Annotated in this window: 56 protein-coding genes (2 of these 56 only partly in view); 29 read left to right on the forward strand and 27 right to left on the reverse strand. The window is 70.3% G+C overall.

Annotation, left to right across the window (positions count from 1 at the left end; genetic code table 11):
* From KCQ71_RS02135 to KCQ71_RS02155, 5 genes are all read left to right on the forward strand, one after another.
* Positions 1-524, forward strand: partial view of a helix-turn-helix domain-containing protein gene (locus tag KCQ71_RS02135; protein WP_223402344.1) — the 3' portion only. The gene continues 334 nt to the left of window position 1, outside the view; only the last 524 of its 858 coding nucleotides appear in the window; its start codon lies beyond the left edge, outside the window; it ends in the stop codon at positions 522-524.
* 75 nt (positions 525-599) lie between these two features.
* Positions 600-941, forward strand: coding sequence for a YciI family protein (locus KCQ71_RS02140; RefSeq protein ID WP_223402346.1), 342 nt, complete (start codon positions 600-602; stop codon positions 939-941).
* A gap of 44 nt (positions 942-985) precedes the next feature.
* Positions 986-1,366: a VOC family protein gene (locus KCQ71_RS02145; protein WP_223402348.1), complete on the forward strand. Its 381-nt coding sequence runs from the start codon at positions 986-988 to the stop codon at positions 1,364-1,366.
* 68 nt (positions 1,367-1,434) lie between these two features.
* A complete protein-coding gene (locus KCQ71_RS02150; RefSeq protein ID WP_223402350.1) occupies positions 1,435-2,148 on the forward strand; it encodes a TetR/AcrR family transcriptional regulator in 714 nt (237 codons plus the stop codon).
* 5 nt (positions 2,149-2,153) lie between these two features.
* Positions 2,154-3,200 (forward strand): N-acyl homoserine lactonase family protein, encoded by a 1,047-nt coding sequence (locus KCQ71_RS02155; RefSeq protein ID WP_223402352.1) that lies wholly within the window; start codon positions 2,154-2,156, stop codon positions 3,198-3,200.
* On the opposite strand, the gene KCQ71_RS02160 is transcribed toward KCQ71_RS02155, so the two are convergent.
* Complete coding sequence (locus tag KCQ71_RS02160) at positions 3,187-4,662, reverse strand: multicopper oxidase family protein (protein ID WP_223402354.1); 1,476 nt, start codon at positions 4,660-4,662, stop codon at positions 3,187-3,189. The genes KCQ71_RS02155 and KCQ71_RS02160 overlap by 14 nt on opposite strands.
* On the reverse strand, positions 4,659-5,144 hold the full coding sequence (locus tag KCQ71_RS02165; RefSeq protein WP_223402356.1) for a hypothetical protein: 486 nt from the start codon (positions 5,142-5,144) through the stop codon (positions 4,659-4,661). The genes KCQ71_RS02160 and KCQ71_RS02165 overlap by 4 nt, the downstream gene beginning before the upstream one ends.
* Before the next feature lie 141 nt (positions 5,145-5,285).
* On the opposite strand from KCQ71_RS02165, the gene KCQ71_RS02170 reads away from it, so the two are divergent.
* The 3 genes from KCQ71_RS02170 to KCQ71_RS02180 all read left to right on the forward strand — a co-directional run bounded on the left by KCQ71_RS02170 (position 5,286) and on the right by KCQ71_RS02180 (position 8,299).
* The gene (locus KCQ71_RS02170) at positions 5,286-6,422 is read left to right on the forward strand and encodes a sensor histidine kinase (protein ID WP_223402358.1); all 1,137 of its coding nucleotides are present in this window, start codon (positions 5,286-5,288) and stop codon (positions 6,420-6,422) included.
* Complete coding sequence (locus KCQ71_RS02175; protein WP_223402360.1) at positions 6,419-7,084, forward strand: response regulator transcription factor; 666 nt, start codon at positions 6,419-6,421, stop codon at positions 7,082-7,084. The genes KCQ71_RS02170 and KCQ71_RS02175 overlap by 4 nt, the downstream gene beginning before the upstream one ends.
* A gap of 108 nt (positions 7,085-7,192) precedes the next feature.
* Positions 7,193-8,299, forward strand: a complete 1,107-nt coding sequence (locus KCQ71_RS02180) for a LacI family DNA-binding transcriptional regulator (protein WP_223402362.1) — start codon at positions 7,193-7,195, stop codon at positions 8,297-8,299.
* A gap of 65 nt (positions 8,300-8,364) precedes the next feature.
* Here the strand turns inward: KCQ71_RS02180 and KCQ71_RS02185 are convergent, their stop codons facing one another.
* The 7 genes from KCQ71_RS02185 to KCQ71_RS02215 all read right to left on the reverse strand — a co-directional run bounded on the left by KCQ71_RS02185 (position 8,365) and on the right by KCQ71_RS02215 (position 16,213).
* Positions 8,365-9,537, reverse strand: a complete 1,173-nt coding sequence (locus KCQ71_RS02185; RefSeq protein WP_223402364.1) for a glycoside hydrolase family 76 protein — start codon at positions 9,535-9,537, stop codon at positions 8,365-8,367.
* Between the two features lie 10 nt (positions 9,538-9,547).
* Entirely contained in the window at positions 9,548-10,621 is a 1,074-nt protein-coding gene (locus KCQ71_RS02190; protein ID WP_223402366.1) for a glycoside hydrolase family 76 protein, read from the reverse strand.
* A gap of 3 nt (positions 10,622-10,624) precedes the next feature.
* Positions 10,625-11,896: an ABC transporter substrate-binding protein gene (locus tag KCQ71_RS02195; protein ID WP_223402368.1), complete on the reverse strand. Its 1,272-nt coding sequence runs from the start codon at positions 11,894-11,896 to the stop codon at positions 10,625-10,627.
* A 31-nt stretch (positions 11,897-11,927) separates the two neighbouring features.
* Entirely contained in the window at positions 11,928-12,836 is a 909-nt protein-coding gene (locus tag KCQ71_RS02200; RefSeq protein ID WP_223402370.1) for a carbohydrate ABC transporter permease, read from the reverse strand.
* Positions 12,833-13,804, reverse strand: coding sequence for a carbohydrate ABC transporter permease (locus KCQ71_RS02205; RefSeq protein WP_223402372.1), 972 nt, complete (start codon positions 13,802-13,804; stop codon positions 12,833-12,835). Before KCQ71_RS02205 ends, KCQ71_RS02200 begins: the two co-directional genes overlap by 4 nt.
* A complete protein-coding gene (locus KCQ71_RS02210) occupies positions 13,801-15,105 on the reverse strand; it encodes a glycoside hydrolase family 125 protein (RefSeq protein ID WP_223402374.1) in 1,305 nt (434 codons plus the stop codon). The genes KCQ71_RS02205 and KCQ71_RS02210 overlap by 4 nt, the downstream gene beginning before the upstream one ends.
* Before the next feature lie 130 nt (positions 15,106-15,235).
* Complete coding sequence (locus KCQ71_RS02215) at positions 15,236-16,213, reverse strand: LacI family DNA-binding transcriptional regulator (RefSeq protein WP_223402376.1); 978 nt, start codon at positions 16,211-16,213, stop codon at positions 15,236-15,238.
* Between the two features lie 134 nt (positions 16,214-16,347).
* Here KCQ71_RS02215 and KCQ71_RS02220 point away from each other — a divergent pair, with 134 nt between their 5' ends.
* Genes KCQ71_RS02220 through KCQ71_RS02240 form a run of 5 tightly spaced genes read left to right on the forward strand, consistent with a single transcriptional unit; the run spans position 16,348 to position 21,203 of the window.
* Positions 16,348-17,166 (forward strand): ABC transporter permease, encoded by an 819-nt coding sequence (locus KCQ71_RS02220; protein ID WP_223402377.1) that lies wholly within the window; start codon positions 16,348-16,350, stop codon positions 17,164-17,166.
* Positions 17,163-17,960 carry an ABC transporter permease gene (locus KCQ71_RS02225; RefSeq protein ID WP_223402379.1) on the forward strand — a complete coding sequence of 266 codons (798 nt, stop codon included), beginning with the start codon at positions 17,163-17,165 and terminating at the stop codon, positions 17,958-17,960. Before KCQ71_RS02220 ends, KCQ71_RS02225 begins: the two co-directional genes overlap by 4 nt.
* Positions 17,957-18,967, forward strand: a complete 1,011-nt coding sequence (locus KCQ71_RS02230) for an ABC transporter ATP-binding protein (protein WP_223402381.1) — start codon at positions 17,957-17,959, stop codon at positions 18,965-18,967. Before KCQ71_RS02225 ends, KCQ71_RS02230 begins: the two co-directional genes overlap by 4 nt.
* A gap of 39 nt (positions 18,968-19,006) precedes the next feature.
* Complete coding sequence (locus KCQ71_RS02235) at positions 19,007-20,101, forward strand: ABC transporter substrate-binding protein (RefSeq protein WP_223402384.1); 1,095 nt, start codon at positions 19,007-19,009, stop codon at positions 20,099-20,101.
* Positions 20,094-21,203, forward strand: coding sequence for an adenosine deaminase family protein (locus KCQ71_RS02240; protein ID WP_223402385.1), 1,110 nt, complete (start codon positions 20,094-20,096; stop codon positions 21,201-21,203). The genes KCQ71_RS02235 and KCQ71_RS02240 overlap by 8 nt, the downstream gene beginning before the upstream one ends.
* 42 nt (positions 21,204-21,245) lie before the next feature.
* On the opposite strand, the gene KCQ71_RS02245 is transcribed toward KCQ71_RS02240, so the two are convergent.
* Together KCQ71_RS02245 and KCQ71_RS02250 are read right to left on the reverse strand one after the other, a co-directional pair.
* Entirely contained in the window at positions 21,246-21,890 is a 645-nt protein-coding gene (locus tag KCQ71_RS02245) for a DNA alkylation repair protein (protein ID WP_223402387.1), read from the reverse strand.
* Entirely contained in the window at positions 21,887-22,600 is a 714-nt protein-coding gene (locus KCQ71_RS02250; RefSeq protein ID WP_223402389.1) for a DUF899 domain-containing protein, read from the reverse strand. The genes KCQ71_RS02245 and KCQ71_RS02250 overlap by 4 nt, the downstream gene beginning before the upstream one ends.
* Positions 22,601-22,693: 93 nt before the next feature.
* Here KCQ71_RS02250 and KCQ71_RS02255 point away from each other — a divergent pair, with 93 nt between their 5' ends.
* From KCQ71_RS02255 to KCQ71_RS02265, 3 genes are all read left to right on the forward strand, one after another.
* A complete protein-coding gene (locus KCQ71_RS02255) occupies positions 22,694-23,287 on the forward strand; it encodes a TetR/AcrR family transcriptional regulator (protein ID WP_223402391.1) in 594 nt (197 codons plus the stop codon).
* Positions 23,288-23,336: 49 nt separating this feature from the next.
* A complete protein-coding gene (locus tag KCQ71_RS02260; protein WP_223402393.1) occupies positions 23,337-23,888 on the forward strand; it encodes a P-loop nucleotide/nucleoside kinase family protein in 552 nt (183 codons plus the stop codon).
* A 137-nt stretch (positions 23,889-24,025) separates the two neighbouring features.
* Positions 24,026-25,081 (forward strand): LacI family DNA-binding transcriptional regulator, encoded by a 1,056-nt coding sequence (locus tag KCQ71_RS02265; RefSeq protein ID WP_223402394.1) that lies wholly within the window; start codon positions 24,026-24,028, stop codon positions 25,079-25,081.
* A gap of 81 nt (positions 25,082-25,162) precedes the next feature.
* On the opposite strand, the gene KCQ71_RS02270 is transcribed toward KCQ71_RS02265, so the two are convergent.
* On the reverse strand, positions 25,163-26,089 hold the full coding sequence (locus KCQ71_RS02270) for a Gfo/Idh/MocA family protein (RefSeq protein WP_223402396.1): 927 nt from the start codon (positions 26,087-26,089) through the stop codon (positions 25,163-25,165).
* Positions 26,090-26,250: 161 nt separating this feature from the next.
* On the opposite strand from KCQ71_RS02270, the gene KCQ71_RS02275 reads away from it, so the two are divergent.
* The 10 genes from KCQ71_RS02275 to KCQ71_RS02320 all read left to right on the forward strand — a co-directional run bounded on the left by KCQ71_RS02275 (position 26,251) and on the right by KCQ71_RS02320 (position 38,599).
* The gene (locus tag KCQ71_RS02275; protein WP_223402398.1) at positions 26,251-27,459 is read left to right on the forward strand and encodes an ABC transporter substrate-binding protein; all 1,209 of its coding nucleotides are present in this window, start codon (positions 26,251-26,253) and stop codon (positions 27,457-27,459) included.
* A gap of 4 nt (positions 27,460-27,463) precedes the next feature.
* Complete coding sequence (locus tag KCQ71_RS02280) at positions 27,464-28,312, forward strand: carbohydrate ABC transporter permease (RefSeq protein WP_223402400.1); 849 nt, start codon at positions 27,464-27,466, stop codon at positions 28,310-28,312.
* On the forward strand, positions 28,312-29,169 hold the full coding sequence (locus KCQ71_RS02285; RefSeq protein ID WP_223402402.1) for a carbohydrate ABC transporter permease: 858 nt from the start codon (positions 28,312-28,314) through the stop codon (positions 29,167-29,169). Before KCQ71_RS02280 ends, KCQ71_RS02285 begins: the two co-directional genes overlap by 1 nt.
* Before the next feature lie 55 nt (positions 29,170-29,224).
* Positions 29,225-31,177, forward strand: a complete 1,953-nt coding sequence (locus tag KCQ71_RS02290) for a glycoside hydrolase 5 family protein (RefSeq protein ID WP_223402404.1) — start codon at positions 29,225-29,227, stop codon at positions 31,175-31,177.
* Between the two features lie 3 nt (positions 31,178-31,180).
* On the forward strand, positions 31,181-32,371 hold the full coding sequence (locus KCQ71_RS02295; RefSeq protein ID WP_223402405.1) for a mandelate racemase/muconate lactonizing enzyme family protein: 1,191 nt from the start codon (positions 31,181-31,183) through the stop codon (positions 32,369-32,371).
* Between the two features lie 39 nt (positions 32,372-32,410).
* Entirely contained in the window at positions 32,411-33,367 is a 957-nt protein-coding gene (locus KCQ71_RS02300; protein WP_223402407.1) for an aldo/keto reductase, read from the forward strand.
* Positions 33,355-34,473, forward strand: coding sequence for a Gfo/Idh/MocA family protein (locus tag KCQ71_RS02305; RefSeq protein ID WP_223402409.1), 1,119 nt, complete (start codon positions 33,355-33,357; stop codon positions 34,471-34,473). The genes KCQ71_RS02300 and KCQ71_RS02305 overlap by 13 nt, the downstream gene beginning before the upstream one ends.
* 124 nt (positions 34,474-34,597) lie before the next feature.
* A complete protein-coding gene (locus KCQ71_RS02310) occupies positions 34,598-35,170 on the forward strand; it encodes a COG4315 family predicted lipoprotein (RefSeq protein ID WP_223402411.1) in 573 nt (190 codons plus the stop codon).
* Between the two features lie 198 nt (positions 35,171-35,368).
* The gene (gene betT, locus KCQ71_RS02315) at positions 35,369-37,624 is read left to right on the forward strand and encodes a choline BCCT transporter BetT (protein WP_223402412.1); all 2,256 of its coding nucleotides are present in this window, start codon (positions 35,369-35,371) and stop codon (positions 37,622-37,624) included.
* A gap of 93 nt (positions 37,625-37,717) precedes the next feature.
* Complete coding sequence (locus KCQ71_RS02320) at positions 37,718-38,599, forward strand: alpha/beta fold hydrolase (RefSeq protein ID WP_223402414.1); 882 nt, start codon at positions 37,718-37,720, stop codon at positions 38,597-38,599.
* Positions 38,600-38,659: 60 nt separating this feature from the next.
* On the opposite strand, the gene KCQ71_RS02325 is transcribed toward KCQ71_RS02320, so the two are convergent.
* The 13 genes from KCQ71_RS02325 to KCQ71_RS02385 all read right to left on the reverse strand — a co-directional run bounded on the left by KCQ71_RS02325 (position 38,660) and on the right by KCQ71_RS02385 (position 52,107).
* A complete protein-coding gene (locus KCQ71_RS02325) occupies positions 38,660-38,851 on the reverse strand; it encodes a hypothetical protein (RefSeq protein WP_223402416.1) in 192 nt (63 codons plus the stop codon).
* The gene (locus KCQ71_RS02330) at positions 38,848-39,090 is read right to left on the reverse strand and encodes a hypothetical protein (RefSeq protein ID WP_223402418.1); all 243 of its coding nucleotides are present in this window, start codon (positions 39,088-39,090) and stop codon (positions 38,848-38,850) included. Before KCQ71_RS02330 ends, KCQ71_RS02325 begins: the two co-directional genes overlap by 4 nt.
* 75 nt (positions 39,091-39,165) lie before the next feature.
* Complete coding sequence (locus KCQ71_RS02335) at positions 39,166-40,299, reverse strand: aminotransferase class V-fold PLP-dependent enzyme (protein ID WP_223402420.1); 1,134 nt, start codon at positions 40,297-40,299, stop codon at positions 39,166-39,168.
* A complete protein-coding gene (locus tag KCQ71_RS02340; RefSeq protein ID WP_223402421.1) occupies positions 40,299-41,081 on the reverse strand; it encodes an SDR family oxidoreductase in 783 nt (260 codons plus the stop codon). Before KCQ71_RS02340 ends, KCQ71_RS02335 begins: the two co-directional genes overlap by 1 nt.
* Positions 41,078-42,475: a Gfo/Idh/MocA family oxidoreductase gene (locus KCQ71_RS27185; RefSeq protein WP_308116594.1), complete on the reverse strand. Its 1,398-nt coding sequence runs from the start codon at positions 42,473-42,475 to the stop codon at positions 41,078-41,080. Before KCQ71_RS27185 ends, KCQ71_RS02340 begins: the two co-directional genes overlap by 4 nt.
* Positions 42,472-43,332 (reverse strand): carbohydrate ABC transporter permease, encoded by an 861-nt coding sequence (locus KCQ71_RS02350; RefSeq protein WP_223402429.1) that lies wholly within the window; start codon positions 43,330-43,332, stop codon positions 42,472-42,474. Before KCQ71_RS02350 ends, KCQ71_RS27185 begins: the two co-directional genes overlap by 4 nt.
* Positions 43,329-44,285: a carbohydrate ABC transporter permease gene (locus KCQ71_RS02355; protein ID WP_223402431.1), complete on the reverse strand. Its 957-nt coding sequence runs from the start codon at positions 44,283-44,285 to the stop codon at positions 43,329-43,331. Before KCQ71_RS02355 ends, KCQ71_RS02350 begins: the two co-directional genes overlap by 4 nt.
* Before the next feature lie 4 nt (positions 44,286-44,289).
* Positions 44,290-45,699, reverse strand: coding sequence for an ABC transporter substrate-binding protein (locus tag KCQ71_RS02360; protein WP_223402433.1), 1,410 nt, complete (start codon positions 45,697-45,699; stop codon positions 44,290-44,292).
* Between the two features lie 3 nt (positions 45,700-45,702).
* Positions 45,703-48,006, reverse strand: a complete 2,304-nt coding sequence (locus KCQ71_RS02365; protein WP_223402435.1) for an alpha-N-acetylglucosaminidase — start codon at positions 48,004-48,006, stop codon at positions 45,703-45,705.
* The gene (locus tag KCQ71_RS02370; RefSeq protein WP_223402437.1) at positions 48,003-48,413 is read right to left on the reverse strand and encodes a RidA family protein; all 411 of its coding nucleotides are present in this window, start codon (positions 48,411-48,413) and stop codon (positions 48,003-48,005) included. Before KCQ71_RS02370 ends, KCQ71_RS02365 begins: the two co-directional genes overlap by 4 nt.
* 2 nt (positions 48,414-48,415) lie before the next feature.
* Entirely contained in the window at positions 48,416-50,029 is a 1,614-nt protein-coding gene (locus KCQ71_RS02375; protein WP_223402439.1) for an N-acyl-D-amino-acid deacylase family protein, read from the reverse strand.
* A 200-nt stretch (positions 50,030-50,229) separates the two neighbouring features.
* A complete protein-coding gene (locus tag KCQ71_RS02380) occupies positions 50,230-51,243 on the reverse strand; it encodes an Lrp/AsnC family transcriptional regulator (RefSeq protein ID WP_223402441.1) in 1,014 nt (337 codons plus the stop codon).
* A gap of 90 nt (positions 51,244-51,333) precedes the next feature.
* A complete protein-coding gene (locus KCQ71_RS02385; RefSeq protein ID WP_223402443.1) occupies positions 51,334-52,107 on the reverse strand; it encodes a hypothetical protein in 774 nt (257 codons plus the stop codon).
* 61 nt (positions 52,108-52,168) lie between these two features.
* Between KCQ71_RS02385 and KCQ71_RS02390 the strand changes: the two genes are divergently transcribed.
* Both KCQ71_RS02390 and KCQ71_RS02395 read left to right on the forward strand, forming a co-directional pair.
* Positions 52,169-52,438: a hypothetical protein gene (locus KCQ71_RS02390; protein WP_223402445.1), complete on the forward strand. Its 270-nt coding sequence runs from the start codon at positions 52,169-52,171 to the stop codon at positions 52,436-52,438.
* Positions 52,404-52,844, forward strand: coding sequence for a type II toxin-antitoxin system VapC family toxin (locus KCQ71_RS02395; protein ID WP_223402447.1), 441 nt, complete (start codon positions 52,404-52,406; stop codon positions 52,842-52,844). Before KCQ71_RS02390 ends, KCQ71_RS02395 begins: the two co-directional genes overlap by 35 nt.
* 75 nt (positions 52,845-52,919) lie before the next feature.
* Here the strand turns inward: KCQ71_RS02395 and KCQ71_RS02400 are convergent, their stop codons facing one another.
* Both KCQ71_RS02400 and KCQ71_RS02405 read right to left on the reverse strand, forming a co-directional pair.
* Complete coding sequence (locus KCQ71_RS02400; protein ID WP_223402448.1) at positions 52,920-53,711, reverse strand: PIG-L deacetylase family protein; 792 nt, start codon at positions 53,709-53,711, stop codon at positions 52,920-52,922.
* 128 nt (positions 53,712-53,839) lie between these two features.
* The gene (locus KCQ71_RS02405) at positions 53,840-54,673 is read right to left on the reverse strand and encodes a helix-turn-helix domain-containing protein (RefSeq protein WP_223402450.1); all 834 of its coding nucleotides are present in this window, start codon (positions 54,671-54,673) and stop codon (positions 53,840-53,842) included.
* 84 nt (positions 54,674-54,757) lie between these two features.
* Here KCQ71_RS02405 and melA point away from each other — a divergent pair, with 84 nt between their 5' ends.
* A protein-coding gene (melA, locus tag KCQ71_RS02410) for an alpha-galactosidase (protein ID WP_223402451.1) crosses the window boundary here: on the forward strand, positions 54,758-55,477 show its 5' portion. 669 nt of this gene lie beyond the right edge of the window; 720 of the gene's 1,389 nt are visible here — the first part of the coding sequence; it begins with the start codon at positions 54,758-54,760; its stop codon lies off the right edge, out of view.

Here is a 55,477-nt window from a genome sequence, read left to right on the forward strand (position 1 = left end):
CCGCCTCGCTGTTCGACGTTCCGTTGCAGGAGCTCACCGGCACGGCGGTGGACCTGCACGATCTGCTCGGCGACGAGGCGGGTCGACTCCTGGCCCGACTCCACGAGCCGGGCACCGACGCCGGACGCCTGCGGATCATGGCGCGCTGGATCGCGGATCGGTTGGGGGACCGCGCCGGTGTCGATCAGGGGGTCGCGTACGCCGTCGCGGCGATGGAGCGCACGGGCGGGAAGGCACGCGTCGCGAACATCGTCGAGCGCGTCGGTAGTTCTCCGAAGCGCTTTGTGAGGACGTTCGAGCGGCAGGTGGGTGTGAAGCCCAAGCTCTTCTCGCGGATCGTGCGGTTCCGCAGCCTCGTGGCCGATCTGCCTCGTGTACACGGGTCATTGAGTCAGGCCGCGATCGCGCACGGCTACTACGACCAGGCGCACATGAACGCGGACTTCCACGAGTTCGCCGGCATGTCCCCCCGTCAGTTCCTTGCTGCGAGCAGGTTCCCGGCGTCGCCGAGTGTGGCCGACTGACCCCTGCCCTTTTTTCCAAGCCTGGAGGCTTCACCTCGACCTACGGTTGTGGCGCCCGGATGAGATGGGGTGGCCATGACGGAGTCCGGCGTGATCGCGACCGTGAGCTACTTCCTCGTCCTGCTGCGCCGTGCGCCGGATGCGGCGGCGGCCGAGCCGCCATGGGAGGAGCACATCGCGTTCATCGACACGATGGTCTCGCACGGCGTGGTGCTCCTCGGCGGTGACCTCGATCCGCCGGTAGCGGGTGCTGAGGCGGCCTACCTGCTGCACACGTCGACGCGTGCGGAGGCGCAGGCCTGGGCCGGCAGGGACCCCCTGGTCCGTCAGGGCTCGTACGGTCCGGACGTCGTCGAGTGGCGGCTCGTCGGTATCGCACTCAACGCCATCCACCCCGCCCTGCTGATGCCGACGTGACCCCGGCTCCGACCGCGACATGAACACCGAGAGGACCGATGGAGATGACCGAATCAATTCTGACGAGCGTGATCAGTGTGCTGCCCGTCACCGATCACGCAGGCGCCACCGCCTGGTACGGGAGATGGATCGGGCGAGGGCCGGACGCAGAGCCGATGGAAGGCGTCGCCGAGTGGCGGCTGGCCGAGAACGCCTGGATCCAGGTGTCTGTCGAACCCGAGTCCGCCGGGCGGACCACGGTCGTGATCGGCGTCACGGACATCGACGTCCAGCGGGCTGGATGTGAAGCCGTCGGCGTCCCCTGGGGTGAGATCACCGACTACGGCTTCGTCAGGACCGCGGAGGCGACCGATCCGGCCGGGAACACGGTCGTGTTCGTGCAGGAGGTCGCCGAGGCTCGCGACGACGGGACGGCAACCTCCTGAACCACGGGCCTTGCGTTGAACCTGTCCATTCCCAATAATAGACCGACGGTCGGTTTATTGGAGGACAGATGGCACGCACGCTCGACCCGGACGCGTATCACCGCAAGCGCGAGGCGATCCTCGACGTGCTCGAGGAACTGATCGTGAGCAAGGGCTACGACCAGGTCACGATCGCGGACATCCTGGCCGCCGCCGGCATCTCCAAGGGCGCGTTCTACCACTACTTCCAGGCGAAGGCGGACGTGCTCTCGGCGCTGCTCGAGCGCCGTCTCGGAGCCTGGGAGGCCGTCCTGGAACCGATCGTGGCCACCGAGGCGCCCGCACTGGCTCGCCTGCGCGCCCTTCTGACGACGCTCTCCGGCGCGAAGACGGCGGATCGGGCCTTCCTGGTCGAGGCGGCCGCCCCGGTCTTCGCCGACGGGAACGCGGTCGTAGCGGTGCGCCTGCGCCAGGACGCCGCGACTCGCATCGCACCGCTGATCGCGCGGCTGCTCGAGGACGCCGGACGCGAGGGCACGATGGTGCAGGACGATCCGGTCACCCTCGCCGACATCGTGATCACCCTGGTCCAGGACCTCGCCGACCGGGCCGGCCGCTCGATCCTGGCCATCGCGCAGGGGAGCGGCGGGCCGGCGCACCTGCACCGCATCGTCAGCGCGCACGTCGGGGCACTGCATCGCGTGCTCGGGCTCGAGCCCGGGACGCTCGACTTCATCACCAGGCAGGACATCGACGCGTGGGCGGACTCGGCATCGAGCAGGCTCGCGCAGGAGAGGAAGTGACGGATATGACCGCGGTACACGTGCTCCGCCTCGGAGCGACGAAGGTTCCCTACGGGCAGTTCTACGGGGGCACCGACGGCGAGTGGCTCGGCATGCGCGCCGTCGCGAGCTTCCTGCGCGACAAGTCGCACTACATCCGCGTCCCCATCTTCGCGTTCCTGGTCGAGCATCCCGACCATGGCCGGATCCTCATCGACACCGGGATCAACGCCGACCAGGCCCACCGTCATCGCGAGTACTACGACGGGCCGCTGCTGCGCGCCGCCTTCGACGAGGACGAGTACGAACTCGACCAGGGCGAGGAACTCGTCAACCGGCTCGCGGACCTGAACCTGACGCCGGCCGACATCGATATGGTGATCCTGACGCACCTGCACGAGGACCACCTCGGCGGGGTCCGGGACCTCCTCGGATCCCGGATGGTCGTCTCCAGGGAACACTGGCGCGCACGCAACCTCGGGATCTTCCCGTTCCGCAGGACCCCGTCCCTGAAGGGTCTCGCCATCGATCCCGAGCTGGTCGACTTCGACTCGGGGCCGTACGGACCGTTCGCGGCCAGCCAGGACCTGTTCGGCGACGGTTCCGTGGTCCTGCTCCCCACGCCCGGCCATGCCCCCGGGCACCTCGGCGTCCTCGTGACCGGTGCGGGCTGGCGGCTGCTCTGCGTCGGCGACACCCTCTACACGGTCCGGCACCTCGCGAGCGACCAGCTGCGGCCGATCATGCTGGGCAAGCGGTCGCAGCGCCTCCAGCTGGAATCCATCGGTCGCATCCGCGAACTCGAGCGTGCGATGCCCGACCTCGTGCTCGCGCCGGGCCATGACCACACCGAGTACGGGACGCTCCTCGAGCGCACGTTCCGGGGCGTTCCCGACGCAGCAGACCTCGCCGACCTCCGCGCCTTCATGGCGAGCACGTTCGACGATCGTGGCGACCTCGCCGAGCCGAGCCTGCCCCGGTTCGTCGAGGAGCTCGGGTCGGTGATCGGGGACGTCGCGTTCGTCGACCGGCGCACCGGCCCGTCCGCCGCGACGCGCGCTACACCACGCTGAAGTTGACCATCATCATCATGTCCTCGTGCTCGAGGTTGTGACAGTGGAGGACGTACCGGCCGGCGTAACCCTCGATCGGAACCAGCACCTGCGCCGAGCCGCCGGGCCGGAGGTCGATGGTGTCCTTCCAGGCGAGTCCCGCACCGCCGGGCGCCTCCACCTGGAACCCGACCAGGTGCGCGTGGACGGGGTGATGCACGTCGCTGCTCAGCCGCCACCGCTCCAACGTCCCGAGCTCGGCGGTGAACAGGTCGCCGTCACGGAACGTCACCCCGTTCACATTCCAATCCGTACCGCCGTGATGTCCGCCCCCGTGGGCACCGAGCCCGAAGTGCAGGTCGCGGGTCACGTCGACTGCCGTCTCGTCCAGCTCCTCGATCAGCGACAACTCGTCCGGCACCCGCGTGTCGTCCGAGGCCACCTTCCGCGCCACTTGGAACCGCATCACCTGACCCGGCCCGCCGTCGTCGAGCCCGTTCGTCATCGTCACGCCGGTACCCACGGGCACGCTCGAGAAGTCGATCACCACGTCGGCCCGCTCGGCGGCGGCCATCGCGATCGCGTCGCGCGCGACCGGCCGCTCGAGCAGCCCGCCGTCGGTGCCCACCTGGGTGAACCGCACGCCATGGTCCAGGCGCAGGTCGAAACGCCGGGCGTTCGAGGCGTTCAGGATCCGGAACCGATACCGCGCGGCATCAACCTCCAGCACCGGCCACGGTGCACCGTTGACCAGCACACAGTCACCCAGCACGCCGCCGTGATACCTCATCGTCACGCCCGGCCGCGTCCGTGCGGGATCGGCGAGCGGGTAGGCGAACGCACCATCGCCGTCGAACGAGCGGTCCACGATCACGAGCGGCACATCCCGGTCACCGCTCGGTAGACCTAGCGCCTCCTCCTCATCGGAACCGATGATCGCCATCCCGGCCAACCCCGCGTAGACGTTCGGGCCCGTGAAGTCCATCGCGTGGTCGTGATACCAGAGCGGCGCCGCGCGCTGGCGCAGGGGGTAGGAATACGTCCGCTCGGCCCTCGGTGTCACGAAGTCCGTCGGATACCCGTCATGCTCGGCGGGCGTGCGCCCACCGTGAAGGTGCAGCACCGTATCGATCGCGGTGTCGTTGCGAAGCTGCAGCCGCAGCCCTTCGCCGGACCGGGCTCGGATCGTCGGGCCCGGGAACACGCCGTCGTACCCGAGGATCTCGGTGGTCCGGCCAGGCAGGATCTCGACGGCGGCACGCCGGGCGGTCAGCTCGATCGTCCCGTTCGTCGGGGTCAGGTTCGGCGGGACCGGGAGCGGTATCCGGTAGGGCTCGGGCAGCGGCACCCGGCTGGCCAACAGCGCCCCCTGCGACCCGGTCCCGCTGCCCGCGGTGAACCAGTTGCCACCGCACCCGGCGAGCACCGCGGTGGCGGCCACGCCCCCTGCCAACCCGAGGAACGCTCGACGCGACGCAGTCATCGGACCCGAGCTCCGCCGTCGACCATCGGCCGGGGTCGCCGCGCCCGGTACGAGCGCCGAGCCCGCCCCGGCCACCACGCCCAGATCGCGAGTGCCAGACCGGTCGCGACCAGACCGACGCCGAGCGTCAGGTGCACCGCGAGATGGCGGGAGTAGCCCATGCCGAGCTGGACCGGGAACCCGAACGAGCACACGCACGCCAACGCGATCGGCCAGGCCGGCAGCCGCCCGGGCCGCCACGCCAGCACAGCCGCGAGGACCACCAGCCATGCCAGCGCCGTCAGAGCGAGGCCGTTGCTGCCGTGGGTCGAGAGGGCGGGGTAGTCGCCGTCGAGGAACCGGCCGGCGAAGACCGGCTGCGCGAGGAGCATGATCGCCTGGATCCCGGTGAGGATCCGCAGGATCCATAGGGCCGTCGTGGTGGCGTCGGAGACCGTTGCCCGTGGGGGAGCCGGGGCCGGGGTGGGCGGGTACGTCGTCATGGCATCGACGCTAAGGACGGAGCAGTGGCAGCGCATCGGACCCCGGTAGGCATCTGCGTGCCGCCCCTGGGTGACACCGAGCGAGCGAGATGTCGTCTCTGAACGACTGTCCCGGGCGAGGGCCTTGCCTACCCTTGACGGATGACCCGCGTGCGCCGGTCCCTCGACGGTGTGATCGCAGCCCTGGTGCTGGGGGTGCTGATCCTTGCGATCGTCGCGCGCCAACCCGGTGCCGACGACCGGCCACTCGACCTGCTCGGTTTCGGCCTGCTCGTGGTGATCGCGGTCGCGACTTTCTACCGGCAGCAGTGGCCCGTGGCCGTGCTGGCGGTCTGCACGACCGCGTTCTTCGGCTACTACGCATCGGGTTACCAGACGGTGGGTTTCGAGCTGCCGCTGGTGGTCCCGATCTACACGGTCGCCTGCGCCGGCAGGTGGAGACTCGCCGCCCTCTGGGCCGCGGTGGTCACGTTCGTCGCGTACGGCTCACGGGTGCAGCTCGGCCAGGACACGTTGCGGCTCGTCGCGCTCGAGTTGCCCACCACGGTGGCGGTGTTCTGCGGTGCGATCGCGCTCGGTGATGCGGTGCGCAGCCGTCGCGAGCTCCGCGCGGAGCAGCATCGCACGGTCGCCGCGGTGCGGCGCGAGGCCGAGCAGAGCTCGGCGCAGCGGCTCGCGGACGAGCGGGTGCTACTGGCGCGTGACCTGCACGACGTCCTCGGCCACACCGTGTCGGTGGTGTCACTGCACGCCTCGGTCGCGGAGGAGGCGCTGCTCGCGGGCGACCCCGAGGAGGCGCTGGAGGCGACCCGCGCCATCCAGGAGGCGAGCGGCGCCGCGATGCGCGACCTCCGCGGCACCGTGCAGGTCCTTCGCGGAGACACCGCAGCGTCGCTCGAGCCCGTTCGCGGGCTCCGCGCGATCGGCGACGTGGTGGACCGGGCTCGCACGGCTGGACTCGAGGTCACCCAGAGTATCGAGGTGGACCCCGCGGCCGTGACGTCCGCAGCGGGCCTGACGGCGTACCGCGTGGTCCAGGAAGGGCTCACCAATGCGCTTCGGCACGCGCGCGCGGACCACGCGTGGGTTCGGGTCTGTGCCGAGCCCGGCGCGCTGGTGGTCCGTGTGGACGACGACGGTCGCGGTCCCGGCACCAGCAACGAAGGCAACGGCCTGCGTGGCATGGCCGAGCGTGTGCACCTCCTCGGCGGCTCCGTGCGCACCGGCCGGCGTGCCGAGGGGCCCGGCTTCAGCGTGTGCGCGAGGATCCCCACATGATCAGGCTGCTCGTCGCGGATGACCAGGACCTGATCCGTGCCGGTCTGCGAGCTCTGCTCGCCCGCACCGAGGACATCGAGGTGGTGGGCGACGTGCCCGACGGCCTGGCCGCCGTCGAGCAGGCCCGCGTACTCGTGCCCGACGTGGTGCTCATGGACATCAGGATGCCTGGCATCGACGGCATCGAGGCGACCCGCCGCATCGTGGCGGACCCGGCGCTCGGCGCTGTACGTGTGCTCGTCCTGACGACCTTCGACACCGACGCGCACGTCTTCGACGCCCTCCGCGCAGGCGCCGCGGGCTTCCTCATGAAGGACGCACGTCCCGAGGAACTGCGTGCCGCCGTGCGCACCGTGGCCGACGGCGGTGCGCTGCTGGCTCCCGCGGTGACGCGCCGGGTGGTCGCGGCTGCCGTCGCGGGCGGGTCGACTCCCGATCCGGATGACCACCCGGCCTCGTCGACCCTGACCGAGCGTGAGCGCGAAGTGCTCACACTGATCGGGAAGGGGCTCGACAACGCCCATATCGCCGACCGGCTCGTGATCAGCCCCGCGACCGCGCGCACGTACGTGTCCCGGCTGCTCGCGAAGACGCACGCCCGCGACCGTGCCCAGCTGGTAGTGCTGGCGTACGAGTCGGGGCTGGTTCGCCCGGGCGGCTGACCCGGTGCCGGCTGAACATCCCGTGAACCGCCACCGCGCGCTGGTGCGCACGATTCGGGTTCTGCTGCGCTAGGCTCTGGGCATATTCATTCATCCCAAAGGATAACGATGAACGACGCGCTGTACGCCCGGGTCTTCTCCACCTTGAAGGAGCGGATCGAATCGGGCTCGATCGCGGTGGGGGAGCGCCTGCCCACCCAGAGCCAGCTCGCGGAAGAGTTCGGTGTCTCGACGATCACGATCAAGCACGCCCTCGACATGCTCGACCGGGCCGGGTACATCAAGCGGCGACCCCGCCTCGGCTCCGAGGTGATCTCGCGAACGGCCGGCCTGGGAGCCGCCCGTTCGACGAGCACGCTGCCCACCATCGGTTGCGTCCTGACCAGCTTCGACGACAGCTTCGGCACCCGGGTGCTCTGGGGCATCCTCGATGCCAGCCTGGGCCGGGCCAACGTGGTGCTCGGCCGCACCGAGGGTTTCCACGACCGGGAGCAGGGACTCCTGGCCCAGTACCGCGACCTCGGTGTGGACGGGCTGATCCTGCAACCCGGGTCCTCGGAGTGGATCGCGCCGGCGATCCTCGACCTGGTCTCGACCCAACTCCCGCTCGTGATCTTCGACCGTAATCTCGACGGGCTCCCGGTCTCGACCGTGTGTTCGGACAACGTGGCTTCCGGCCGGGCTGCGGCGGAGCACCTGTTCGGGCTCGGGCACCGCAACATCGGCCTGGTCACGTCATCCGGGACCGTGTCCACCCTCGACGACCGGCACCGTGGATTCGTCTACGCGCACGCCGAGCACGGCCTCGCATTCACGTCGGCCCACGAGTACCGGAAGGTGTCCTCGGTGGTGCCCGACCACGAGGTGAGCGTCGCCGACGACCTCGCCAGCCTCAAGGAGTTCCTGACCACGAACTCCCACCTCACCGGATTCGTGGCCTCGGAGCACGCCGTCGGGCTGCTCCTGGTCCGGGCGTTGCACGAGCTCGGGCTCGAAGTGCCCAGCGACGTCTCGGTCGTCTCGTTCGATGCGCCGCAGCACGTGTTCGACGACGAGGTCCGGCGGTTCACACACATCGACCAGCATGAGCACGCGCTCGGACGGGCGACCCTTGAGTCGGTCCTGGCCCAACTGAGCGAGCGTGGCCGGGTCGCCAAGCAGGTGCTGCCCACCGAGCTCGTGGTCGGCGAGACCAGCGCGCCACCTCGCCGCTGAGCGGGGCCCCAGCAACGGCCCGAGCGGGAGGGCGCGAACGCCGCGCCCGGCAGGTCCTAAAAAGGTCAGGTCCGGTACTGCGCCGCCGCGACCTCGGTCGCCATCACCGCCGTGAGCTGGGTGGACAGGTCGGTGCGCGCCGGGGCGGGCGCGGACCAGTCGTCCCCGGCCACGAGCGTGCCGTCACCGCGGTACTGGTTCTCGAACAGGGCGTCCGTGCTGGTCACGATGAATTCAGTGAGCGCGGTGTGCTCGGCCTCGGCGAGGAATTGACCGGCGTACCGGTAGAAGATCCCCGCGAACAGGCCGGCGTCGCCACCGTCGCCGTCTGGGGTGAAGACCGGTCCGTCCGTCAGTTCGGCCAGACTCACGTCGATCGTCATGGCGGCCCGGTCCAGCCACGCCGGGTCGCCGCCGGTCCGGAACTCCTCGACGCAGGCCCCCACGTACAGGCCCTGGTTGTAGGTGAACCGCCAGTCGGTGTCGATGGCGCCGTCCCGGTTGCGGTTGATGCCGTCCTGGACGAAGCCGTCCGGCTCGACCAGGGTGTCCTCCCACCACTGCAGCGACGCCCGGGCCCGGTCGAGGAACCGGGCCTCGCCCGTGGTCCGGTGCAGCCGGTGGCCGGCGATCACGAACGGGCCGTTCGCGGGCGTGTTCTTGTAGTGGTACTGCCCCCTCTGCCAGACGATCCCGCCGCCCTGGGTGCTCCAGCCGAGATCCCAGATGTGGTCGTGCAGGGCGATCGCGTCCTCGAGTGCACTGTCGTCGCCGGCAGCGTCGGCGAGCCGCAACAGGGCCAGCGCGAACCAGCCCATGTCGTCGAAGAAGTCGTTGAACAGGTCGTCGCCGTTGCGCAGGGTCAGGTTCTCCCGCAGTTCCTGCGCACGGTCCAGATCGACGGCAGCCGCGGTGCGCTCCCAGGCGTCCACGGCCGCGTCGATGGCGTGGGCGTTCCACCAGTAGTGGAACGGCGCGTCCGCCGCCGGGTCCACCGGGTGGGCGTAGTGCAGCAGCTGCGGCGACGGCGCACCGAAGTGCTCGGCGAGGCTCGCCTGGGCCACCGCGGCCCGCAAGGCCGCCGCACGCTGCGGGTCGGCTGGCGGGATCGCGGCGACCACCTTGGGCGGCGGGCTCTGAGCCGGCCCACAGGCGGCCAGCAGAGTGGCGCCCAACGCGCCGGCACCGCCCAGTGCCAACGCCCGACGGCGGGTGAGCGCCGGTCGGGTCGCTGGCACCGGGCGGAACTCAGGCCGGTGTCCGCGCGAGCTCACGAGCCTCGATCCGGGCACGTGTCTCGGTCGCCATGACGGCCGAGAGCTGCGTTGACATGGACGTCGGCTCCGTCGCAGGCGACCGCCAGTCGTCGCCCGCCCAGAGCACGCCGTCGGCATCGTCGGCAGCCTCGACACTGTTCACGTCCCAGAGCCGGTCCGTCCCGGACCGCACGAACGCGACCAGGTCCGGCGACGGGCGCAGGTCCAGGAGCAGATCCAGGTACCGGTAGAAGATGCCCTTGAAGAGTCCCACGTCACCGCCACCCGTCTCCGGGAACACGCCGTCCGTGGCGAGGAGCTCCACGGCCCGACGCGCGCTGAGCTGCGCCCGGTCCAACCAGGCCGGGTCGCCGTCGTGCGCGAACAGCTCGACGCAGGCACCGATGTACAGGCCGTAGTTGTAGGTGTAACGCCAGTCCGTGTCGACATGGGCGTCATCCTCACGGTTCACGCCGTCCTCCACGGTGCCGTCCGCGCGGACCAGGTGCTCGGTGAGCCAGTCCATCGTCCGCCGGGCCCAGGTCAGGTACGGCTCGCCGGAACCGTCACTGCCGAACCTGGACGCCAGCCTGGCGCCGAGGATGATGAACGGCCCGTTCGCCGGCGTGTTCTTGTAGTACGTCTGCGACTTGCGCCAGGCGATCCCGCCGCCCATCACCTCGTTCCAGCCGCCGTCGAGGCAGTGCTGCCAGATCACCCGCGCCGGCTCGAGGTACTCCTCGTGGCCCGGAGCGCGGGACAGTCGCTCCAGGGCGAGGGCGAGCCAGAGCATGTCGTCGAAGTAGTCGTTGAACAGGCTGCCGGAGTTGCGGGCGACGATGTTCTCGAAGATCTCGACGGCGGTGCGCAGGTGGGCCGGATCGTCGGTACGTTCCCAGCCGTCGATCGCGACGTCCATCGCGTGTGCGAGCCACCAGTAGTTGAACGTGGCGTTCTCATCGACGGGATGGGCGTTGTTCAACAGCTGCGGCACGGGAGCGCCGTAGAGCACCGCGAGGCTGCGGTGGGCGAGGTCCGCTCGGTCGGACCAGTCGGTGTGCGTCATCGATCAGGCGTTCTCGGCCAGGATCCGGTTGAAGGACTCCTCGGCGTTGTCGAGGGCCTCCTGGGCGCTGATCTCGCCGGCCATGAAGCGCTGGAGCTCGGGGATGAGCCCCTGCCCCTCGGCATCGGAGTAGCCCGGGATCGTGGGCCGTGCGGTCGCGAACTCCATCGTCTCCAGCAGCGCGGAGTAGGCCTCGTTCTCCGTGAAGAACGGGTCCTCGGCCGCCTCGAGGTTGGCGGGCATGTTGCCGCTCAGCTCGGCGAAGGCCACACCGTTCTCGGGCTGCGTGGTCCACCACTTGATGAACTCCCAGGCACCCTCGACGTTCGGGGCGCCCTCGGGGATGATCATGCCGAAGCCGCCGAGGCCGGAGGCCTGGTCGCCGTTCGGGCCCGCGGGCGCAGCGACGATCCCGTAGTTGAGGTCCTCGATCGCGTCATACGTCGCGAGGGTCCATGGACCGTTGTAGGCCATCGCCACGGTGCCCTCGGCGAACCCGTCGGTGCCCTCCGCGAAGCCGAGGTCGTACACGCCGCGGTTGTTCATCAGGTCGTCCCACTCCTCGAGGACGGCGAGGCCCTCCGGGGTGTTGAAGGCCGCCTGGCCGTCGTCGGAGACCATCTGGCCGCCGGCCTGTCCGAGCCACATGCTGAACAGGCCGACGTCGGAGAGCGCGAAGCCGGACCGGGTCAGGGTGCCACCCTCGCGCACGGTCAGTGCCTCGGCCGCGTCGGCGAGCTCGGCCCAGTTCGTGGGCGGTTCCAGGCCGGCCTCGGTGAGCAGGTCCACGTTGTAGAACAGCGACCGGTTGTCGACCGTGAGCGGGATCCCGTAGACGGTGCCGTCGTAGGTGAGCTCGTTCAGGGCGGCCTCGTAGAACATGGAGGTGTCCACGGAGTCGGAGGCGATGAGGTCCTCGAGCGACATCAGCGCACCCTTGCTCGCGTAGACGCTGGTCGCGAACCGGTCCCAGAGCACCACGTCCGGCACGCCGCCGCCGGCGATCGCCGTGAGGAGCTTGGCCTCGACCTCCTCCTGCGGCTGGTACGTGACGACGTATTCGTCCTGGCTGGCGTTGAACGCCTCGACCTGGGTCTCGATCTGTGTGGCCTGCTCGCCGGTCCAGTTGCCCCAGAAGGTGACCTCCTGACCGCCGTCGCCACCGTCGTCGCCGGAGGCTTCGCCGCCCGAGGAACAGGCGGCCAGGGCCAGCGCACCGACAGCGAGTCCCGCTGAGATCTTCATGAATGTTGAGGTTCGTGTCTTCGTCGACATGACGAACTGTCTCCTTTGTTGGGTGGGGGAGTTACTTGGAACCGACGTGCGCGACGCCCTCGATGATGTAGCGCTGGGCGAGCACGAAGATGAGGAGGACCGGCAGGCTCACGATGACCGTTCCGGCCATCAGTGGCCCGTAGTCCGTGGTGTGTTCGGTCTTGAAGGCGGCCAGGCCCACCTGGACGGTCAGCATGTCGCGGTCGCTGAGCACGATGAGCGGCCACATGAAGCTGTTCCAGCCGGCCTGGAAGGTGAGGATGCCGAGTACCGCGGCGCCGGCCTTGGCCAGCGGCATGTAGATCTGGGCGAAGATCCGGAACTCGGAGGCGCCGTCGATCCGGGCCGCCTCGGCAAGCTCCTCCGGCATGGAGGCGAAGAACTGGCGCATGAAGAACACGGCGAACGCACCTGCGGCGCCGGGCAGGATGATCGCCCAGTACGAGTTGATGAAGCCCATCCCGCCCTGGCCGAAGAGGTCGTTGCCACCGGCGAACGGGAACCGGCGCAGCACCAGGAACGTCGGCACCATGGTGACGATCCCGGGGATCATCAACGAGGACAGCAGGGTGCCGAACAGGACCCGCTTGCCGCGGAACCGCAGCCGGGCGAACGCGTACCCGGCGAGGGAGCCGAAGAAGATGTTCAGCACCACGCCGGCCACGGCCAGGAACGTGGAGTTGAAGAAGTACCGCCCGAACGGCACCGACGTCCACGCCTTCACGTAGTTCTCGAGGGTGGGCTGGTCCGGCCAGATCTGCAGGGAGGAGGACAGGATCTCGCCCTCGGGCTTCAGGGAGGTGACGATCGTCCAGATCAGCGGGAACACCGTGGTGATCGAGACTGCGATGACCGCGATGTACCAGGCGGTGGTGCCGATCTTCTGGCGTGGTGTGCTCGCACGCTTCAGGCGCAGGACGTAGGGATCGGCGGTGGTCATGACTGGCTCCTGGACGTGAGCTTGAAGTTGATCAGCGAGAACACGGCGATGATCAGGAACAGGACGAAGGACAGAGCCGAGGCGTAGCCCATCTTCAGGCCGCCGAATCCCTGGTTGTAGATGTAGTAGACGACCGTCAGCGTGGAGTTGCCGGGCCCGCCCTTCGTGAGCAGATAGGCCTGGTCGAACACCTGGAACGCCCCGATGATCAGCAGCGTCGAGATCAGGAACGTGGTGCGGGACAGCCCGGGGATCGTGATGTACCGGAATGTCTGCCAGGCGTTCGCGCCGTCGATCCGGACCGCCTCGTACAGCTCGCGGGCGATGCCCTGCAGGCCGCCGAGGTAGATCAGCATGTTCGTGCCGAACCCGGACCAGACGGACATCAGCACGATCGCCGTCATCGCCCATTTGGAGTCGTAGAGCCAGGCCGGCCCGTTGATCCCGAACCAGCCGAGGACGATGTTGAACAGGCCCGACTGCGGGTTCAGCAGCCAGTACCAGATCGTCGCGGTCGCCACCGTGGACGCGACCACCGGGATGTAGAAGAACGTCCGGAACAGCTTGACGGCTCGGCTGTTCCGGTTCAGCAGCAGCGCCGTGCCGAGCGAGACGGCCACGCCCAGAGGGACGAACATGAGGGTGTAGATCGCGGTGTTGCGCAGCGCGAGCAGGAAGATCGGGTCGCCCGCGATGCGCCGGTAGTTCTCCAGCCCGACCCACGCGGCGTCCCCGATGACGGCGTAGTCGGTGAAGCTCAGCACGACCGCCATCACCACGGGGATGATCACGAACGTCAGGAACAGGAGCATCGGCACCAGGACGAAGATCCAGCCCCAGATCTCCTGGGGCTGCGGTTTGCGGAACGGGCGCGAGTGCCGGTCCCGGCGCCGCGCCGGAGTCTTGGCGCTGGCGGTTGCCACGTCCATCGCATCGGCGCTGACGGCGGTGGGTTGGATGGTTGTCATGAGGTGGGCACCTGCTCTTCATCGAGGGTGGATTGCACACTGGTGCCGCACACGTCCAGCACCAGTTCACAGAACATCGAGTCGGCCCAGGAGAACCACTCGCGGGTGAAGGTCGCCGGATCGTCGACGTGGAAGGACTCGTGCATGCGGAACGTGTCGGCATGGGTCCGGGCGAGCAGGTCGAGGATCTGCCGCTTCTCGGTGGCGTCGGCGGTGGTGAGGCCCTGGACGGCGAGGGCGATCGGCCAGACGTGGCGGGGCGGGGTGTGCGGGCTGCCGAGCCCGACGGCGTGGGTGCCCCTCGTGTAGGTCGGGTTGTCGGGGGAGAGGACGAAAGCGCGGGTGTTGCGGTAGATCTCGTCGTCGATGGCGTCGCCTCCGGTGAGGGGCAGCGAGAGCAGGCTCGGCATGTTCGCGTCGTCCATGAGTACCGCGCCGCCGAGTCCGTCGACCTCGTAGGCGTAGATCCGTCCGTGGACCGGATGGGTGACGATGCCCCAGGCGCGCACGCCCGCGTCGAGCCCGGCGGCCAGGTCCCGGGCCCGTTCCGCGAGGCCCGGATCGTCCAGGACCGCCGTGGCCAGCTCCACGAGGTTGCCGAGGACGTGGATCGCGAACAGGTTGCCCGGCACGTTGTAGTGCAGGACGCACGCGTCATCGCTCGGGCGGAACGCGCTCCAGGTCATTCCGGTCCGCCCGACCGGGGAGCCCTTGCCGCCATCGGTGAGGGTGTCCGTCGGCGGGCCGTCGTGGCGCTGGAACCGGTACGGCGAGCGCGCGGCGTGGTCCTGCTCCACCTGCCAGGTGGTGATGATCAGGTCGGCCGCGCGGACGAACTCCGCGTCCAGGTGGTCGGTGCGCCCGGTGACCCGCCAGACCTGGTGGGCGAGCTGCAGCGGAAAGCACAACGAGTCGACCTCGTACTTGCGCTCCCACACGGCCGGGTGCATCTCGGTCTCGTCGCCGGCGTGCCCCGCGCCGTCGGGCCGGGCGTTGAAGGCGTTCGCGTACGGGTCGAGCAGGATTGCCTGGACCTGGCGCCGGACGAGGGACACGAGCAGGTCTGCGAGGCCCGGGTCGTCGGCGGCGAGCGGCAGGTACGGGCGTACCTGTGCGGCGGAGTCGCGCAGCCACATCGCCGGGATGTCACCGGTGAGGACGAACACCTCCTCGCCGTCCGGATGGACGAACGCATCGCGCAGGGTCCGGGACATTGCTTCTCGGAAGATCCGGGTGATCGCGTCCGAGCCGATGATCTCCTGGACCCGTGCGGTGGCCTCGGTCAGGGCAGCGTGAGCCACAGTGCTCCTCTAGATATATTCAACATCAGTGTTGTCTGGGAGTCAGATTAAACGTACCCACGATGAATGCGCAAGCAGGCACACCTGTGGACCCGCGTGGCCGAGCCACGGGGGCGGAGATCGGTGCCTGTCAGTGCGCCTGTCGAGGCCGCTCGCCGGCCCACGAGACGGGTACGTGCAGCCGTGCTCGGGTCGGCTCGGCCGCGCCCGCCGGTGCCGAGATCAACTGGTCGAGGGCTGCCGCACCCAGCCGTTCGCCGTCGACGTCCACGCGGGGCGTGCCGGGTACGCCGACCACCGTGATCAACCGGTCGCCGCCGGCGGTGGGTGCCCCGTCGCCCACCCGGGCGAGGCCCCGGCCGATGAGGCCGAGGAGCAGGCCGAGGCCGAGGTCGCTGGCATAGGGGAGGACGGCGTCCACGTCGGAGGAGGCAACGCGATCGACGAGACCTGCGCCGGCATCGAACGTCGCCGGATACGGGCCGAGCACGGCGAGACTGACGTCGACGGCGGTCGCTGCCGCGTGCAGCGCGGCGGTGCGTTGGGCGTTCTGCCAGGAACGATCGGGGCCGCCGATGTAGAGGATCCGGCGATGCCCCGCCGCGGCGAGGCCGCGCAGCAGTTCGGCGAACGCACCGGCCGTGTCCGCCACCACGGACCCGAGCCCGTCCACCTCCCGGTCGACCAGGATGACCGGCTTGCGAGCGGCAGCCTCCGCAACCAGCGAATCGGGCCCACGCGGTGCCACCACGAGGAACCCGTCCACGCCGGTCGCGAGCCGGTCGAACCTGCCGAGCTCCGCCGGGTCCTCGAGGGGCAGGACGGCGACGGAGAGCTGGAGGTCGGCCTCCTCCGCCCGGATCTGGGCGCCGCCGATGATCGGCGCGAAGAACGCGTTGCCGAGGGTCGGGACGAGCAACCCGAGGATCCCCGTCCGGCCACGGGCGAGGTGCCGCGCGGCCCGGTTGGCCACGAAGTCGAGGTCCGCCGCGGCGGCTCGAACCCGGGCGACGGTGGCCGGGGCGACGAGCTCGGGGCGGCTCAGCGCCCGTGAGGCGGTGGCCTTGGACACCTGCGCGCGGACCGCGACGTCGGAGAGGGTGGCCATCCCCATGCCTCCCGTTCTTCTGACGTTCAATCTGCGGACGAAGTTGCCGAACGGGGGATCCACCCGTTTACACTCCCCAATGTAACCGGTTGTGGAACCGGTTGTGATGACCGTGGCCGACGGGAGGAGTGCTCATGCGTGGCCGCACCGCACTGCTCGTCCTGCCGGGCCTGGCCGTGCTTCTGATCGGATTCCTGATCCCGTCGGTCGCCATGCTTTTCGCGCCGCCCGGCGTCAGCCCGGTCGAGGTCTTCGATCGGCTCGGCCAGATGCTGACCGACCCTTACGACCAGGCCATCGTGATGCGCACCCTCGGGCTCGGCCTGATCGTGACCGTGGTCTGTATCGGGCTCGGGTACCCGATCGCCTATCTGCTCTCCAGGTCGACGTCCCGGTGGGCCGGGGTGCTGCTGGCGCTGGCGATCTTCCCACTGCTGCTGTCCTCGGTGGTGCGCACGTTCGGCTGGCTGGTGGTGCTCGGGTCCCAGGGAGCCGTTCCACAGCTGCTGTTGAGCCTCGGCCTCACGGACAGCGCGCCGCAACTGCTGTACACACCGCTCGCGATCGTGCTCGGCCTCACCCAGATCTTCCTCCCGCTGGCCGTCGTGGCCTCGTACTCGGCGCTCGCCCAGGTCGATGCCGGACTGGACGAGGCGGCCCGCGGCCTCGGTGCGAACCGGATCCGCACGTTCTGGTCCGTGGTGGTGCCGCTGTCCGGACCTGGCGTCGTGGTGGCCGCGACCCTGGTGTTCGCCGGCGCCGTGACGGCCTACACGACGCCATATCTGCTCGGGGGCTCGCGGCAACGGATGCTCTCCACGCAGCTGTACACGTACTCGTCCACCACCATCGACTGGGCCGCCGCCAGCGCGACAGCACTGATCATGACGGTGCTGGTGTTCGCCGTCTCCGGTCTGTCCGGTCTCGCCGCTCGCCGTGGAGCGACCTCATGAGGACCCGCCACCCGATCGCTGCGAGCCTGGCCGTGCTCGGCTACATCGTGATGCTCGTGCCCATCCTGTTCGTGGTGGTCACCGCGTTCACGGCGGGCTCCACGCTACGGTTCCCGCCGGAGGGCTTCTCGCTCCGGTGGTTCGAGGCGGCGCTGACGTACACCCCGTTCACGAGCTCGCTGGTCTCCAGCCTGATCCTCGCGGTGATCTCGGCGGTCCTGGCACTCGCGCTCGGCGTGCCGGTCGCGCTGGCGATCCACCGCGGCAGGCTTCCCGGCAAGGCCCTGGTCGAGGGCCTGTTCCTGTCCCCGCTGATCGTGCCGGAGCTCGTGGTCGGCCTGGCCCTGTACCAGCAGCTCATGGTCGGCTTCGGTCTGGACAACTTCCAGACTCTCCTGTTCGGGCACACCGTGCTGATGTTCCCGTACGCGGTCCGGGTGACCGGCGCCTCACTGGCGCTGATCGACCCCGCCGTGGAGGACGCCGCCCGCGGACTCGGCGCCTCGGCCGGCCGGACGTTCTTCTCGATCACCCTGCCGCTCCTGCGCCCGGGCCTGTTCTCCGCGGCCCTGCTCAGCTTCATCACCTCGTTCAACAACGTGCCGCTGTCACTGCTGCTGCAGAGCCGCGACTTCCGCACCCTGCCGGTGGTGATGCTCGATTACGTGCAGCAGAACTACGACCCGATCGTCGCCGCGATCTCCGTGCTCATCCTCGCCGCCACCGTGCTGGTTGCCGTGATCGCCGAGCGCACCGTCGGCTTCGCCAGAGTCTTTGGAGGCATCAACAGATGACCCACGCAGCGCAGTTCCGCGGGGTGAGCCAGGTCTTCGGTGACTTCACCGCCGTCGACGACATCGACCTGACCATCCCCGACGGCAAGCTGACCACCCTGCTCGGCCCGAGCGGCTGCGGCAAGACCACCAGCCTGCGGATGCTGGCCGGGTACCTGGCCCCCACGCACGGCACCATCAGCATCGCCGGGGTGGACTCCACCCGCACCCCGCCGGAGAAGCGGGACCTGGGCATGGTGTTCCAGTCCTACGCGCTGTTCCCGCACATGAGCGTCGCGGAGAACGTCGGCTTCGGGCTCAAGATGCGCCGGGTGCCTGCGGCCGAGCGGGCCCGCCGGGTCACGGAGTCGCTGGAACTCGTCGGGCTGGCGCACCTGTCGGCGAGCAAGCCGAAGAAGCTCTCCGGCGGACAGCAGCAGCGGGTCGCCCTGGCCCGGGCCATCGCGATCCGGCCCAAGCTGCTGCTCCTGGACGAGCCGTTGTCCAACCTCGACGCGCGGCTGCGGATCCAGATGCGCGCGGAGATCCGCCGGATCCAGGCCGAGACCGGCCTCGCGGTGGTGCTCGTGACGCACGACCAGGACGAGGCGCTCGAGATGAGCGACGAGATGGTCCTGATGAAGGACGGGCGGATCCAGCAGCAGGGGGCCCCACAGGAGGTCTTCCCCGCACCCGCGAACCGGTTCGTCGCGGAGTTCCTCGGTTACGAGAACTTCCTCACCGACCCGGGCGGCGAGCTCACCACGATCCGGCCGGAGCACCTCTGGCTGACCGTGGGGGAGCAGGCGCCGTCCGCCTCCGGCGGCTCGGTCGTTTCAGGGGTGGTCCTGGATCTGGCCTACCGCGGCGTGGACCTGCTGGTCACCGTCGCGGCCACGGACGCCTCGGGCGCACGGGTCGAGCTGCTCGCCGACCTGCGCGCCGAGTCCGCCCCCGATCTGACCCAGGGCACACACGTCTGGGTGCACGTGCCGGCCACGCACGTGGTCCCGCTCACCGGCGACTGACGCTCCGCCGTCGACCATCCCCCACCACGAGAGGCAACCATGAACCCGAAGTCTCCGGCGCTGCGGCGCCGCACCCTGCTCGCCACCACCGGCCTGACCGCGGCCGCGCTGGTCCTGGCGGGCTGCTCCGGCGGATCCGACGAGGGTGGCGGTGGCGACGGTGATGCGCAGAGCATCGTCGTGAGCACCTTCCCGTTCGGCGTCGAGGAGTTCACCGAGGCGGTGGTGGACCCGTTCACCGAGGCCACCGGCATCGAGGTCGTCCTCGACACGGGCTCCAACGCCGACCGGCTCTCCCAGCTCCAGCTGGATCAGGGCGACGGCGGGGTGGACGTCATGCTGATCTCGGACACGTACGCGGCGATCGCGGACGCGGAGGGCCTCTTCCAGGAGGTCGACGCCGAGGCGGTCCCGAACCTCGGGGAGATCGCCCCGTTCGCCGTCGAGGACGCCTACTCCGGGCCGGCGTACAGCTACCAGCTGAACGGCACCATGTACAACACCGACGAGCTCAGCGCCGACGAGGCCGCGGACTGGGAGCTGTACGCGAACACCGAGTACGCGGGCCGGCTCGCGCTGCCGGACATCGCGGTGACGGCGGGCCAGCTCACCGTCTCCGGGGTGGCGTCGACCTACGGCGACGGACCGTTCGACGTCGACACGGCGTTCGCGACGATGGCCGGCTGGGCACCGAACATCCTGCAGTTCTACAGTTCCACCACCGAGCTGACGAACCTGCTGACCCAGGGCGAGATCGTGGCCGGGGCGGCCCTGAACGGGTTCGCCACCGACCTGATCGCGGCGGGGGAGCCGATCGGCTGGGCACCGCCCGCCGAAGGCCGGTACATGGCCACCAACCGTGCCATGATCCCCACCGGCGCCCCGAACCTCGACGGCGCGCACCAGTTCATCGACTACCTGCTCTCCGCCGAGGCGCAGACGGCGTCCGCCGCGCTCGTCGGTGACCTGCCCGTCAACCTGTCCGTGGAGATCCCCGAGGAGTTGACCGCGGTGGTCGGCGACGTCGCGCTGGACCCGACGGCGGCCGGCTACGAGACGCTGGACCCGAACGAGATCGTCCCGAACCGCAACGAGTGGGTCGAGCGGTTCGCGCGCGAGGTCGTCGGTGGCTGACGCCCTCGTGCCACACGCCTACCTCGACGCACTGCCCAAGGTCGACCTGCACTGCCACCTGCTCGGCACGGTCCGCTCCGCGACGTTCGCGGAGCTGGCCCGCCGGGAGGGGCTCGAACTGCCCGCCCCGGCCGAGCGCGTGTTCGCGGACATCAACTCGCGACCACCGGACCCGGACCTGTACCGGAACACCCGGATCCCGATGCCCCAGGGGCCGAGTACGGACGAGCCGGAGGTCTCGTACTCGCTGTTCCAGGTCTCGACCTGGATCCGGGACGTGCTGCGGGACGCCGATGACCTGACCCGGATCGTCTACGAGGCCTTCGAGGACGCGCACCGCCTCAGCAACACCCGGCACCTGGAGTTCTCCTTCGACATGGTGCCCGAGCACCTGGCGTCCCTGGGATACACCGGGACCGTCCAGGCCTACGCCGAGGGCATCCGGATGGCCGAGCGGGACTTCGGCATGACCGGACGGATGCTCGCCGCGATCGACCGGTCCGGCACGGGCGAGCAGGCACTGGAGTGGATCCGGACCGTCGTGGCGAACCCGCACCCGTACGTCGCCGGCATCGGCTTGGACAACCTGGAGACCGCCGGCCCGCCGGAGCGGTTCGCCGCGGCCTACACGCTGGCCGGGGCGGCCGGGCTGAAGCGGACCGCGCACACGTCCGAGCACGTGCCCGCGGCCCAGAATGCCGTCACGTGTCTCGACGTGCTCGGCTGCGACCGCCTGGACCACGGGTACTTCGTGCTCGAGGACGACGCCGTGGTGGCCCGGATGCGGGACGAGGGCATTGCGTTCACGGTGGCGTCCACGACGTCGCGCCGGTCCTGGCGGCCCTGGCGACGGGCCTCGATCCGCGCCATGCTGGACGCCGGGCTGAACCTGGTGCCCGCCTCCGACGACCCTGGACTGTTCCCGACGACCCTCGGACACGAGTACCGGATCCTGGCCGACCAGGTGGGCGTGTCACGTGAACAGCTGACGGCGATGGCCCTCGCCGGCGTCGACGCGTGCTGGCTGCCGCAGGAGGAGAAGACTCAGCTGCGGGCGCGCTTCGAGCGCGAGATCGCCGACCTGGAGCAGACCACGGCCTAACGGTCGGCGTGGTGCCTCGCCGGGCACGGGCATCGCCGTCGCTCAGGCCCTGGCCAGGTAGCGATGACGAGTCCCGGCGTCCAGGTGCTCGACCGCGTTGCGCAGCGCCGTGCGCGGCATGGTCGCGGCATGTGCGTCCAGGAAGGCGAGCAGCATGTCCGGGTCCCGCTTGCCGGCCTCGCGGACCCACCCACCGACGGCCTTCTGGACGAGCGGTTCGGGGTCGTCGGCCAGCAGGCCGGCGATGGCGAAGGTGTCATCGAGGTCGTCATTGCGGATGAAGTAGTAGGTCGCGACGATCGCCGTGCGGCGCTCCCACCAGTCCTGCGACCGGGCCAGCGCGTAGAGCGGCGCCCGCGGGCGGTCGGCCAGGTAGCCACCCACCACGTGGGGAGCCGCACGGTCGACCAGGTCCCACGTGTTGATCCGGTCATGGCAACGCAGGTAGAGGTCGAACAGCTCACGACGGCGCTCAGGTGGCGTGCTGCGGCGTCGGGCCTGGAAGTCCATGATGCTGACTGCTCCGACCCGGACCAGGTGGTCGGGGGAGCCCAGCATGACCTCGATCTCGGCCGGATCGGTGTCGATGAACTCCTTCGCAAGCGCGAAGACCTCGCGCATCGGAACGCGTTCGCCGTCCGCGCGCAGGCGCTCGAGCCGGTGCCCGAACTCGGTGGCTTCGCTCAATGGCCCGCTGCCCCCGCGCCGTAGAGCCGGGCGATGTCCGGTGAGTCGAGCCAGCCGGCGTAGGCCGGGCCCTTCGGCCAACCCTCCGGAGAATTCTGCCACTCCTCCTGCCGGCCCCAGGGGAGGACGTCGAGGAGCGGGAAGAAGTGACTGAGCTGCTCCGTACCGCGGCCGTTCGTGTGCCAGGTTCGGTAGACCGTGTCGCCGTCGCGTAGGAAGACGTTGACGGCGAACCCGCCCCCGGCGGGCGCGTCGACGTCGGCGCCGAACGCGCTGTCGGCGGTCGAATACCACTCCATCCGATTGCCGACCTTCTCGCGGTAGGCCAGTGCCTCCTCGATCCTGCCCTGCGTGATGATCACGAAGCGCGCGTCGTAGGCGGCCAGGGCGTCCAGCCGCGTGAACTGTGAGGTGAACCCGGTGCAGCCGCCACACTGCCACTCGGCGCCGGGGTGCCACATGTGGTGGTACGTGATCAGTTGCGACCTGCCCTCGAAGATGTCCGCCAGGCGCACGGCGCCGTCCTTGCCGACAAGCGTGTAGTCGTCCATCTCGACCATCGGCAGTCGGCGTCGCTGGGCCGCGATCGCGTCGAGCTCGCGGGTGGCGGCCTTCTCACGCACGCGCAGGTCGGCCAGCTCGTGTCGCCATGTCTCGGTGTCGACGACAGGCGGTAGGGCAGTGAATCGGGTGGCGGGTGCGTTCGTCATCGGTCTCCCTCGGTCAGCCGGACAGCGTCCGGATCCACTATGTTGACAGCGTACACATGCTGGTTGATGCGTCAATGCGCGGAGGGGAACACGATGGCTCGGGTGACCTATCACCACGGCAATCTGCGCGAGGCGCTCGTCGATGCCGGACTCGAACTGACCCGGTCCGGGGGAGCCGGGGCGATGGTGTTGCGTGACGCGACCCGCCAGGTGGGCGTCTCCCCGAACGCGGCATACCGACACTTCGCGGACCGGGAGAGCCTGCTCGGCGCCGTCGCCGTAGCGATCCAGGAACGCATGTCGGACCGCATGGAGTCCTACGTCGCACCGGCGCCGGCCGGGCAGAGCGGTGCCCGTGCGCGGCTGACGGCGGTGGGCCTGGGCTACATCGACTTCGCGATCGCCGAACCCGGCTGGTTCGAGGTCGCATTCGCCGGAACGCGCCAGCACTCCGACACGGCGACGCCCGCCCCGCTGGCACGTCTCCTCGAGGCGTTGGACGCGCTCGTCGCCTCAGGCGAACTGGACCGGGCCGCGCGTCCGGGCGCGGAGTGGCCGTGCTGGTCAGCCGTGCACGGGTTCGCCCTGTTGGCACTCACCGGCCCGTTGCGCGATCTGCCCGCGGAAGCCGTCCGGGCGGCCGCACGACGAACGGTCGAAGCGATCATCACAGGTCTTCTCGGGTGAACACGGCCGCGCGATGACGGCCTCCGGGTGGACCGGTTACGGTCGGACCATGCGCGCCGAACGCCCCGGTCTCGAGCGGCCGGTCGTGGTCGTCTTCACCGGCCTGCCGGGAACTGGGAAGTCGACGATGGCCGACCGGACCGCGGTCCACCTCGGTGCGCCGGCGTTCTCGGGCGACTGGCTCATGGGGGCCCTCCAGCCTGCGGCGGGCCAGTTGGCACAGTTGGATCGCGAGACGTACTCACGGGTCTACTACGGGCTGCTCGGCAGTCTGCTGACCCGGCAGTTGCTGCTCGGTCAGAGCGCCGTCCTGGACTGCCTGGTGACGGAGGCAGTGGTAGCCGCCTGGCGGTCGACCGCTGCCCGGCACGGAGCCGACCTGCGGGTCATCGAGTGTGTCTGCAGCGACCTGACCGTGCACAGGTCGCGGGTGGTGGGCCGGGTCAGGGGCATCCCGGGCTGGCACGAGATCGACTGGGCACACGTGGAGCGGATGCGGGCCGAGTTCCCCGCCCTGGGTGGTGAGCGACTCACTCTGGATGCGGTCCTACCGGTGGATCGGAACTTCGGAACGGTCAGCGACTATCTCCACGGGCAGTGAGTGTTCCGATCACCATCTCTAGCGGGGACCGGTCGGCAGCACGATTCGCGCGGGGAGCGAAACCGGTACAGCCGGCCGGGCGCGCAGACGTTATATTGAACCGGTTCACGTGTTCGAAACGGTTTCGGAGGGAAGTCATGGATCGCGATGACGGCAGAGCGCGGCGCCCGACCATCTCCGATATCGCGGCGCTCGCCGGTGTCTCCAAGGCCTCCGTGTCGAAGTCGGTCAACGGCCAGAGCGGCGTCTCCGAGAGCACCCGGCGGCGAGTTCTCGAGGTCGCGGAGCGGCTGGGCTGGCGGCCCAGTGCCCGCGCCGTCGCCCTGACGCGCGGCGGGAGTGGCGCCGTCGGTTTTCTGATCAACCGGTCCCCGGATCTACTCAGTTCCGACCCGTACTTCGTGGACCTGCTCTCCGGGATCGAGCGTGCCCTGACCGAACAGGGATACTGGCTGCTGCTCCAGATCGGGCACCACGCCACGGAGGAGAGCGAGCGGGCTGCCTACGCCGACCTGGCGGGCTCGCAGCGCGTGGATGGGGTCTTCCTGACCGAGACCAGGCTGGGTGATCCCCGGTTCGACACGGTCAGGGCACTGGGGCTGCCGGCCGTCGTCGTTTCGAAGCCCTGGGCCCGCACGGACCTGCCGTGGGTCGGCAGCGCGAACCCCGGCGGCGGGATCGAGGATGCCGTGCTGCACCTGGCCCGGCTCGGCCACCGGAAGGTCGCCTACGTCACGGGGCCGCAGGACCGGTCGCACGTGCTCTATCGGACCGAGGCGTTCCTGGCGGCCGTCGCGGACCATGGGCTCTCGGTGGTCGGGATGCCGCGCACCGACTTCTCGCCGGATGCCGGGGCACGGGCCACGCTCGAACTGCTCGACCAGCGCGAACGGCCGAGCGCGATCGTCTACGACAACGACGTCATGGCCGTGGCGGGCTCCCAGGCGGCGAGCGGTCGTGGCCTGAGCACCCCACACGACCTCTCCGTCGTGGGACACGACGACATCTCGATGAGCCGGTGGCTGACGCCGGCACTGACCACCGTGCGCCAGGACGTCATCGAACTGGGGCAGATGTGCGCGCGCCGGCTCCTCCTGGAACTGGGGGTACCGGATCCGGGTGACGGCTGGCAGTCGCTCCCCGACCCCACGCTCGTGGTTCGCGGCAGTACGGGACCCGCACCGACCTCGTGAGCTGAGGCTGGGCCGGTCCGCCACGCCGGGCCGGTTCGGGTCCGACCCCAGCTGGTCGTCGTCCTGGCGAGCACGGGGATGTCAGTCCAGGGCGACCGTCGAGCCCGTCCGGAGGGCCGCCGATGCCGCGTGCAGCGTGGCCGTGACGCGGGCACCGAGCCGGAGGTCGGCGCCGTGCTCCCGCTCTCCGGTGCGGGCCATCCGGGCCAGGTCCGAGATCGCGTGGTGTGCCGCTTCCTGCGGCGTCGAGAGCGGGATGGGCATCGTGAGGATGCCGGCCTCGCCGTAGGCCGTGAACTGGCTCTGTCCCGCACGCTCCGGCGCGGTCAGACTCAGGGTCGCGGTGCTGGATGCGCCGGTGGTGTGCTGCAGAGCGAGGTGCACGGTGTCCCCGGGGCCCGACGCCGCGGTGACGGAGGTTGCCGGGCCGAGGACGCCAAGGGCGACGGACAGTGCGTGCGGGCCGACGTCCCAGAGGGCGCCGTGGGTGTGCCGCCAATTGGCGGGGTCGCGGATCTGGTCGGGTGGGAACAGGCTCGCGGTCCAGCAGGCGTGGGCCGTGAACCACGGCCGTTGGGCGGCCGCCTGGATCCAGGCCGACTGCTCCGGGCGGTGCCTGGAGGTGAAGAACACGAGCGCGGCGACGTCCGCGTCGGTCACCGCCCGGACGATCCGGGCGGAATCGTTCGGATCCAGGGCGAGCGGCTTCTCGAGGAGCAGGTGCTTGCCAGCCTCGGCACACCGCACCGCCAGGTCGACCTGCGCCGTCGGCGGCACCGTGAGCACGACGGCGTCCACCTCGCCGAGCATCTCGTCGAGATCCACGAACGCTCGGGTGCCGGCCTCCACGGCCGCACGCTCGGCGGCCTGCGGTCGCCTGCCCCAGATCCCGACGAGGCGAGCGTCGGGATGGGCTCCAAGGACTGGCGCGTGGGTCTCTGTCGCCCAGAAACCGGTACCGATGATGCCCACCTTGAGCACGATGATCTCCTTTGTTCGACGGTGCACCGACTCCACTGAGCCGTCCGAACAACGTAACGCATTTCAATGACAGCGCCAGGTTCGGGGTCGCGAGAGCCTGTGGCTGAGCTGGAATCGTCGATGCCCAGCGTCATCTGCTACGGTTACGAAACCGGTTTTGTTCCATACCTGTTCGCAAGGGAGCGGTCATGCAGTCTCGGTCAAAGGTCCTCGGTGCCGCCATCGTGGCGGTACTACTCGTCGTCGGGGGAGCCATCTGGTTCACGTCCCGCCCCGCTGGTGACACGGAGTCCATCGAGTGGTGGGTGCCCAACTGGGATGAGGAGGCGGCCGCGGAACTGGCGGCGCAGTACGAAGAGGAGTCGGGGGTCCAGATCGACATCGTGCAGACCACCAACGAGACGCTTCCCAACCGGGTGAGCACCGCGTTGGACTCCGGAACCACGCCCGACGTCATCATCGAACTGGCGTCGCGGATCAACCGGTACGCGGTCGACGGCACCGTCTCCGATCTCGGTGACATGTTCGGATCCGAGTTGCCGGAGGACGACTTCATCGACGGTGCACTCGAGGAGGTCAGCAGCGACGGATCGATCTACGCGGTGCCCTACCGATGGGACTGCATCGCACTGATCTACAACCCGGAGATGCTCGACGCGGCCGGTGTGGAGGTGCCGACGACCTGGGACGAGTACGTCACTGCGGCGCAGGCGCTCACGGTTGACGGTCGCTCCGGCACCGCGTGGCCCCTCGGTCACGACGGCAACGCGGCGTTGCGGTACCTCGGTCTCGCCGTCGACGGGGGCTCCGCGATCACCAACGGAACACCCAGCCTCAGCACCGACTCATCCTCCCGGGCGATCGACGTGATCGGTGGCACCATCCGCGACGGCTGGGCCAGCCCCAGTTCGCTCGAGGTGGACAACACCGGCGTGCGGCAGCTGTTCGAGAACGAGCAGATCGCCATGTACGTCGGCGGACTCTTCGACGTGGCGCCGCTGCAGGAGGCCGGGATCCCCGTGGCGACCGCGGTCAGCCCAGGGACCCAGATCGCCGACGGGTGGGCGTACATGGTCCCGACCGAGGCACCGAATGCCGACGCCGCCCGCGACTTCGTCGCGTTCCTGTCCACGCCCGAGAACATGGCGGCCCTGACCGAGAGCTTCCCGGCCCGGATCAGCGCTGCCGACGACGAGCGCTTCACGGGACCCGATGCGGCGGCGCACCTGGAGCAGCTCACCACGAACAGCGTGCCGGCTCCGAGTGACCCGGCCTGGGGCGAACTGGTCCCGGACGTCTACGCAGCCCTGCAGTCCGTGGCACTGGGGCAGACCGATGCTGCCGCCGCGGCCGCGGCGCTGGACGAGCGGGCGCAGGCCACCCTGGGCGGCAGCTGACGCCATGGCTTCCACGTTCGCCTCCGAGCGCCGCGGCTACGGCCTGGTGGCGCCCACCCTGGCTGCCATGGCCGTACTGACGATCGTGCCGATCGTGGTGGTGGTGACCCGCGCGGCGGGCGCCGAGGGCCGCGCGGTGGCGGCCACCCTGCTCGGCTCCTCGGAGTTCCACCTGATCCTGGGGCGCACCGGGATATGGACGGTGGTGTCGGTCGCCGGCGCTCTCGTCATCGGCTTCGGTGCCGCGCTGCTGCTGCAGAGCAGGTGGGTCCGCTGGCCCGGGCTGTGGCGGGGCATCTTCATGGTGCCGTGGATCATCCCCGGTGTCGTCGGCGCGACCATCTGGAAGTGGAACTACAGCTCGAACTACGGGTTGCTGAACCACACGCTGCAGACGGTCGGGGTCATCAACGAGCCCGTGCAGTGGCTCAGCGACCCGTCGATCGTGCTCTATGCCCTGGCCGCGGTGCAGGTCTGGTCCACCGCTCCGTTCGTGATGCTGCTCCTCGGCGCTGCCCTGACCGCGGTGCCCGGCGAGCGCTATGAGGCCGCGCGCCTCGATGGCGCCGGGTTGCCCGGGCTCTTCCGGTACATCACCCTCCCGGCGGTGCGGCCGACCACGGCGATCGCGAGCCTGATGCTCGTCACGTTCGCCCTGAACGCCTTCACGATCATCTGGGTGTCGACGGCGGGCGGTCCGGTCGGGTCCTCGACGATCCTCCCGGTCGAGCTGTACCGGGCGTTCCAGAACGGCGACGACGCGACGGTGGCGGTGATCGCCTGCGTCCAGCTGGTGATCAGCGCCGCGCTCGCCCTGGTCTATGTACGTTCGATGAAGGCGGGTGACGAGTGATGGCAGCGACCGCGCAACGGCCCGCCGGGGCACGATCGATCGGGGCCCGGCTGGGCGTCTGGTTCGGGCTGGCCGTCATCGCGGTCTGGACGCTGGCCCCGATCGCCGTGATGGTCTTCACGTCCTTCAAGCCGTCCGGGGAGATCTTCACCGTCCCGCCGACGTTGCTGCCGCGCGAATGGACCCTGGCCAACTACCTGTCGGTGTTCACGACGTCCTCGATGCCGCAGGCTCTGCGCAACAGTGTCGTGGTCGGGCTCCTGGTCGCACTGCTCACGCTCACCCTCGGCACCAGCGCGGGCTACGCATTGGCCCGGATCCGGTTCCGTGGCGCCCGGTCGGTCTCGCTCTTCATCCTGCTCGGCCAGATGGTGCCGCTGACGGTGCTGTTGCTCGCACTGTTCCGGATGATCAACGCGATCGGGTTCAGCGACACCGTGGTCGGCGTGGCGCTCGCGCACCTGGTGATCACACTGCCGCTGGTCACGTGGATGATCCGCAACCAGATCGCGGCGATCCCGTACGAACTGGAGGAGGCGGCGATGATCGACGGCTGCTCCCGGGTGGACGCGGTCCTCTATGCGGTCCTTCCGGTGGCCGGCCCAGGACTGGCGGCCGCGGGCATGTTCGCGTTCCTGCAGTCCTGGCACGAGTTCGTCCTCGCCTCCGTGCTGACCCGCTCGGACCGGTCCCGGACGGCGCCGATCGCGCTGACCGAGTTTGCGACCGAGTTCGACGTCGACTGGGGCGCCACCATGGCGGCGTCGGTGGTCCTGACGGTGCCGTTGGTGATCGCGTTCGTCGCCCTGCAGCGATACCTCGTGAACGGGCTGACCGGAGGTGCCGTGAAGGGCTGACGTGCACGAGGCGGGGTTGATCGACGTAGGCGATGAGGCAAGAGATGGACAGGCGATGACGGACGCAAGCAGGCCCTGGCTCGGTGTGAACTACTGGTCGCGCGCAGGCGGACCACGGATGTGGACCCAGTACGACGAGTCGGTCGTGCGGGAGGAGCTGGTCACCCTCCACGAGCACGGGCTGGACACCACCAGGAGTTTCCTGTTCTGGCCCGACTTCATGCCGGGGGAACGCACGTTGGACGAGGAGCTGTACGCCCGCTTCCGAGCCTTCATGGACCTGCACACGGAGATCGGCATGAGGACCATCCCGACGTTCCTGGTCGGGCACATGTCGGGTGCGAACTTCAGCCCGTCGTGGCGGGACGGACGCAGTCTCTACCGTGACTCGTGGCTGCTCGGCAGGCAGGCCTGGTACATCCGGGAGTCGACACGTCGTCTGCACGACCATCCCGCCGTCGCCGGGTGGCTGCTCTCGAACGAGATGCCGATCTTCGGTGATCCCGAGGGCCGCGGCAGTGCCGAGGACCACGAGCCGGTCGCCGCGTGGGCGGAGATCATGACGCAGGCCGTGCGGGCCGGGGGCGGGCACCAGCCCGTCTCCACGGGCGACGGCGCGTGGGGTATCGAGGTCACCGGCCGCGACAATGGGTTCCGTATCCGGGAACTCGCCCCGGTCGGGGACTTCGTGGGCCCGCACGTGTACCGGATGGAGGACGACCAGTCCCGGGAGTTCCTGACGGCGGCGTTCATCGGCCAGATGCTCTCGTTCACCGGAAAGCCGGTGGTTCTGGAGGAGTTCGGTGTGACATCGGCCTACGTGTCGGCCGAGCGGGCGGCTCACTACTACCGGCAGGTCCTGCACACGACGCTCGTCACCGGGACCCGTGGCTGGCTGGCCTGGAACAACACCGACTACGGGGACCTGTGGGACCAGGACCCATACCGCCACCATCCGTTCGAGATCTACTTCGGCGTCACGGACTCCAAGGGGCGCCCGAAGAGCACACTGCGCGAGTTGGCGGCGTTCTCGAGGGTTCTCGACGAGGTGGACGTAGCCACGTTGGCGCAGGCTTCGAGCGGTGCTGCACTGGTGGTCCCGTCCTTCCTCGAGCACCACTACGAGATGACGCCGGCGGCCGACGGCCCGGTGATCTTCGACGCGCTCCGGCAGGCATGGATCGCGGCCTGGGAGGCGGACCTGCCGGTCACGATCGAACGGGAAGCCGACACGGTGGCGGAGGGACATGCCCTCTACCTGGTGCCCTCGGTCAAGCACCTGCTTACCACGACCTGGCGCCGCCTGGAGGAGCTGGCGGCCGGCGGGGCGACCGTGTACGTCTCGTACTGCGCCGGTGAGGGCGGCTGGCAACGCGGCCCGTGGTGGCTCGAGATGAACGAGATCTTCGGGGTCGAGCATCAGCTCCGGTACGGCCTTGCCGACCCGATCGAGGACGAGAGCGTCATTGCCCACGCGGTCGCCGACTTCGGCACCGTCACGACGGGTACCGAGCTCGCCTTCCGTGCCGCGGGGACGGTCAACTCGCGTTCCTACCTTCCGGTCCGAGCGACCGACGCAGAGGTCCTCTGGCAGGACGGGCACGGGCGGCCGATGCTGCTGCGCCGCAGGGTGGGCTCGGGACAGCTGGTACTCGGCACGTACCCGCTGGAACACATGGCCTCCCGGGTGCCCGGGGTCAACCCCACGGACGGCTGGCGCCTCTACGACGCGCTCGCGGCCGAGGCCGGCCTCGGTGGCCGGGCGCGGGCCGATGATGCCAGGGTTCACGTACGGGTACTGGGCTCGAGCGGGGGCCCGCTGCTCTGGGTCATGTCGCAGACCGAGGAGGCACTGACGGTGACCGTGACGCTGCCCACCGGGTATCTCCTGGGGGCCGAGGTCACCGGCCGGGACGTCACCGTTCCCGTCGAGCGACACGGCTCGCCCATCGACCTGGAACCCTGTGGTGTGCGAGTGTTCCGGCTCCAGCGACCCGACGAGGACTAGGCCATGAAGATCACGGATGTGAAGTGCGCCGTCATCGGCGGTACCCCGCTGGTCCGGGTGACCACCGACGAGGGGATCGACGGCTTCGGTCCGATCGAGTCGGGCAAGCCGTTCCTGGCACCCGTGGTGGGCATGTACCGCGAGTTCCTGCTCGGGTCGGACCCGACGCAGGTGGAGCGGTGCGTCGCCAGGATCCGCCGGTTCGGTTCGCACAAGCCGTGGGGCGCCGCGGTCAGTGCCATCGAGATCGCCCTCTGGGACATCGCGGGCAGGGCCGCCGGGCTTCCGATCCACCGACTCCTCGGCGGCAAGGTCCGGGACCGCGTGCGGGTCTACAACGGTGGCGTACGGACCGAGCCCACGGGCTTCGAGCCCGAGGACTACGCCCAGCAGATGCGCGAGATGATGGCCGCTCCCGAAGGCTTCACCCTCGTGAAGGAAGGCGTCGCGTTCCACGGGTTCATGAACCAGCACGTGCCCGGGTTCCACTACGGCGAGTCCCGGACGGGACCGCGCCACCCGAACCGGGGCGTGGTCAGCCCGCGCGGCCTGAGCCACGTCGTCGAGTGTGTCGCAGCCATGCGCGAGACGCTGCGACCCGACATCGGCCTCGCGCTGGACGCCGGCCCCGGCTATCTGCCGGCCGATGCGATCAAGCTGTGCCGGGCCCTGGAGCCGTTCGACCTCGCCTGGGTGGAGGACCTGATCACCGGCGACTACGTCCCTTGGGTGCACGCCGCGCAGTACCGTGACGTCACCCAGGCGACGAGCACGCCGACACACACCGGCGAGCAGATCTACCTTCGGCACAACTTCGTCGAACTCTTGGAGACCAGGGCTGTGCGCGTCATCGGCCCGGACCCGTGTGACGTGGGCGGCCTGGCCGAGCTCAAATGGGTCGCCGAGTACGCGGACCTGCACGGCGTGGCCATTGCGCCCCACGGGGTCCTCGACGGTGTCTTCGGCCTGGCGGCGCTCGTCCAGGTCAGCGCGACGCTGCCGGACAACTTCATCGCGTTCGAGTACCCGGTCGCCGCCGAACCCTGGTGGTACGACGCGGTCGAGGGCCTACCGACCCCGATCGTGCGCGACGGCTTCGTCGACGTGGGGGACCGACCCGGACTGGGCATCGAGCTCGACCGGGACGCCTTGCGGGCCCGGCTGCGCCCCGAGGACGCCGACTTCCTGGACTGACCGCCAGTCCAGGCGCGGACATCAAGGAGAGTGCACACCGTGCCAGAACCGATCACCCTCGACCGACGCACCCTCGGTCGCACCGATCTTCACGTGACGCCACTGTGCGTCGGAGGCGGCCCCATCGGGTCGATGCCCGGCAATTTCGGGTACGACACCCCCGCAGAGCGGGGCATCGAGACCGCACTCGCGGCGATGGGTGGTCCGATCAACTTCCTCGACACCTCGAACAGCTACTCCGCCGGCGAGAGCGAACGTCGGATCGGGGCCGCGATCGCCAGGAGAGGCGGGCTGCCCGAGGACTTCGTGCTGGCCACCAAGCTCGACCGGGACGTCGAGTCCGGAGACTTCGGCGCGGAACGCATGTACCGGTCCGCGCGGGAGAGCCAGGAGCGGCTCGGGCTGGATACCTTCAAGCTGCTGCACCTGCATGACCCGGAGCATGTCGGATTCGACGCGGCGATGGCCCCGGGCGGCCCGGTGGAGGCGCTCCTGTCGCTGAAGGAACGCGGGGTCGCCCAGTACGTCGGGGTGGCCGGTGGGCCCGTGGAGATGCTTCGCCGGTTCGTCGACACCGGTGTCTTCGACGTGGTGCTGACCCACAACCGGTGGTCGCTCGTGGATCGTTCGGCCGACCAACTCATCCAGGAGGCGTCCGATGCGGGCGTGGGCGTGCTCAACGCGGCCGTCTTCGGCGGCGGCGTGCTGGCGCGGGGCCTACGCTCCGGCGCACGGTACGGGTACCGGGACGCCGCGCCGCGTGTGGTCGCCGCGATCACGGCCCTCGAAGACCTGGCGCGCTCGTTCGACGTGCCGCTGCCGGCCGCCGCGATCCAGTTCTCGACCAGAGACCCGCGGATCTCCTCGACCGTCCTCGGGGTCTCCCGTCCGGAACGGATCGCCGGCTCCGTCGACCTGAACGCGATGCCCATCCCCGACGAGTTCTGGGTCCAGGCTCAGCAGCTCGCCGCGCCGTCGGACACATGGCTCTGGTGAACGGTCCGGCTCGGATCGCGGTCGTCGGCGCGGGCTGGCGGGCCGGCTATGCGCTGAGGGTGGCACGTGAGCGCCCTGACCTCGTCGAGATCACGGGGGTGTACGCGCGCTCGGCGCGCTCGGCCGCCCGGATCGAGGACCACTGGGACGTGCGGGTCAGCACCGACCTCGACGTCGTCATCCGGCACGGGTCGCCCGAGGCGGCCTTCGTCTGCGTATCCAAGGACGCCGTCGGTGACCTCGCCGTTCGCATCCATTCCGCGGGGCTCCCGCTGCTGCTGGAGACACCACCCGGGCCCGACCTCGACGCACTGTTGGACGTACACGAGGCGCTGGGCGACTCGGGCGCGCAGGTCTCGGAGCAGTACCAGTACCAGCCGCAGCACGCGGCCCGGATAGCGGTCGCCCGCACCGGCCTCCTCGGGCCGGTCGGGTCCGCGTCGGTGTCCGTGGCCCACGACTACCATGCGGTGTCCCTGCTGAGGCTGCTGCTCGGGGTGGGGTTCGAAGACGTCGTGGTCGACGGTGCCACCGAGGTCGATCGGGTGCGTTCGGTGCGGGGCCGGGACGGTTGGCTGCCCGAGACGAGGGTGATCGATTCCGAGGTGGTCCGGGCGACCTTGCGGTGGGCGAGCGGTCGGCTCGGCGCGTACGAGTTCGGCAGTGAGCAGTACGTCTCGCCGCTGCGCGGCAGGCACCTGCGGGTGCGAGGTGTGGACGGCGAACTCGTCGATGACGAGGTCGCCCGGTACGTCGAGCCCGGTCGGGTGTCGCGGGGCACGCTACGCCGGGACGAGACCGGGCGCGACGGCGATCTCGAGGGCCTGCACCTGCGGCAGGTCTGGCTCGGTGAGCGGCTCCTCGCGGAGAGCAGGTTCGGACCCGCACGCCTGTCCGACGACGAGATCGCGCTGGGGGAGTGCCTGGTGCGCATGGGCGAGTATGTGCGCGGCGGCGACCCGTTCTACCCGTTGGCCGACGCCTGTGAGGACACGTACCTAGGGCTGCTCATCCACGAGGCGGTACGTACCGGCGGCCCGGTCCGCGCGGCCGCACGCCCATGGCAGGGTCGGCGGAGCGTGGCATCCACGGAGCCGACCCGGTAGCCACTCGATCGGCCGTCGACGAGTGAGCACGCGGTCGGCCGGAACCCGACCGGGCAGTTGAACCGCGGGCGGGGCTGACTCGTCGTTCTGGGTGAGGGCCACATGGCCCACCTGGAGGTTGGAGATGTCCACGATCACTCAGCCGAGACACGAATGGTTGCCCCGCGTGGCGTTGGCCGCCACCCTCGCCGCGGTACTGGCCGGATGCGGCGGAGGCGGCAGCGAGGGCGGAGGTGGCGGGTACGGCGGCGGTCAGCCGACCCAGGAGCCGGAGGGAACGGCCGACCCCGGCGCCACGACCGTGCTGGTCGAGGATGCCTCCGGCGCCAGCCTGCTCACCGACGCGGACGGGCGCACGTTGTACGTCAGCGAGCAGGAGCAGGGCGAGTCCCTGTGCACCAGTGCGGAATGCACCGCGGTCTGGATCCCGCTGACGGTGCCGGAGGGGGAGACGCCGACCGGCCCTTCCGAACTCACCGGAACGCTGGACACCCTGCCGGTGCAGGACGGGCTGGAGCAGGTGACCCTCGACGACCGACCGTTGTACACCTTCGCCTTCGACACGTCCGGTGGCGAGACCTCCGGCGAGGGCGTCACGGACACCTTCGATGGGGTCACCTTCACTTGGCATGCGGCCACCGCGGATGGTTCCCAGGTCGAGCCGGGAACCACCGACGACGGCGGGTCCGGCTACTGAGCATCGGCTGCGGACTGCGGAGTCCGAGCCGGGTGCCGCCGGTCAACGGTCAGCGGGCACGGCCAGCGAGTAGAGGTCACCGACGGGAGTCGCCCGGCATGTCTGCCGGCGGGTCGGTGGGAAGGTCTTGGCGCCATGCCGTGGCGCGCGCCGAGAGGCGTACGCAGGCATCATTGGCGCCGAGACCAAGGAGACCCGATGCCGGCACCCGACCACGAAGTCAATGCGAGCGGCGAAGGATCCGAGTCGAGGATCGACCGCACTCGATTCGGTGTCCCGGCGCGACGCGGGCACCGGGTCGATGACGAGCGCCGGGCACCGATCTCGAGCGTCGAACTGAGCAAGGGGCCGACGGAGCTCGCGGAGCATCGCGGCGCACGCGTGAACTGGCGCGTCTTCATCATCTCGGCCGCCGTGATCGTCGCCTTCTCCCTGTGGGCGATGCTCGCCCCCGCCGGCGCCGCGAGCGTCATGCGTGATCTCGTCGGCGTCGTCGCGACGAACCTCGGCTGGTTCTACGTCGTCACTGTTGTCCTGGTGATCGCCTTCGTGCTCTGGGTCGCCTTCTCGAAGGAGGGCGGGGTGCGCCTCGGCCCCGATCACTCCCGCCCCCAGTACAAGCTCTTCACCTGGGTCGCCATGCCGTTCGGCGCCGGCGTCGGGATCGACATGCTGTTCTACTCCGTGACCGGTCCGATCACGCAGTTCATGATGCCTCCGGCCGTCGATCCGCAGTCGGCCGAAGCCGCCCAGGACGCGGTCGTGTGGACGATGTTCCACTACGGCATCTCCGGCTGGTCGATGTACGCCCTGCTCGGCATGGCAATGGCCTACTTCGCGTACCGGTGGGGCATGCCGCTGTCCATCCGCGCGGCCCTGTATCCGCTGCTCGGCAAGCGGGTGCGCGGCACCGCCGGCGACGCCATCGACGTCTTCGCCCTGATCGGCACCGTCTTCGGCGTCGCCACCTCGATGGGCATCGGGGTCGTCCTGCTGAACGTCGGCTTCTCGCGGTTGTTCGGCCTGCCCGAGGGCCTGTCGCTGCAGGTCGCCCTCGTCCTGGTCGCGGTCGTCATGACGGTCGCCGGCTGCCTCTCCGGCGTCGACAAGGGCATCCGCCTGATCTCCGAGCTGAACATCTGGATCGCGGCCGCGATGATGCTGTACATCCTGGTCACCGGTCAGACCGCGTTCCTGCTCAATGCGCTGGTCACCAACATCGGCCGGTTCATCGGAACGCTGCCGGAGCGCACCCTGGAGACCTTCGCCTACGAACCCGGCGGCGCCGAGTGGATGGGCGGCTGGACACTGTTCTTCTGGGCCTTCTGGCTCGCCTGGGGTCCGTTCGTCGGCCTGTTCCTGGCCCGGATCTCCCGTGGCCGGACCCTGCGGGAGTTCGTCATCGCCGCGATCACGGCCCCGGTGCTGTGCGACTTCATCATCGTCTCGATCTTCGGCAACTCCGCACTGGCGGTGGTGATGGGCGGCAACACCGAGTTCGCGCAGCTCGCCATCGAGCAGCCCGAGCAGGGTTGGTACGCATTGCTCGAGATGTTCCCCGGTGCGGCGTTCCTGATCGGCCTTGCGACCCTGTCCGGCTTGCTGTTCTACCTGACCAGCGCGAACTCGGGCGCGATGGTGATGGCGAACTTCTCATCGACGATCCCGGATCCCGCACAGGACGGCGCGAAGTGGCTTCGCATCTTCTGGGCCCTGCTCACCGCGTTGCTCACCGTCGCCATGTTGGTGGCCGGTGGCGTCACCACCATGGAGTACGCGACGCTGATCTTCGCGTTCCCGGTGACGATCATCGCCTACCTGGTCATGGCGTCGTTCTCGAAGGTGCTTCGGATGGAGCGTGCCGAGCGGGAGGGCCGGTTCATCCGGCGTCGCTCGGCTGCCGCGCACGGCGGCCAGGTGCCGGAGAAGACGTGGCGGCAACGTCTCGCGGGGCTGCGGGCCTATCCCTCGAAGAAGGCGGTCTCCCAGTTCATGGAGCGGACCGTGCACCCGGCGCTCGTCGCCGTCGCCGCCGAGTTCGAGGAACTCGGCTACGAGACGACACTGTCCACCGCTGCGAACGTGGAGGTGGGCATCGACGAGCACACGCTGGTCGTCAACATGCAGGACCATCGCGACTTCCACTACCAGGCGACCGCCATCGAGGTCCCGGTGCCACTCATCGGGGGCCGGCCGATGCGCCAGGGCGACGACGTGTACTTCAAGGTCGAGGTCTTCACCCAGACCGGAACCGAGGGCTATGACCTCATGGGGCTGTCCCAGCAACAGGTCATCAACGACGTCCTGGACCGGTACGAGACACACCTGTCGTTCCTGCGCTACTCCCACGAACACGAGTACGCCACGGTGCTGACCCCGGTCGTCCCGCCGCCCGCAACTCCGATTCCGGCCGTCCCCACGGACGCAGACGACGTGGAGCGCCTCGAGGACTGAGCCCGAATCACTGGTCGGTCGGCCTGTGAGCGATGAGTTTCGTGGCGCCGGCAGTCAGACGTGGTGACCGCCCCACCAATCGATAGGACCGCCATGACCGCCATCGAGCACGCGTCCACCCACCTCCTGGAGCTCCCCGGAGGCTCGATGATCGCTTACGACGTCCGTGGCGAGGCAGGCCCGGCGCCGACGCTGCTGGCAATCGGCTTCCCGATGGACGCGACCGGCTTCGGCACGCTCGTCGCACACTTCGACGACCGGCGCACGGTCACCTATGACCCCCGCGGCGTCGGCCGCAGCGTCCGCGCGGAGTCCGACACCGCACTTCTGACGCCGGATGACCACGCCGACGATCTGGCCCGGCTGGTGGACGCACTGGGTGGCGGCCCCGTGGACGTCGTCGCCAGCAGTGGCGGCGCGGTCAACGCCCTCGCGTTCGTCGCGCGATACCCGGACCTGGCCCGCGTCGTGGTGGCGCACGAACCGCCGTTGACCGAGCTGCTGCCGGACCGTGACGTCGCGAACGCGACGTGTGAGCAGATCCACCGCATCTACACGGCCGGCGGACTGGGACCCGCCATGGCGAAGTTCATCGCGTTGGTCGGACACGACGGAGAGCTCCCGGCCGGGTTCCCCGAGGAGCCGGCCCCGGACCCGGCGGCGTTCGGCCTGCCGACCGAGGACGACGGCTCCCGCGACGATCCGATGCTCGGGGGCAGCATCCTGACCGCGCCGAGCTACGCGCCCGACTACGAGACCATCCGACGCTCCAGCACCCGCGTGATCGTCGCCGTCGGCGAGGAGAGTGGCGCGACCCTGGCCGCGCGGGGCGCGCGAGCGACGGGTGACCGGCTCGGCGCACCGGCTGCGGTCTTTCCCGGTGACCACACCGGCTTCCTGGGCAACGAGTACGGACGGCCCGGTCGGCCCGATGAGTTCGCAGCGAAGCTGCGGGAGGTCCTCGCAGCCCGTTGAGCCCGAACCCGTGCGGCGAGCCCGCGCCCTCGGCCCGCATCGGCGGGGGGCGCGGGGTTTTCAGCCGCCGCTCGTGACTGCGATGAGGATGCCGAGCACGGCGCACGCTCCGCCGAGGAGGTAGAACACGTTCAACACGCGCTTCGTGGCCGGGTCCTTCCAGCCCTTCCGAAGGCCGACGACTGCGAACACGACGAAGTTCAGCACGGCAAGGGCGCCGACGATCGTCAGGATGGTCAGCAGCGGGCTCATCTCCGGCTCCCCGTGAGTGCGAACGAGACGCCGATGACCGCGCAGATCCCGGCCGCGACGTAGGCGATGGTCCGAAGGGCGCCGGCGGCGTCCGCGATCAGGAGTGAGAGGATGAACGTGATGACGGCGACGGCGCCGATCACCGAGATGGACAGGACCTGCCAGCGGCGGATCCTCTGGGGTTCACGGCCGTTGCCGGCCTGAGTGGATGCGGTCGGTGCGTCATCGTCCGGGTGCATGCCGCTCATGCTGGTGTCAGCGCTGCTGGACCCACAAGGGTCGAACTCCCCATGGGCCCGGCGGGGTTCGAGGCACTAGGAGGCAGGGGCGGTCCGGCCGAGTTCCCGTCCGACCGCCGCTCCGACCAGCTCGGCCTCGGTGTCGGTGACCAGCACCGGGTTGATCCAGAACGCGCACTCGGACGCGACGAACACGATCACTCGGGGGTCGGCGCCGGCAAGCCGGGCGGCCACCTCCAGGGCCGGGGGATGCACCCCGGCGGCCCACTGGACCCGCACCCGCGGCCATGGCCCGCCGGCCTCGCCGGGCCAGTCGCGGGTCGCGGTGATCCCGGGCAGGTCGGAGAGCTCCGTGATCCAGGTGGCCGCGACGTGTTCGGCGCGGGCCAGGTCGGACTCCAGGTCCCGCTCCAGCCAGAGGTCCAGCGCGGTCAGCAGGCCCATGATCTCCTCCTTGCCCACCTTCGCCGGGCGGCCGAAGCGCTGCAGCGGGAACGCGTGCTGGCGGCAGGCGTCGACGTAGGCGCGCGAGCCGAGCAGCAGCCCGGAGGCCTGCGGGCCACGCAGTTCCTTGCCGCCACTGAACGCGACCAGGTCCGCGCCCGCCTGGGTGAACCGCCACAGGTTCTCCCGCGGCGGCAACTGCGCGGCGGCGTCGACGAACACCGGCACGTCGCGGTCGCGGGCGATCCGGGTGACCACCTCGAACGGCAGCGCCGCTCCGCTCAGGTGCGACCCGGCCACGTACACGATGCCCGCGGTCCGCTCGCCGATGGCCGCGTCCAGCTCCCAGTCCTGGGTCTGGATGGCATTGCCGAACTCGACCACGCGCGCCCCGGCCAGGGTGAGCACGTTGTCGTAGGGGATCCGGTGGGCGCGGTGCATGAGGATCTCGGTTCGCGGCAGTGCCGCTGCGCCCTGTTCCAGCAGCTGCCCGACGGCGCGCGGGTCGCTGCGGGTCATCATGGCCAGCGCACCGAGCAGCAGCCCCGCCGAGGCGCCGGAGACGACGAGGGCGTCCTCGTTCCGGGTGAGCCGGGCGACGCGGGCTGAGGCCGCCGCCTGCAGTTCGTTCAGGTCCACGAACGAGCGGGCCGCGAGGCTCATCGCCTCGGTCACGGCCGGGTCCATCAGGGACCCACCGAGCACCGTCAGCGTGTTGTGGGCGTTGATGACGGGGCGCACGCCCAGTTCGTCGTAGCTGACCATCACCCGTCCCGGCCGACGGCGGTCGGGATCATCCGGAACCCCCCGGCGGTCAGGCCACCGTCCACCACGAGGGTGGTTCCGGTGATCCAGGAGGCGTCCGCCGAGGCCATGAACAGGACCGCGCCGGCGATGTCGTCCGGGGTGCCGACCCGTCCGAGCGGGTACCAGGCCGTCAGGTCCTCGAAGACCTGCGGGTTCGCGGCCACGCGGTCGCGCCAGGCCGGCGTGGCGACGGTGCCCGGGGCGACGGCGACGGCGCGGATCCCGTGCGGGCCGTACCGCAGGGCCAGGCCGCGGGTCAGGTTCTCGACGCCGGCCTTGGCCGCACTGTAGGCCTCCTGCCCGTAGGCGGCGAGGCCGTTCACGGACGTCACGTTGACGATGACGCCCCCGGAGCGCTCGATCATCGCCGGCAGCACCGCGCGGACGCAGTGGAACGTGCCGTCCAGCACCACGGCGCGCTCGGTGGCCCACTGCTCGTCGGTGATGTCGAGCAGGCCGTCGGCAACGGCGATCGCCGCGTTGTTGACGAGGACCGCGATCGGGCCGGTCTCCCGTTCGATCGCGGTCATCGCCTCGGTGACGGCGTCGGGGTCCGTCACGTCGACCCGGCGGAACACCACGGGAGCCGCAGCGGCCGGGGCATCGGCGAGTTCCGCCGTCGGCTCCTGCACGTCCAGGCCGACGACCCGCGCACCTTCGGCCGCGAACCGCTCGACCAGGCGCGCTCCGATGCCCGACGCCGCGCCCGTGATGACCACCACCTGCCCGGTGAACCTCACGCCGCGCCTTCCGATCCGATCGCCGCGCCGGCCGACCCCGGAGCCGACCCGGCCGCGCCGGTGAACTGCACCGGCCGGCCGAGCAGCCGCGAGGACTCCGCGGCGAACGCCATCCGGTGGCTGTCCATCGCCGTGTCCAGGGAGAGCACCGGGTCGCGGCCGAGCTCGTCCCGCTCGAGGGCGGTCACGAACGCCTCCATCAGGCCGTCGTCGCCGCCGGCGTGGCCGCGGTGGTCGTCGGCGTCCGCGCCCTCGGGCCGTGCCTCGATCGTCCAGACCCCGTGCCCCATCGGCGCCCGCGTGTGCCGTCCGGTGACGGTGCCGGCACTCAGTTCCGGCGCCACGGCGGTCGGTGCGAACAGGTCGAGCTCGATCCGGCCGGTCTCCATGTTCCCGACGAGCTGGCCGTGGCTGCCGGTGATGGCGATGTCGCGGGTGTTGCGCCCGGTGAACGCCGATGCGGTGAGGTTCGCGGTGAGGCCGCCGGCGAACGTCATCGTGGTCTGCTGGTGGTCGACGACGTCGTTGCCGGAGCGGTACACGCACCGGCCGTAGTCGCTCACGTGTAGGGCCCGACGGCGTCCCTCCGGTGTGGTGTCCTCCGTCAGCAGCGTGACGGGTACGCCGTGTACGTCCGCCAGCGCCTCCAGGTAGTAGCGCGGGGCGTAGAACGGACAGTCCGCCGCGGCCGGGCAACCGTCGATGCAGAACTCGGGTGCGCCGTCGGGGGCGTTCTCGGTACGGAAGTGCGTGAGCGAGCCGACGCTGTACACGGTGCTCGGCGCCCGGCCGGCCAGCCACCGGATCAGGTCCAGGTCGTGGCAGGTCTTCGCGAGCACCATCGGGCTGGAGGTGGCGACCTGGCGCCAGTTCCCGCGCACGTAGGAGTGCGCGAAGTGCCAGAAGCCGATGTTCTCCCGCAGCTCCAGGGTGAGCATCTGCCCGAACACGGGCGAGCCGATGAGCTCGGAGATCGTGCGCCAGAACGGGGTGAACCGCAGCACGTGCCCGACCGCCACCCGGGCGCCGGTGCGTGCGCAGTGCGCGGCAAGGCGTTCCAGCTCGGCCGAGGTGGGCGCCGCCGGCTTCTCCAGCAGCATCGGCACGCCGGCGTCGGCCAGGGCGATCGCCGGGTCCACGTGCAGTTGGTCCGGCAGCGCCACCACGGCCGCGTCCAGGTCCAGCTCGGGCAGGTGGTCCACGAGTTCGCGCCAGTCGCTGAACACCGGGGGATGGGAGCCCGCGGCGTCGGCGAACCGCAACGCCCGGTCCTCGCGGACGTCTGCCACGGCCGCCAGCTCGACCCGGTCCGGGTGCTCGAGCATCCAGCGCCCGTAGGCCTCCTGCCCGCGTGCGCCCGCACCGAGCACCCCCAGGCGCAACGGGCGCCTCACTTCTCGGCCCCCGTCGTCAGCCCGGAGACCAGGAACCGCTGGAAGATGAAGAACAGCACCACCACGGGCACCGTGACGATGATGGAACCGGCCAGCAGCACGGTGACCGGAACGCTGATCTCGGTCAGTTGCGACAGACCCAACGGTGCCGTCCACAGTTCGCGTTTCTGGACCAGGAACAGCAGCGCGAACAGGTACTCGTTCCAGGCGATCATGAACACGTAGATCGCGGTGGCCGCGACCCCGGGGGCCGCGATCGGCAGCACGACCCGCCAGAGCATGACCGGCAGCGTGCAGCCGTCGATGATGGCCGCCTCCTCGACGCTCTCCGGCAGCGCGATGAAGTAGTTCCGCACCATGTAGACCGCCACCGGGATGGTGGTCGAGACGTACACGATCAGCAGGCCGGCGAGGTTGCCGGTCAGACCGACGCGGCTGAGCATCACGAACAGCGGCACGGCCAGCACGATGCCGGGCAGCAGGTACACGGACAGGATGATCCCGTTCACGACGTTGCGGCCCTTGTACCGCAGCCGGGCCGCGGCATACGCGCCGAGCACGCTCACCGCGAGCGAGGCCACCACGGTGCCGAGCGCGAGCAGCAGCGAGTTGCGGATGAACCGGCCGAGGCCGAACCCGCCGTCCGCCTCGTCCCGGATGGCGGTGCCGAAGGCGGAGAAGTCCCATTCGCTCGGGCTCGGGAACAGGTCCAGCGGTGCGTTCAGGACCGCCGAGAACGGCCGGATCGCCAGCACCACGCCGTAGAGGACCGGCCCAACGGCCAGCACCAGGGCAACGACGATCACAAGTACGCGCAGGGCTCGTTCGGGCAGCGGCGCTCTCATCGCCTTGCTCACAGCGTCTCCTTCCTTCGGCTGAGCAGCACGTAGAACACCAGGAGCACCGCGAGGATCACCGACATCAGCAACCCGTAGGACGCGGCGCTGCCGATGTCCGCCCGCGTGATCAGCTCGGTGTAGACCTTCACTGCCATCACCTGGGTGCCACCGGCGCCGCCGGTGAGCAGATAGATGTCGTTGAAGCTCTGGAACGACCAGATGAACCGGAGCAGGATCAGCAGGAGCACCACGGCCCGCAGCTGCGGGGCGACGATCTGGGTGAGGATCTTCCGGGAGGACGCCCCGTCGAGAGCGGCCGCCTCCTCGATGTCCCCCGGGATGGACTGCAGCCGCGCCGTGATGAACAGGAAGGTCAGCGGGGTGGTCTTCCAGACCTCGAAGGCGACCACGGTGAGCAGGGTGAGCGGGATGCTGACCCCGAACACCTCGTAGGTGCTCGTGTTGAGGAAGCCGATCGGCCGGTCCCACCCGAGGAACTCGAGCCCGAACGCGTTGATCAGGCCGTACTGGGGGTTCAGCATGGTCCGCCAGATCGTGGCGGCCGCGATGACCGGCAGCACGTACGGCACCAGCAGCAGCGCCCGGACCACGCCGCGCCCGCGGAACGGGCGCCGGATGGCGAGTGCGATGGCCAGGCCACACACGATCGCACCGAGGGTGGTCAGCGTCGCGTACGCGATCGTGGTGCCGAGGGCGCCCCAGAACGCCTTGGACTCCATCGCGCCGATGATGTTGTCCAGCGTCCACTCGATGTTCCCCAGGTTCATGTAGGGGATGTCCACGAGCCGCAGGTCGGCGAACGCGAACACGATCACCGCCAGGAACGGCACGATCACGATCGCGAGGATCACCAGCAGCGTCGGCGCCGTGAGCAGGTGTCCGTTGAGGTTCTCCCGCTGGGCGCGGGTCATCCGCGCCCAGGGGGAGAACCGCTGTGTCGGTGACGTCAAGACGTCAGCCGAGCTCTGCCTGGAGGGCGGACACCTGTTCCGCCATGGTGGCGGCGACATCGGCGGCCGGCGTGCCGCCGTACAGCGCATCCAGGTTGCTGGACAGCGTGCCCTGCGTGAACGCGGCGCCGGCCAGTTCGGCGTCCTCGGTGCCGAAGCCCCAGCGGTACACCGATTCCATGCCGGCGTTGATGTCGGTGACGATCTCCTCGCCGTAGATCGAGGCGATGGAGACGCCTTCCTCGGGTGCCGGGCCGATCGGCAGCCCGCCCCAGGCGTCGATGAACTCGCTCGGGTTCTCCGGGGTGCCCAGCCGCAGCGGCAGCCGGCCCTCGGTCGCGGTGGCCAGGGTGTCCACGTACCCGGTGCTCATCACATACTCGATGAACATCTGCGCCTCGGTGGCGTTCGCGCCGACCGGCACGCCGTAGCCGAGCACCGTGCCGTACTGGTTCGGGTTCGCCTCGTCGAGGACGGTGATGAACCCGGAGTTCTCGGCGAGGAACATCGGGTTGTCCACGCACTCCGCGCAGGTCACCGGCACGTCCGGGGACAGGCCGGCGAGCTCGTCGAAGATGTGGGTGGAGAACAGCAGCATCGCCGCGTCGCCCGCGAGGTAGGCGGCCTGCGCGGCGGGCACGTCGAGATCACCCGAGACGCTGGAGTCGCGCAGCTCGAGGAATCGCTCGAGACCCTCGACGCACTCCGGTGAGTCGATGGTGACGTCGCCTTCGACCACGAGTTCGCAACCGTTCGTCGGCAGGATCGAGTTGACCGCCTCCGTCGACGACGGTGTCCCGGACTGGGTGCCGAGTGCGATGCCGGTGACCCCCGTCTCGCTGAGCGCGGTGGCCGCCTCGGCGAGTTCGGCCAGGTTCGTCGGCACCTCGATGCCGGCGGCGTCGAAGAGGTCCTGGCGGTAGACGATCAGGTGTACCCAGCCGTCGGACGGCACGGACGCGACCTCGCCGTCGAGCGTGACCTGGTTCAGCGCGTTCTCGTTGAACGTCGACGGGTCGAGGGTCTCCACGGCGGCCGCGGTGACCTCGGTGTCGAGGAGCCCCTGGGCGACCCACGCGGCGGTCTGGTCCGCGCCGTGCAGGATCACGTCCGGGACGTCGCCGGAGGCCGCGCCGGTGACCAGGGCCTGGTTCTGGTCCGCGCCGCCCAGCGGCACGACCTCCACGGCGATGCCGGTCTCGGCCTCGAAGTCCGCGGCGATCTGCTCCTGCGCAGCCAGCCGGGACGGGGTGACCTGCGGCGTCCAGAACACGATGTCGTTGTACTCGGCATCGGTGCCCTCACCGCCACCGGTGCCGCCGTCGTCGGAGTCGCCGGAACAACCGGCGAGCAGGACGGCGAGCGCCGCGGTGGCTGCGATCGTGATCGCTGATGACCTTCTACTGATGGACATCGGTTACTCCTTCTTCTCGGGGGATGTGGCGGTTGATGTTCCGGTCGGGTCGTTCGAGGGGGCGACGGCGGCGCTCGCCCCGGGTGGGGGAGGGAACCTCGCGAGGGCGTCCCGGACGAGAGCCGGCAGCGCCGGCCGGTCGGCCGGCACGGGCGTGCCGGGCGTGGTCGCGGTGCGCCAGGCCTCTTCGTGGGCCACGACCGCCTGCCGCAACGCCGACACGTCGGCGGAACCTGCGCCGTCGGGCCGTTCCGCCGTATCGGCGAGCCAGTCCGCCCAGAGCTGCCACCGTGGGAGGTAGAAGCCGGCGAGCAGCCCGGACCAGTGCCGGCCGGAGTAGTCGTGCAGGCCGCTGTCCTGGCGGCCCCACACGGTGAGCAGGGTGCGGGCGTCCCGTTCGAGCACGTCGGCCTCGGCATGGTCGGCGCCCCAGGCCCGGGCGTCGGCGGTCCAGGTCGTCAGCCGCGAGCCGGGCGTCTGGTCGGCGAGCTCGTCGAGGGTGAGGATGTGCTCGCGCAGGTCGGCCATCGCGAGCCGAACGCCGTCGGCGTCGCCGCGGGCGGAGGCGGCCAGGATCGCCCGGATGGGCAGCCGCGCGTGCTGGGCCACGATGTGCCCGACGACGTCCACGATGTCCCGCCCGAGCGGGCCGGTCGCCGGGGTGTCCGGGTGCAGGCCGATCAGGAGGCGGGCCGCCTCGGCGACGTCGGTGAGGTCGCCGAGTACCCGCGGGTCGTTCTCGGCGTCGATGTTCGCGGACTGGCGCTCGGGCGCACTGGTGTCCACGAACTCACCGGCCAGGCGCTGCGTCGCGAACGGTGCCTCGGGCCCCCACGGGCGGGCGATGATCGGCGACGGGATGGACCGCGTCCGCCCGGGTGCGTACAGGGTGCGGGCGAGGATGTCCCAGGCGCCCGCCGCGGCGGGGTCGCCGGTGCGGTAGCGCGTGCGGGCGAAGCGGGCGAGCCAGTCCTCGCACGGCTCCGGCTCCCAGACCAGGTCCGCCAGGAGTTCGTAGAAGACGGCGTTGTTCTCGATCGCCTCCATGGTCAGTCCGGTGCCCTCGAGACGGCCCCGCCCGGGGGACCGGCGGGCCCGGCCGAGCCCGTCACGCAGGCCGGCCAGGTCGCCGAAGAGCGCGAACCGGCCGCCGAAGTTGTGCACCGCGCACCACAGCCACCGGCGCCCGAACATGGCGTCGGTACGCTCCCACATCGGCGCGTGCTCGGCCCACAGGTCCAGCAGCAGCAGCCGCCTCGCGGGCACCGCATCGAGGAACGCCCGGGCACGCTCATCGGTCCAGAAGCCGCGCTGGTAGTGGAACGGCCACCCCTGCAGCACCCACACGGCGTCCGGGTCGGAGTCGGCGATGCCGGCGTAGATGCCCTGCGCCATCGACCGCAGGTACGCCGGGTCACCGGACGGCGGCACCGACTCGATGAACGGGTCGACGGCGTAGTGATGGTCGGTGCCGAGCAGCTCGCGTTGGGCGGTCATGACCGCCGCGGCCACGCGTGCGAACTCTTCCGAGTCGGCGGGCAGCAGGTGGGTGCGCCAGCCCTGCCACTCGATCGTGGGCGTGCCGTCCGGGGCGAGCGCGGGTGGCACGTGCCCGGCGAACGCGGGCAGCACCGGCGTCATCCCGAGTTCGCGCTGCCGGGCCAGGACCCGGCGGGCCAGATCCAGGTGCTCGGCCACCCAGTCCTTCGGCAGCGGCCCGCCCCAGGAGTTCGTCGCCCCCATCCAGGTCCAGGCGAAGTGGGCGGAGCCGCCGATCCAGGCGGCAGCGTCCGCGGGGTCGAGCCCGAGTTCGGTGAACGCCCGCAGCAACACGGCCTCGTGGCCGAGGACCATCAGCGGCAGATTGATCCCGTGCAGGGCCATCCAGTCGATCTCGCGCTCCCACCGCTCCCAGCCCCAGTAGGCCGCGGAGTAGGAGAACGTCACGAAGTTCAGGTAGTACCGGGTCGTGAGCTCGGTGGTGCGCCGGGTCGGCGGCGCGTCCGGCAGCGGCGCCGGCAGGTCGAGGGTGCGCTCGTCCCAGGTGAACTGGGCACCGCCGTGGTTCTTGGCGTAGTGGTAGAACCCGCTCGCGAGCGCGCCCGGGTCGCTGCCACGCAGCCGCAGCCGGCCGCCGGTGGCCTCGTAGGAGAAGACCTGCCGGTCGCCGTCGGGCTCGCACGTGCTGACGTCCACGGCGGCCGCGATGTCCATGCCGTCGCCGATGAGGCGGCGCAGCAGTGCCTTGGTGCCGGCGACGGCGGGGGCCGGCCCGGGTGGTCGGGCGGGCGTGGGTGCCTGGGTCATCGCGCTGCCCCGCCGCGTCGGGCGACCACGTCGATCTCCACGAGGATGCCGGGCAGGACGCTTCCCACGGTGGTGCGCACCGGGTACGGCGCCTCGAAGTGGGTCGCATACGCGGCGTTGAACTCGGCGAAGTCGCGGTGGACGTCGGCCAGGTGCACGGTCGCCTTCAGCACGTCGTCGAGGTCGGCGCCCACGGCTCCCAGTGCGGCGGCGACGTTCCGCAGCACCGCGTCGGTCTGGGCGGCGACGCTCTCGGGGATCTCGCCGGTGACGGGGTCCTGCGGGCCGAAGCCGGCGGTGATGACGAGATCACCGATGGTGGCGACGTGACTGTAGGGACCGGCCGGTTGCGGCAGACCCTCGGTGAGGGTCCGCTTGGTGATCGTCGTCGGTTCGTGGTTGCCCATGCTCAGGCGGCCTCTCGGTTCGTGACGGCGCGGCCGGGGCGGGCGCCGGTGGGCTGGGTGTCGGTCAGGACCGGCTCGCCGTTGACGAGCACGTGCTGGATCCCGACGGCCGTGCGGCGGGGCTGGTCGAAGGTGGCTCGGTCGGCCACGGTGGCCGGGTCGAAGCAGACGACGTCGGCCGCCGCGCCCACGGCCAGCACGCCGCGGTCGGCGAGCCCGATCCGCCCGGCCGGCAGCGCCGTCATCTTGTGGATCATCAGCTCCAGCGGCACCAGGCCGAGATCCCGGGAGTACTCGCCGAGGTAGCGCGCGAAGGTCCCGAACGCCCGCGGGTGGGGCCGTTGCCCGGCGAGCAGGCCGTCGCTGCCGGCGCACTGGCGCGGGTGGGACAGGATCGTGCGCAGGTTGACCTCGTCACCCTCGTGGACCAAGCACATGGCGCCCAGTCGTTCGGAGATCAGCACGTCGCAGTACGCGTCGATGGCCCGCACGCCGCGCCGCTGCGCAAGCTCGGCGATGGAGAGCCCCGGCAGCGAGGCGTCCGTGGCTGATCCGATGACCACCCGAGACCAGTCCACGGGTACCCCGTGGGAGCCGGTGGTGCCGCGACGCTCGAGGCGTTCGACGAGGTCGTCGCGCACGTCCGGGCGGGCCAGGAGCTCGACGATCTCATCCACGCTGCGCTGCTGGAGGAAGCTGGGCAGCGCGGAGTGCAGGTAGCTGGAGCCGACGATGTAGGGGTAGGAGTCGAGCGTGACGTCCACGCCGTCCGCGAGGGCGGCGTCGACCAGGGCCAGCAGCTCGGGGGCGCGGCCCCGGTTCAGGGCGTAGCTCAGGTGCGCGTGGGTCAGGTGCACGGCAACCCCGGTCCGCCGGCCGAGGTCCAGGCACTCGGCGTAAGCCTCGATCGCACCGGCGCCATAGCTGCGGTGGTGCGGCGCGTAGTAGCCCCCGTGCGCGGCGACCACCTCGCACAGCCGCGTCAGCTCGCCGTCGTCGGCGAACAGGGCCGGCACATACGTGAGGCCGGTGGACATCCCGACGGCGCCGCCCGCGAGGGCGTCGGCCAGCAGCCCGGCCATCCGGTCCAGTTCGGTGGGCGTCGCGGGACGCTGCTCGGTGCCCATGACGAGCAGCCGCAGCGTCCCGTGCGGGGCCAGGTAGGCAACGTTCACGGCGGCGCCGCTGACCCGCTCGAGGAATTCCGGGACGCTGGTCCAGGTGATGCCGCCGTCGGGCAGGTCACCGTTCCAGCCGCGGATCCGCCCGTGCAGGTCGGTGGCTGCCGCCGGGGTGATCGGGGCATAGGAGAGACCGTCCTGGCCGATCACCTCGGTGGTGACGCCCTGGCTGACGGCGCTGAGCCGGTCGGGTTCGCGGATCAGGGCGAGGTCCGCATGGGCGTGCATGTCGACGAACCCGGGGCAGACCACGAGACCGGTGGCATCGATGACCCGCTCGCCGGCTCCCGCCGTGGCGCCACGATTCGCGTCGCCACGATCCGCGGGCGCCTCGATCGCCGTGATGCGGCCGCCGTGGATGTCGACGTCGGCGCGGCGAGCCGGTGCGCCGGTGCCGTCGATGACGAGACCGCCGCGAATCCGGGTGGGCGTCACTGGGTCTCCGTTCCGTGCGGGGTTTCGCGAGAACATACCCAGGTGGATGGGGAGTGGCACGAATCGGCAACCAGATGACCGAACGAGTCGCTAGATGGGGTTGCTGTGAACAGAACAGTCGTCACTGGACGAGGTCGGCGGGCTCCGTGCCGGTCCGCGGCCGAGTGGCGACCGGCGTTGCCCTGGCGCGGCGACCGGCGTCAGCGGCCGCTGCTGGTCGGCTCCGCCAGGACGGGTTCGAACACGTGCGAGGCCCGTTTGATGACGTCGAGGCCGTCCGAGACATCCACCGCCGCCACGCCGGGGAACTGACCGACGTCTTCGGTGATGAAGCGGTAGAGGGCCTCGTCCGAGGTGAGGGCGACCTCCCCGCACAGGTTCGTGTGCCCGGTGGTCGCGGCGATGTTGAGCACGTTCGGGTGCGCGGCCACCGCGCGCCCCACCGACTCCAGCCGTGACGGCGCCACCCGTAGCCAGATGAACGCGACCACCGGCTGACCGAGCACCTCGGGCTGGACCACGGTGCGCAACCGGAGCAGCCCGGCCGTCATCATCGCCTCGGCGCGGCGCCGCGCCGTCGCGGGCTGGATCCCGAGCGGGCTCGCCACCTCACGCCAGCTGCGGCGGCCATGCTCGGCGAGCTCGGCCGCGACGGCGTGGTCGAGCTCGTCCATCCGGTAGTTCTCCCGGGGGCGGTCCTCCGACCAGTGGTCCAGGCGACCCGAGCGAAGTGCCGCGACGGCGCGCTCGGGCAGGACCGCGCCGGTCCAGCCGTGCGGAGTGGAGAACCGGCGGATGATCTTCGAGGTCGAGCTCCCGATCACACCGCGGACGCCCCTGAGCCGGTCGCTGGTGATCTCGAGCAGGTGTCGGGTCGAGCGCACATGGAGCTGCGCCGCGCAGTCGAGCTCGCCGCCGATCACGGAGACGTAGCCCGACTCGGGCCACTCGGAGACGGCGCGGGCCACGTCCGCACTCGCGCCAGGCACGCATCGCAGCCGCAGGAACACCGCGAACCCGGCGTCCGCCCGCTGCTGATCGATGACGCCGACCACTCGCACCACGGGTCCGAGCAGGGACGCGAGGCGCCGGGAGACGGTGGGAGCGCTGGTGCCCGCGGCCTCGGCGATGGCGCCCACGCGAGCGCGCGGGTGGGCGAGCAGGGCCGCGACGATCCGGACCTCGACGTCCTGGAGGTCGACCGGATCAGTCATGCGAGCACTCGCTGGAGGCGATCCTGTTCATCACAGTGGAGAGTCTCATACCGCCGCGGCGCGCCCAAGGGATGCGGCACGAACCGGCCGTCACGGGACGCTGAGAAGTTCGACCAGCCGAGTCATCGCGGTCAGTCGTTCGCCGCCCTCCCAGACGGCTCGCTCCGCGTCCTGAACGTCCCGGTCGATCTGGAGACGTCCGAACCAGGCGCGCAGGTGCTTTGGGAACGGCGCGTAGTGGCCCGATCGTGCGAAGAGCTGGACCTGGGCGAGCCGCATGAGGTCGGTCTGAAGCTTGTGCGACAGCCAGTGGTGGCCGTTCCGGTCCGCGTTCTCGAGTTCCGCGAGGAAGGCGGGGGCGGCGTTGCGGAACGTCCTGTCGACCGTGCTGCGGAACATGGCGGTCGGTGCCTGGACACGGCTGCGTAGTTCCGCGACCGTTCCCGATGGGTCGTGGAGCAGGGTGGACTGTGCGAGCCCGGCGACCGTGTAGAGCGGATCGGGCCATTCCGAAGTGTTCCAGCCCTCCCCGGACTCGACTCGGTCGGCCGTCTCCTCGAGCCGACCGAGGGTGGTGTGCACGAGGTCTACGTCGATGTCGTCCCCGGCGTCACGCCGGACCTCCAGGTGGTGCTCCGGGTCGATGACGTGGCGCGTGGCGTCGGTCAGCAGTGGTGTGGTCGGAAGTGCGGCGTCCCAGACGAGCACGAGGTCGAGGTCCGAACCCGTGGCGAAGCCCGTGAAGCGCGAGCCCTGGCCATAGACCCCGATGAGCCTGCCGTCGGCATCCGCGGCACCGGTGAGGACGGCGTCGATCCGCGCCTGCTCGGCTTCGGTCAGTTGATCGCGTGCGTCGCGCAGCATGCCCGGGATGCTACAGAGGCACTCCTCGGGACCTCCGACATGCACATGCTAATGTATGTGCATGTCGCGACTGGAGCGTCGGATGCAGATCCTGCTCGATGAGGACCGGTATGCGCGGCTGGAGCGCGAGGCGACGGCGAGCGGTCGCTCCGTGGCGTCGATCGTCCGAGACGCGATCGACTCGCATTTCGCGTCGGGGGCAGGCATCCGCGCCGAGGCCGGCCGTCGGCTGGTGGCTGAGTTCGACACCAGCGGGACCGGACGGGAGCCGGACTGGGCCGAGTCAAAGGCTGCGCTTGAGGACGACCTGGACGTCCGCGACCGTGCCTGACATCTACCTGGTCGACACCGCCGTGTTCGCGTACGCGCTGGGGCTGCCGCATGAGCGACGAGATGCATGCCGTCGGATCGTCGGGCTCGCCGCTGAGGGCGAGGTGGAGTTGCACGCGAGCGTGGAGATGGTCCAGGGGCTACTACATCACCGGATGCGCCGAACCCAGCGTGAGGCAGCGGTTCGGCAAGCCCGGGCTGCTGGCGATCTGTGTGTTCTGCACCCATTCGACGCCGCCGTCCTTGCACGGGCGCTGGAGCTCGTCTCGAGTACGTCACTTCGCGGTCGCGACGCGGTGCACGCCGCTACGGCCGCTGTGAACGGGATCGCACGTCTGCTGTCGAGCGATCCCGACTTCGATGGTGTTCCCGGCCTGGTGCGAGTGGATCCGGGCGACCTCGGCTGAGTGAGCACGGGACACCGGGTGCCCTCGACGGGTCAGTGACCCACTCATCCAGGAGCGCGGCTCGGGGAGCGTGGTTCAGCCGACGAGTTGCCAGGTGCCCCAGGCCGGAACTGCCGCGCCGCCGGCATCGGCGCCGCGGCGCTGGGGGAGCGGGCTCCGGTCGGCGTCCAGGAACGTCTCGACCGACCACCACTCGCGCAGCGTGTCCTCGCCGATCGCGGCGAGCATGCCTGCCGTCTGGGAGGCGTGCGCGCGCAGCGCGACGAGCTTGCGGTCGGCGTCCGCGCCGGTCAGGTTGAGGGCCAGGGCGACGTCGGCGTCGGGGGTCCGCAACGGCAGCCCGTCGGCGAGGAAGACGTCCAGGCGGTCATGCACATGTGTCCAGCGGCGCACGAACGAATCCGTGGTGGTCGCGAACAGCAGCCGGGCATCCGGCGCCGACGCCGCGCGCGCCGTGCTCGCCCACGCGGACACGGTCTGATGGTCCTCGTGTCCGGTGAGCCCGTCCGGGCCGAACGTCACGATGGTGTCCGGCCGCACCTGCTCGACGATCCCGGCCAACTCATCGATCGCCTGCAGCTGGTGCTGGCGGGCCAGGCTGCCGTCTGGGTGACCCAGATACCTGTGCTCCGTCACCCCGACCGCAGCGAGCGAGGCGGCCAACTCGAGTCCACGGACCCGGCCGAGCCGATCGGGCGGCCAGCGCGTGGCGTCCGTGGTGCCGTGCTCGCCGAGCGTCGCGGTGACCACCACGACCCGCTGGCCGGCATCCCTTGCGGCCGCCATCAGGCCGGCGGACAGGAACGCCTCATCATCCGGGTGTGCCCAGACGCCGAGGATCGTGCCGAGGGAGCGTACGTCGTGCATCGGGGAACCCTTCCGGTCCGTGCGGTGATCCCCCGATCGCCGGTCGTCCTTGAGAGAGATTGGGGACACTACGTTCTACCTGCCCGTGGAGGAGGTGGTCCACCGAATTTTGATACGCGGTGCCGTATCTACGCGGGTGCCCCGGCTCGGACCGCCTGCCGGTAGCCGCCCGGCGCTCGCCCGCAGATGCGGGTGAACTGCTCGTAGAACGCGCTCTGCGAACTGAACCCGGATGCGTGGGCGACGTCCGCCGTCGTCATCGTGGTGCTGATCAGCAACCGCTGCGCCTCGGCGACGCGGCACCGGCTCAGGTACGTGCCGATCGTGGTGCCCACGGACCGGCGGAACAGCGTCATCGCGTACGTCGGGTTCAGGTGCACGGCGCCCGCGACGTCCGCGGGTGCGATCGGTTCGCGGAAGTGTTCGGCGACGAACCGGGCCATGTCGACGGCGGCACGCGCCCGCCCGGGGTGCGCGCCGCCGTCGAGGGCTTCCGGCGCAGCGCGCCCGGCGCGCAGCAGTCGGCGCACCAGGGCCTGCACCTCGAGCAGCGCGATGGTGGCGTCCGCCTCGAGCAGTTCCGCGTGCCAGGAGGCGAAGAGGGCTCCGGCGTCGCCGGAGACCGTGGCGGCCGCCACGATCACCGGACGCGGGCGCAGCAGGGTGGCGAGGTCCTGGGCCGGCAGCGACCAGCCGAGCGCGGTACCCAGCGGCAGGTGCACCCAGCCGCCGACGGTCTCGGTGCCGGCCGGGATCAGGTGGTGCGGCGTCGCGGCCCAGAACAGGGCGATCTGCCCGGCGCTCACACTGACCGGGGCGCCGCCGAAGAGGTAGTCGAGGCGTCCGGACACGACGAGGTTCAGCTCCACGTCGTCATGGCGGTGCGGGCGCGCCATCACCGGAGCCGGCCCGTGGTGCGTCCAGATTCCGGGCGGCATCGTCTCGACGGCGGCGTCCTCCATCCAGGCAGCGTAGCCAAGGATCCCGGAAGGAATGATGTCTCTCGCGGAGGTACTGCCGGATCACTCGGACCTACGGTGATGGTCATGACGACCTCGACGGCGACCCCCAAGATCACCATCATCGGCGCCGGGGGCTTCGTGTTCCCGTTCCGGCTCATCGGTGACCTGCTCAGCTTCCCGGCCCTGCGCGGCGCCCGGCTCTACCTCATGGACATCGACGCCGGCCGGCTCGACCGGGTGGCCGGCGCCGCCCGCGATCTGGTCGCCCACCACGGCTTCGACGTGGACGTGGCACACACGACGGACCGGCGCGAGGCGCTGGAAGACGCCGACTTCGTGATCATCACGTTCCAGGTGGGCGGGGTGGAGGCCTACCGGCACGACGTCGAGATCCCGCGCCGGTACGGGGTGGACCAGACCGTGGGGGACACCGTCGGCCCCGGCGGGGTGTTCCGGTTCCTGCGCTCGGTCCCGGCCTACGCCGCGATCGCGGCCGACGCCCGCGAGCTCTGCCCGGACGCACAGTTCATCAACTACGCGAACCCCATGGCGATGGCGACGGCGTACCTGAACGCCCAGGGTCTGCGCACCGTCGGGCTGTGCCACAGCGTGCAGGGCACCACCCGGATGCTCGCCCGCACCCTCGGCGTCCCGTACGAGGAGGTCTCCTACCGGTGCGCCGGCATCAACCACCAGGCCTGGATCCTGGAGTACCGGCGCGGTGCCGAGGACCTCTACCCGCGTCTGCGCGAGACCATGCTCGCCAAGCACCTACCGGGCCGGGCCGCCGAGGACCTGGCCGTC

Origin of the sequence: Occultella gossypii (assembly GCF_019947135.1) — a bacterium.
GTDB classification, from domain to species: Bacteria; Actinomycetota; Actinomycetes; order Actinomycetales; family Beutenbergiaceae; genus Occultella; species Occultella gossypii.

Excerpts from the sequence above, each read along its gene's own strand:
- KCQ71_RS02260 (WP_223402393.1), top strand. The coding sequence starts at position 23,337 with ATGCGCGCCGAACGCCCCGGTCTCGAGCGGCCGGTCGTGGTCGTCTTC.
- KCQ71_RS02335 (WP_223402420.1), bottom strand. The coding sequence starts at position 40,299 with ATGGTCAGCTACGACGAACTGGGCGTGCGCCCCGTCATCAACGCCCAC.
- KCQ71_RS02285 (WP_223402402.1), top strand. The coding sequence starts at position 28,312 with ATGGCAGCGACCGCGCAACGGCCCGCCGGGGCACGATCGATCGGGGCC.
- KCQ71_RS02220 (WP_223402377.1), top strand. The coding sequence starts at position 16,348 with ATGCGTGGCCGCACCGCACTGCTCGTCCTGCCGGGCCTGGCCGTGCTT.
- KCQ71_RS02230 (WP_223402381.1), top strand. The coding sequence starts at position 17,957 with ATGACCCACGCAGCGCAGTTCCGCGGGGTGAGCCAGGTCTTCGGTGAC.
- KCQ71_RS02195 (WP_223402368.1), bottom strand. The coding sequence starts at position 11,896 with ATGTCGACGAAGACACGAACCTCAACATTCATGAAGATCTCAGCGGGA.
- KCQ71_RS02180 (WP_223402362.1), top strand. The coding sequence starts at position 7,193 with ATGAACGACGCGCTGTACGCCCGGGTCTTCTCCACCTTGAAGGAGCGG.
- KCQ71_RS02405 (WP_223402450.1), bottom strand. The coding sequence starts at position 54,673 with ATGGAGGACGCCGCCGTCGAGACGATGCCGCCCGGAATCTGGACGCAC.
- KCQ71_RS02175 (WP_223402360.1), top strand. The coding sequence starts at position 6,419 with ATGATCAGGCTGCTCGTCGCGGATGACCAGGACCTGATCCGTGCCGGT.
- KCQ71_RS02290 (WP_223402404.1), top strand. The coding sequence starts at position 29,225 with ATGACGGACGCAAGCAGGCCCTGGCTCGGTGTGAACTACTGGTCGCGC.
- KCQ71_RS02280 (WP_223402400.1), top strand. The coding sequence starts at position 27,464 with ATGGCTTCCACGTTCGCCTCCGAGCGCCGCGGCTACGGCCTGGTGGCG.
- KCQ71_RS02310 (WP_223402411.1), top strand. The coding sequence starts at position 34,598 with ATGTCCACGATCACTCAGCCGAGACACGAATGGTTGCCCCGCGTGGCG.
- KCQ71_RS02370 (WP_223402437.1), bottom strand. The coding sequence starts at position 48,413 with ATGGGCAACCACGAACCGACGACGATCACCAAGCGGACCCTCACCGAG.
- KCQ71_RS02365 (WP_223402435.1), bottom strand. The coding sequence starts at position 48,006 with ATGACCCAGGCACCCACGCCCGCCCGACCACCCGGGCCGGCCCCCGCC.
- KCQ71_RS02295 (WP_223402405.1), top strand. The coding sequence starts at position 31,181 with ATGAAGATCACGGATGTGAAGTGCGCCGTCATCGGCGGTACCCCGCTG.
- KCQ71_RS02170 (WP_223402358.1), top strand. The coding sequence starts at position 5,286 with ATGACCCGCGTGCGCCGGTCCCTCGACGGTGTGATCGCAGCCCTGGTG.
- KCQ71_RS02190 (WP_223402366.1), bottom strand. The coding sequence starts at position 10,621 with ATGACGCACACCGACTGGTCCGACCGAGCGGACCTCGCCCACCGCAGC.
- KCQ71_RS02380 (WP_223402441.1), bottom strand. The coding sequence starts at position 51,243 with ATGACTGATCCGGTCGACCTCCAGGACGTCGAGGTCCGGATCGTCGCG.
- KCQ71_RS02275 (WP_223402398.1), top strand. The coding sequence starts at position 26,251 with ATGCAGTCTCGGTCAAAGGTCCTCGGTGCCGCCATCGTGGCGGTACTA.
- KCQ71_RS02265 (WP_223402394.1), top strand. The coding sequence starts at position 24,026 with ATGGATCGCGATGACGGCAGAGCGCGGCGCCCGACCATCTCCGATATC.
- KCQ71_RS02360 (WP_223402433.1), bottom strand. The coding sequence starts at position 45,699 with ATGTCCATCAGTAGAAGGTCATCAGCGATCACGATCGCAGCCACCGCG.
- KCQ71_RS02155 (WP_223402352.1), top strand. The coding sequence starts at position 2,154 with ATGACCGCGGTACACGTGCTCCGCCTCGGAGCGACGAAGGTTCCCTAC.
- KCQ71_RS02400 (WP_223402448.1), bottom strand. The coding sequence starts at position 53,711 with ATGCACGACGTACGCTCCCTCGGCACGATCCTCGGCGTCTGGGCACAC.
- KCQ71_RS02200 (WP_223402370.1), bottom strand. The coding sequence starts at position 12,836 with ATGACCACCGCCGATCCCTACGTCCTGCGCCTGAAGCGTGCGAGCACA.
- betT (WP_223402412.1), top strand. The coding sequence starts at position 35,369 with ATGCCGGCACCCGACCACGAAGTCAATGCGAGCGGCGAAGGATCCGAG.
- KCQ71_RS02205 (WP_223402372.1), bottom strand. The coding sequence starts at position 13,804 with ATGACAACCATCCAACCCACCGCCGTCAGCGCCGATGCGATGGACGTG.
- KCQ71_RS02160 (WP_223402354.1), bottom strand. The coding sequence starts at position 4,662 with ATGACTGCGTCGCGTCGAGCGTTCCTCGGGTTGGCAGGGGGCGTGGCC.
- KCQ71_RS02150 (WP_223402350.1), top strand. The coding sequence starts at position 1,435 with ATGGCACGCACGCTCGACCCGGACGCGTATCACCGCAAGCGCGAGGCG.
- KCQ71_RS02140 (WP_223402346.1), top strand. The coding sequence starts at position 600 with ATGACGGAGTCCGGCGTGATCGCGACCGTGAGCTACTTCCTCGTCCTG.
- KCQ71_RS02235 (WP_223402384.1), top strand. The coding sequence starts at position 19,007 with ATGAACCCGAAGTCTCCGGCGCTGCGGCGCCGCACCCTGCTCGCCACC.
- KCQ71_RS02305 (WP_223402409.1), top strand. The coding sequence starts at position 33,355 with ATGGCTCTGGTGAACGGTCCGGCTCGGATCGCGGTCGTCGGCGCGGGC.
- KCQ71_RS02145 (WP_223402348.1), top strand. The coding sequence starts at position 986 with ATGACCGAATCAATTCTGACGAGCGTGATCAGTGTGCTGCCCGTCACC.
- KCQ71_RS02320 (WP_223402414.1), top strand. The coding sequence starts at position 37,718 with ATGACCGCCATCGAGCACGCGTCCACCCACCTCCTGGAGCTCCCCGGA.
- KCQ71_RS02250 (WP_223402389.1), bottom strand. The coding sequence starts at position 22,600 with ATGACGAACGCACCCGCCACCCGATTCACTGCCCTACCGCCTGTCGTC.
- KCQ71_RS02390 (WP_223402445.1), top strand. The coding sequence starts at position 52,169 with ATGTCGCGACTGGAGCGTCGGATGCAGATCCTGCTCGATGAGGACCGG.
- KCQ71_RS02330 (WP_223402418.1), bottom strand. The coding sequence starts at position 39,090 with ATGCACCCGGACGATGACGCACCGACCGCATCCACTCAGGCCGGCAAC.
- KCQ71_RS02225 (WP_223402379.1), top strand. The coding sequence starts at position 17,163 with ATGAGGACCCGCCACCCGATCGCTGCGAGCCTGGCCGTGCTCGGCTAC.
- KCQ71_RS02165 (WP_223402356.1), bottom strand. The coding sequence starts at position 5,144 with ATGACGACGTACCCGCCCACCCCGGCCCCGGCTCCCCCACGGGCAACG.
- KCQ71_RS02215 (WP_223402376.1), bottom strand. The coding sequence starts at position 16,213 with ATGGCCACCCTCTCCGACGTCGCGGTCCGCGCGCAGGTGTCCAAGGCC.
- KCQ71_RS02325 (WP_223402416.1), bottom strand. The coding sequence starts at position 38,851 with ATGAGCCCGCTGCTGACCATCCTGACGATCGTCGGCGCCCTTGCCGTG.
- KCQ71_RS02255 (WP_223402391.1), top strand. The coding sequence starts at position 22,694 with ATGGCTCGGGTGACCTATCACCACGGCAATCTGCGCGAGGCGCTCGTC.
- KCQ71_RS02385 (WP_223402443.1), bottom strand. The coding sequence starts at position 52,107 with ATGCTGCGCGACGCACGCGATCAACTGACCGAAGCCGAGCAGGCGCGG.